Genomic DNA, 57,671 nt, shown 5'->3' on the forward strand with positions numbered 1-57,671 from the left:
AGCCGTCACATAAAAATTACAAGCAAAAACTAAATCATGACAAAAAATTTACTCCTTCTATTTTTTTGCCTTTTATCTTTTTCAGGATATTCTCAACAAATTACTGGAAAAATAAGTGATACCGATGGAAAACCCATTCCTTTTGCCAACATTTTTATTCAGGAATTAGCAAACGGAACTACTTCCAATATCGATGGTGAATACCATTTGAATCTTCCCGAAGGCGAATGGAACCTTCATTACCGATATATTGGCTATAAGACCAAAGAAGTCAAACTTAAAATGGGAGCAAATGATATGAAAATGGACGTTGCACTTGCTTCTCAAACCTATCAGCTAAAAGAAGTGAAAGTTTTGGCCAGTGGTGAAGATCCAGCTTATTTTGTGATGAGAAAAGCCATTGCAATGGGAGATTATTACACCAAGCAAGTAAGTGAATATAGGAATAAGGTTTATTTAAAAGGTTCAGGAAAAGTAACAAGTGTACCTCGCCTATTCAAAAAGAAACTCGCAGAAGATGACATTACTGTAGGTAAGGTATTTGTCACAGAAAATATATCCAAGATACATTTCCAATTACCCAACAAAATTGAAGAAGAAGTTCTTTCTGTTCGTTCATCAGGCTTAGACGATCAGGTAAATCCAATGCAATTTATAACAACCAACCTATACAATACTCGAGATGATGGTTTCATTTCTCCTTTAGACAAAGCAGCATTCACTGTATATAAATTTCAGATGGAATCCGTATTTGAGGATCAGGGACGTATGATCAACCAAATAAAAGTCACACCCAAAAGAAAAGGGAAAGATCTGTTTCGTGGTTTTATTAACATTTCCGAAACTTTCTGGAACATTCATTCCGCCGACCTGAAATTGGACCTCCCAATGACTAAGGTACATATGCACCAACTATATGCACCCGTTTCAGAAGATGTCTGGATGCCGGTTAGTCTCGATTATAAAATAAGATTTAAAGGCATGGGCTTTGGTTTTGAAGGTATGTATGTTGCCTCAATCAAAGACTATGAAGTTAAATTAAATCCGGATTTGGATCACGATTATTTAAGGCAACAAGAATTAGCTCAAAAACAAGAAGCTGAAAGCATAAATGATTTAACCAATTCCGAAAAATCAGAAATTCTATCGGTTAAGGAAAAAAAGCGGAAGGACGAAATTCAAAATCTTTTGGCAAAGGAAGACATGAAGAACTCTGACATGCGTAAGCTTTATCGTTTAATGGAAAAAGACAATGCCAAAAACAAGAAGGAAAAAATAAAAGAACCACTGGAAATAAAAAATGAGAAGCTTAAAATGGCCAAAGATGCCAAAACAAAAGACTCCATCTATTGGGCTGAGATGCGCCCTATCCCACTTTCTTCAGATGAAAAAATCAGTTTTGTTCAAAAAGACTCTATCGTAAAGGTTAAGAACACTCCGGAGTATAAAGATTCGGTTCGTAGAGCCAATAGAGAATTCAAGTTTAAACACATCCTTTTTGGCAAAACATACAAATATAAAGAAACAAACTCCCGCTTATCGACTCCAGGCTTACTAAGCTTCGATAAAATCTCCTACAACACAGTACAAGGCTTTACATTCGATGCTCCGTTTTCCTTTACTAAAAGTGATACGCTTGGGCATTATTTCGAATCATCGTCGAATCTTACTTATGCTTTTTCTCGAGAACATCTCGATTTCTCTGTTGGAAGCCGATACCGATACAATGGATTGAAAAGAGCTTGGCTTGGTTTTGAAGCAGGAAGCAAAGCTGTTGATTTTAACGAAAAATCAGGTATAAATCCCATGTTAAATATGATTACCTCTTTGTACTACAAAGACAATCATATGAAATTGTACGATAAAAACTATGTGAAAATTTGGCACAAAACAGATCTTGCCAATGGTTTAAGCCTCCATGCTCAGTTGGAATATGCCAATAGAAAGCAAATCTATAATAACAACAAATTCTACATTTCCGACCCTGATAATCAAGATTATTCATCGAATATTCCAAAAGGGGTTTCACCAGAATTAGTTCGTGACAACAAGGCACTAACCTTTACAGCCAAATTGGATTATACACCTCGACACAGATACACTGTGAAAAAAGGCGTTAAACGCATGGTAAACTATCATTCTCAACCAACATTTTCTTTACTCTACAAAAAAGGAATTAATGATGTACTCGATTCAGAAACAGATTATTCCTTATTAGAAGCCTCGGTAAAACAAGAATTCGATATGGGATTTAACGATCGCATAAACTATAGCGCTAAAGCTGGTAGTTTCCTTTCAAACAAACAAAGTTTCTTTGCTGATTATCGCCATTTTAACACCAACAAACCAATGGTAATGCTTGGTACTTCATGGGATACTTTCCGATTATTGGATTACTATCAACACTCAACGACAGAAGATTATCTGGAAGCACACATGCAATACACATCTGATCGATTTCTGCTAAAGCGACTGCCAATACTAAACAACTCATTGGCTCTACAAGAACGCTTATTTGCCAACTACCTAACCCATGAAGGAAAAAAGAACTACTGGGAAGTTGGTTATGGTTTATCGCAAATCTTTCTTATTATGGATGTTGAAGTCTTCTGGAGCTTCGATGGGAACAAACACAGAGATACTGGTATTAAATTGAAGTTTAATCTGTAAAAAACAACGAAGTATAAACCTGTCAGGATTCAGAATCCTGACAGGTTTTCTTTGGCAGTCATACTCCAACTATAAGCACCTTGTAAATGTCGGGGTATGACTAACTACATCTGCCCTGCTGTTACTGGGAATCCGAACTCAAGTCGGAATCCCAAGAGCATCAAGTACAAAAAAAGAGCCTTTGTCAACGACAAAAGCTCTTTTTTATAGTTAGAATAGTATCCTACAAATATCTTACTTCATTTCGGCATAATCTCTCACCAATTTAAAGATTCCTTCGAATTGGGTGTATTGTAATTTATCTGCTGTATCTGTTACTTCGTGATATTCTGAATTAGCACTGTGAGTGTAAAAGAATACTGCCTTCACTCCTTTTTCATGAAATGGAGCATGATCGGAAGATGAAGATTCACCAGTTCCAAACATTTTAAACACATATTCTTTCTCTTTATTAATCGCATTAAACTTTGCCATTTCGCTAGGAACACTTTTGCCATTAATCACGTAAATTCCTTTATCGCCCGTAGCAACCATATCAAAATTCAATACCATTTTCGTCTTTTCTAATGATATCAATGGATTATCTGCGTAATGATTTGAACCAAGTAATCCTGCTTCTTCTCCGCTAAACAAAGCAAATACCATTGTATAGTGAGGTTTCTTTTTTTGAGCCTTAAAATGCTTGGCAAAATTCAAAACCATGGCAACTCCACTCGCATTATCATTTGCTCCAGGATAGATCTTATCGCCAAAATGGCCTAAGTGATCGTAATGCGCTGAAAAGACAATGCAAGTATCTGATTTCCCCTTGATGTAACCAATTAGATTCTGCGTTTTATATTCCTCAATAAATTTACTTTTGATGTCGTAAGTAATCTTCTTTACATCTGGTGAAATAACACTTGTCTTCACCATAAAGGTTGGGTAATCAACTAATTTTGTTCTTGCAGAGAATTTCAGTTTCCCATTGATTAAAACAATTCCTTTCGCATCGAATACATTCTTCTTCAACATGGTTTGAGCAAAATTATACAAGTCCTTATTATTTAAGCCTGTCGAGTCAATTGCCAAAAATGAATTGGAAAGATCTTTTTTCATGAAGTCACCCAAAACTCTCTGGTTTGTTAAAACATCCTTTGTGATCCAGGTCAATTCCGACTCACCAATACAAGTTTTCGCATTTGGGTTTACGATATACTCACTTGCCGATACTAACTCTTTGCCATCTAGAGCCAATCTTGGGCTTTCTGGGTAAGTATTAATAGAAGTAGTATACGATTGGTAGTAATTATCCGTAAAGCCTTTTAATCCGATCCTGTTCATTTCCTTCGATAAATAAGCAGCAGCAATACTGTCACCACTATTTACATAGCCTCGCCCATGAAACTCTGGCGAACTCAATTTATTCACCAATTGCTTGGTATAGTTCATATCTTGAGCACAGATTACAACAGACCATAATCCCAGGCAGAGCAATAAGCTTATTTGTTTTATCATTTTGTATCATTATTAGGTTGTCTCCAAATTTAGCAAAAGATCATTCAAGCAAAATCTATTATACTAATTATTCGACAAAGGCTTCAATTTTCAAGATGAAAAAAGGAGATGATCACTCATCTCCTATATCTTAATTCTGATGTGGAAGAAAAGAATACTTCTCTCCATATTCAAGCATTTGTTTCGTAAAATCATCTGGATACGATATTTTCACATCCACTACTTTACCATCTTCCATTACTGGATGATAGTCAGGATTGATAAAACCAGCATAAGCAGCCAAATTCAATTTCTCAAATCGCTCCTTTACTTCCTTGTGCAATACAGTATCTACTTTTACGGCGTAATCTTCAACAAGAGCTTTTCCAACTACAAAATCACCTTCCGATTTAATGCGCTGAACTTCTCTCAGCAAATCACCAAAAAGTTCTCTTAATTTCTGATAATCATTTACAACAAAATAGGTTTTCCCATCCCTTTGCACTTTCTCAATTACCTTATCGGATTCGCCTTTTTCAAATACCCATTTGGCAATTAGCTGACGATTTCTCATGTGAGATTCCTCAATATCTTTACCTAGTTCTATTCTAGTAAGCTGCGTAATTAATCCATTGCAAATATAACCATCGTATTCGGCTTTGGCAACATCCAAACTAGGCATCAAGGTCAAGTCGACCATTTTTGGATCCATCATGTAGTACAAAGCAAAAAGATCTGCCCTAGCCTCCTCTAAAGTAGAGTGGTAGTTCTTTAATGCATCCATTCCAACACCTGGCAACAATTGTCCTGAACCATGTCCAAGACATTCGTGCAGGTCGGTGTGTAAGTTTCCGCCTAAATATCCATGCTCTTTTGCTCTTGCGACTTCTTCTTTACTGAAAGCAAATTCTTCAACCATACCGCCTTTTAAAGAAGACTGATGATATGCATGTGTAATGTTATCAATGGTAACCGACTTGCTTCCATGTTCTTTACGAATCCACTCTGCATTTGGCAAATTGACTCCAATTGGTGTTGCTGGATGACAATCACCACCCAACATCGCAACCGTAATTACCTTGGCACTAACACCTTTCACCTCATCTTTTTTGAATCGTTCATCAACAGGAGAATGATCTTCAAACCATTGTGCATTATCCGAAATGATCACAGCTCTTTTTGTAGCTTCAATATCTTTAAAGTTCACGATCGATTCCCAACTAGCTTTAACTGCTAATGCATCTCCATAAACTTCAATGAATCCATTTACAACATCAATATGAGCATCTAAATCTTTCACCCACAAAATTGAATATTCATCGAAAGTTTTTAAATCTCCAGTCTTGTAAAAATCAACCAGCTTAATTAAGGATTCTTTCTGTAGGTCACTATCAGCAACAGGAATTGCCTTTTCCAACCAAAACACAATCTTCTCGATTGCTTCGGTGTACATCCCTCCAACTTTCCATGTTTTTTCAATCAACTTCCCATCTTCCTTTACCAACTTGGAATTCAAACCTGCAGATATTGGCCTTTCCGAATCACCCTTCTCCATTTTGGCATAAAAGTCTTCCACTTCCTTCTCACAAACCCCTTCGTAATAATTGTTAGCCGAGTCTTGAATTAAATCCAAATCAGGATCCAATACAACCCTTTTAGCATCCACGTTCTCATCAAATAAAACCGGAACCAATCTGCTAATTAATCCAACAACATCCTCTCCTTTTAGCAAAGGCAGTAACTCATGATTCGTATTGCTCAACAATTCTCCAAAATACTCTTCGGTGAATTTTGGCATAATTTTATCCATCGAATAATGGTGATGTATCCCATTTGAAAACCAAATTCGCTTGATATAAACTTCAAAATTCTTAAACTCTTCGCACTCTCGATCTCCATCGTAGGAGATAAAAATAGCCTCAAGAGTTCTTCGAATAGTTAGGTTGTATTTATTATTTTGATCGAACAAAATATCACGTCCACAATGAGCAGCCTCGGATAAATAATAAATTAACTCTTTTTGCTGAAGAGATAAACTCTCAAAACCAGGAACCTGATATCTTAATATTTTAATATCGGCAAATTGCTCCGTTTGATATTGGAATGTATCGCTCATTTTATTTATTTCTTACATCTACATTTTCAACTAACACCCATTTTCCTTTGCGATACTCTAAAGCATCATAAGAGAAATCGGGGCCATAATATTCAAATTGATTTTGGTAAATCGGCTTAGAAGGAGCCAAATGATCAAATACAAAACGCTTGGCTTTTTCCTCATATTGAATAGTCATTCTTGCCTGCTTAGCATATTCAAAAACAACTCGATTCAGTACTTTACCTCTCCACAAAATTACGGGCGAGCCAAAACTAAGCTTGCCTTCCTTATCAATATTTAGTATTTCAATTATTTTTTTGCTTGTCTGATAATTATTCCCGTCCCATCCTAACAAGAAATAGGATCGCGAACCTTTTTGCTTAATCGGAATAATCTGGTAATATAATGCTCCTCCCCAATTGGAAATGGAGTATTGCTTCATCATATCCGTATCAGCAGTAGAATCAACCAATTTTTCAACACGAATAGCTTTCTTCTCTTTGATTTGAAGAATTCCAAAATATCGATAAGTACCATCACTTAGTACACAGTTCCAGTTGAATATTCGTAACAATTCATCTGGTGAAGTTAATTTGCCCATGTTTGCTAATCCCGAAAAAGGATAGACAAAGCTCTCCTCATTCGACAACAACTCGAGAAATTGGTCTTCAATATCCCCACAAATACTCAACTTAAGCGAATCTGTATCTGCCTTTAGTAAAAGCTCAAAATTAGAAGCAAGTTCTTTCTCTTTTACTCCTAAATCAACTTGAGCAAAAGCATTTAAGCCTGAAAAAAAAACAAAAACAACTAGCAAAAACTTTCTCATAGACTATTTATTTACTTTATCCATAGCTTGGATAAGCATTTCTGAAGCTTTGTGAATTTCTTCGTCCGTAATGTTTAAAGGTGGTGCAATTCTGTATGCATCATCACAGAAAAGAAAAGCATCCATAACCACTCCAATTTCATATGCTTCCTTCATAATCTCAAGCATAATTTCTTTCGATTCTACTATCACTGCAATAAAAAGCCCTAACTGACGAAAACCTTTTACCATAGGGTGATCTTTTAGCAAGTCAACAAAAAGCTCACCTTTACGTTGCACATCAGCTACAATATTTTCTTCTAATAGAACTTCTAAACCTGCCAATGCTGCAGCACACGATACAGGATGACCACCAAAAGTTGTGATATGACCAAGCATCGGGTTGCTTTTGAAACTATCTAAAATACTTTTTTCTGCAATAAATGCCCCAATTGGCATTCCTGCTCCCATGGCCTTAGCCAAAGTTAGAATATCAGGTACAACATTGAAATGTTCAAAAGCAAACAATTTGCCTGTACGACCAAATCCCATCTGAACTTCATCGAAAATTAAAAGGGCACCTGTTTCTGTACACCGAGCACGTAAAGTTTGAATAAATTCTTTAGATGGAATGATCATCCCACCTTCTGATTGGATTGGCTCTAGAACAACGCAAGCAGTACGTTCTGTAATTTGCTCTAGGTCTATAACATTTCCAAATTCAATAATACGAATATCTGGCAACAATGGTCTGAAAGCATTTTTCATTTCCTCATCGCCCAATACACTTAAAGCTCCATGAGTACTGCCATGATAAGCATTTTTGAAATGGACTATTTCACTGCGCCCTGTGTATCTCTTAGCCAATTTAATCGCTCCTTCATTAGCTTCACTCCCAGAGTTTACAAAATAAACTGAGTTTAATTTCTCGGGAAGGTTATCGGCTAAAAGTTTAGCTAACTTAACTTGAGGCGTTTCAATAAATTCGCCATACACCATTAAGTGCATATATTTATCAACCTGATCTTTAACAGCCTGTCGTACTTTTGGATGACCATGACCAAGATTACTTACTGACACACCTGATACTAAATCGATGTATCTTTTGCCTTCCGGACTATACATGTATATACCTTCTGCTCTTTCTATTTCAAGAGAAATAGGATAATCAGAAGTTGTCGCTACGTGTTGTAGAAATAATTGTCGATTGGAAATCATAAACTTAAATTTAATTGACTACAAAAATCTTAAAAATTCCCGCCAAAAGAAAACTATCGAGTCATTAGGTTAATATCACCCATCAATTTTTCTCGATACGATTTTCCAATTGGGATTGATTTTGAACCTCCATCAGTAGTAATTACAACTGAATTATCTTCAATCATCTCAATCTTCTTTAAGTTAACAACATAAGAACGATGAATACGAGAGAATAAATGAGAAGGCATTTTATCTTCGATAGCTTTCATGGTGAAATGAATGGTATATTTATCAGTAAATGTATTAACCACCACATAATTCTCTAAAGCTTCAACCCACAGGATATCATCATAATGCAATCTTACTAAAGTTGAGTTACTCTTAATAAAGATTTCATTCTTCTCAGGTGTTATTACTGTATTTCCCTTTTTCTCTACACGCGTATTCACCTTATTTACAGCCTTAAAAAATCGACTATACGAAATAGGCTTCAACAAATAATCAGAAACATCGTACTCAAAAGCTTCAAGAGCATACTGCTCTTTAGATGAAATGATAATGACTTGAGGTGTTGTATTTAAGCTATTTAAAAACTCCATACCTGTCATTTCCGGCATTTCAACATCAAGAAAAATCAAATCTATAGGATCATTCTTCTTAATTTCGTTGATAGCTTCAATTGCACTTGGATAAGAAGCAGTCAGTGTAAGATAATCTGTTCTTTCAATATAACTTTCAACTACTTTTCTCGAAAGTTTATCGTCATCAATTACAACACAATTCATATGGTGGTAGTTAATTTTTATTCAAAGTATGCGAAAACATCGTATTTATCTACGGCTAGGTAGTTTTGATCAAAAATAATAATCTTTTTACCATTTCCGAAATATTTGCGCAAAATAATCACCCGCCAAATATTTAACCTAATGTATTACGAATGAATTCGAACTAGAATTTTGTTCTATTTATTCTTTTTAAAGAATTCAACCAAGAGTTTATCACTTGCTCGCACCGATTTCTTTAACCAATCCAATTTAAGTTCTAACGTTTCATTGTCAGACAATTGCCAATCAATTTTTGAACGACGAAGCTCTGTCGACAAATGATTTAAAACCAAAGCTGCACAGACTGAAATATTAAAGCTTTCAGTAAAGCCATACATTGGAATTTTTACAAATTCATCAGCATGATCCATTACCTCTTGCGATAATCCTGTCAATTCTGTCCCAAAGAAAAAGGCAGCTTTACCTTTTTCCAGATTAAAATCAGGTAAAAGAATGTCATTTGTATGAGGAGTAGTAGCAATTATACGATATCCTTCCTCCTTTAATTGCGAAATCGTACTTAAGGTGTTTTTTTCTTCTTGATTGTGTCGATGCAAATGAACCCATTTCGAGGAGCCCATTACGACATCTGGATTTAAATTGTATTCGTTTCTATTTTCGATCACGTGTAAATCCTGCACTCCAAAACAATCACATGAACGCATTACAGCACTTGCATTTTGAGGTTGAAAAATATTTTCAAGCACAATCTTAATATAGCGTGTTCGATTCGCCACATTTTTATCAATTATTTCTTTCCGATGATCACTAATAAACCCTTCTAAAAATTGAACTGCTTGTTGTAAAGTTTTTCTCTCCATTCACAAAAATTTAGGTACAAAAAAAGGAGGTAGTATAAATACACCCCCTCTAATATTTTTGACTTACAATTATCTATTGTACAGAGTCTGCTAATTCAGATCCTGCTTTAAATTTAATAACTTTTTTAGCTGGAATATCAATTGGTTTACCTGTTTGTGGGTTTCTACCAGTTCTAGCTTCACGAGTTGAAACAGAGAATGAACCAAATCCGATAAGAGCTACTCTATCTTCACCTTTAAGAGCTTCAGAAGTAGTTTCGATAAAAGCATCAAGAGCTTTTTTTGCATCAGCTTTAGTTAAACCGGCTTTGTTAGCCATTGCTTCAATTAATTGAGCCTTGTTCATAATTTATAAGTTTTTTGGGTTAAAAAAAATGTATTTCTATCTGAATCACACACAAATATAACGGTTTTCTTAAGCTTTGCAAATTTCCAATAAGAAAAAATAACAATTTTAATCTTTCAATGAGTACAACATAATAAATGAGACAAAATTTACGGTACTCCCCGTAAACCATTAAATGCAGAATATTAATTAAATCATAAGAGTATTTAAATGGTAATTTTATTTAACCATTATAGCAAAAGTTCTGATTACTAATATTCAATTATATTAAACTACTCACTTGAATTAAAACAAAACAAAAAGCAAGTCAAAAAACTATCTATCAACCAAATAAGCACTAGCAATCAATACATTCTATTCAAATCTACAAACACCTTAATATTACTAGAGATGCAAAACAGAATGATATACATCATTATGAGATGCTTAGAAAAAATGCTGTCTCGAATAGGAGACAGCATTTTGAATATTTAATCTATTTTTAAAAGATATGCCTTAAAATCATTAAATTCTTTACTAATTAAAAAACTTAACTTTTTTTTCCCTAAACACTCCTGTAAATAGTCTGGAATCTTTATTTCGGTATTTAATACTGCCTCCACCGTATCTTTAAATTTCGCAGGATGTGCTGTTTCAAGGAAAATACCAAGCTCATCTTTCACATTAAGGTATTTCTTCAATCCGAGATAAGCAACTGCCCCATGAGGATCTAAAATGTATTTAGTTCTATTATATACATCCAACATCGCTTCTTCGGTCTCCTCATCAGTGTACCAAGCTCCATTTACATCTTTAATTACATCAGCATGGCGATCTTGATACATTTCCATCATTCTGGCAAAATTACTTGGTGTACCAACATCCATTGCATTGGAAATGGTTTGGACCGATGCCTTTGGCTCGTATTTACCCGAAGCCAAATAATCTGGTACTACTTTATTTTTATTTGCAGCTGCAACAAAAGAATGAATTGGCAAACCCATTTGTTTAGCTAACAATCCTCCCGTTAAATTTCCGTAGTTTCCACTTGGCACAGAAAACACCAATTTCTTATTTGTTGGCTGCATTTGTGCCCAAGCATAAAAATAATAAAAGCTTTGAGGCAACAATCGAGCAATATTAATTGAATTAGCTGATGTTAAGTTCAACTTCTCATTTAATTCTTTATCCGCGAAAGCGGTTTTAACCAATGCCTGACAATCGTCAAAAGTGCCATCAACTTCGAGAGCAGTAATGTTCTGTCCCATTGTTGTCAATTGTTGCTCCTGAATTTTACTCACCTTGCCTGCAGGATACAATATAATAACCTGTACACCTTCAACACCAAGAAATCCATTTGCTACAGCACTGCCCGTGTCACCTGAGGTTGCAACTAAAATGGTAACATCTTCCTGACTTTTCTTCGCAAATGCACTTAAACATCGAGACATGAAACGAGCACCAACATCTTTAAAGGCACAAGTAGGTCCGTGGAACAATTCCAATGTACTGATTCCTTCTTCGACTGGTACAACAGGGATTGGAAAGTTTAGAACCTCTTCCGTAATTTCCCTAAGGTTAGCATCTGAAATATCGTCTCCAACAAAATGCTTAGCTACCTCAAAACCAATTTCCGGCAAACTTAAATTAGGTAAATTCTTAAAAAATGCATCACTTAATTTGGGTATTGAAACTGGAAAAAACAATCCCTTATCAGGCGCAAGGCCTTTTATAACAGCTTCTTTAAAGCTGTATCGTAACTCTGTATTATTTGTACTAAAATATTTCACTGGTAGTTCCTTTCCTGAATTTAAATCAATCTTTCATTTATCTATCACTGCGAGCACTATAGGATTTTAACTCCTCCGTCGCTGACTTTAGACACATATATTTTGTAATCTAAATCGGTACGTTTAAAAACAGTATCCATAGCTGCTGCAATAACATCGGCCGTTTCTCTTCCATTTGCCAAAGCAAAAACAGATGGACCTGATCCTGAAATGCTACAGCCTAAGGCTCCTGCTTCAAGTACAGCTTGTTTTAAGTTATCAAACTCCGGAATTAAAATTTTACGTTGTTTTTCTACAATATGGTCTTCTAGCGAACGACCAATCAAATTATAGTCTGATTGATGCAAACCGGATATTAAGCCTGCAACATTTCCCCATTGACGAATTGCTTTTTTCAGATCAACTTGAGCAGATAATAATTCTCTGGCCTCTTTGGTCTTAATTTCAATTTGAGGATGAATAACAACGCACCATAAATCCTTTGGCGATTCAATTTGAATTACATCCAGAGGATCGTAGGCACGAACAATACAAAATCCACCTAATACTGTTGGTGCAGCATTGTCAGCATGTGCATCGCCCGAAGCTGCAACTTCGCCCTGCATGGCAAAATCAACCAATTGTTCTCTACTGTATGGTTTCCCAAGTAACTCGTTGGCCGCAACCACTGCACCTGCTGCACTTGCAGAGCTTGAACCAATTCCACTACCTGGTTTAATGTTTTTATGTATCTCAATATCGAAACCTTGATTGCTACCCAGATCATCAAGCATAGCCTGAATAGCAACACCGGCAACATTTTTCGATGCTTCTGTAGGTAGATTTTCATATCCCTCAATAGGTTTGATACTTATCTTGTTTAAATCATTCTCACTGAGAATCATCTCATCACCAATTCCATCGATGGCAAACCCCAGAATATCGAATCCACATCCGACATTTGAAACACTACCTGGTGCAAATACTTTTATACTATCTGACATCTTATTCTTTTTCTAAATGGTAATTAATTGCTTGTAATGCTTATGATATCACCGAATATTCCGGAGGCTGTCACTTCAGCACCAGCACCCGCGCCTTTTATAATCATTGGCTGATCTTTATACCATTTTGTATTTAGGGAAATTACATTATCCTTTCCATGTACGTCATAAAATGGATGATCTGGTTTCACCTCTTGCAAACTCACATTTGCTTTACCATCTTTAAAAGAAGCGATGTAACGATATCGAATATTCTTCTCAGCCATGACAGTTCGCCATGCTTCAAAATAATCATTATTCTCTTCAAGATCACGAATCAAATCTTCAGCAGTCTCACCATTTAAGCATGATAATGGAATCATTGGTTCATGCTCAACATCTTTTTCTTCCAAAGCATAACCAGCTTCTCTAGATAGGATAAGCAGCTTTCTTAAGACATCCATTCCGCTTAAATCAATCTTTGGATCTGGCTCTGTAAATCCTTGCTCCATAGCCATTTTAACAGCTTCTACAAATGATTTACCATTGTTAAACTCATTCATTATAAAATTAAGACTACCTGAAACAACAGCCTGTATACCAACCACTTGATCTCCTGTGTTTATCAAGCTATTAATGGTACTAATTACTGGCAATCCTGCACCTACATTACTTTCGAACATGAATTCAACATTGTGCTTTCTTGCTGCAGCCTTAATTCTTAAATAGTTCTCAAAATCGGAAGATGCAGCAATTTTATTACAAGCTACAATAGAAACCGTTGAATTTAAGACTTGCTGATAAACTTTACTCACCTGTTCGCTAGCTGTAATATCGATAAATACAGAGTTACGTAGATTGGCTTGATCCATTCTTTTTACAAACTCCTGCAAATTGGCAGTTTCCGATTCATGCTCTAACTTTTGCTGCCAATCTTGAAGCATATTTTCATCATCCGCAAAATACATTTTACGACTGTTGGTAACTGCACGCACAACTAATTGTAATCCTTTCTCTTCTATTAAATAGTTGTACTGATGATCGATAAACTCCAATAATTTTTTCCCAACATTACCTACTCCAGCAATGTATAAATTGATTTTCTTATGTGTTGAAATGAAAAATTTCTCATGTATAACATTTAAGGCTTTCTTCACATCCGTAGTACGCACCATGAAAGTGATGTTTAGCTCATTTCCACCTTGCGCCGTTGCACGAATATTTAAACCATTTTTACCTAGTATACCAAAGAGTTTTCCTGCAATGCCAGGTGTGTAGCCCATATCTTCACCAACAACGGCAATTATTGACAAGTTTTCCTCTACCAATGGTTCATTTACCAAATTCATTCCAATTTCCATTTCGAATTCAGAACGAACAGCTTCTATCGCTAAATCTTTATCATCTTCATGAATACCAACACTCATACTGTGTTCCGAAGATGATTGCGTAATAAGGCTGACATTAATTTTCTGGTTAGCTAAGCAAGCAAATAGTCGTGCAGCAAAACCACTTATTCCAACCATACCACTACCCGACAAGGTAAATAGGTTAACGTGATTTACAGAAGACAATCCTCTTACAATGGATCGCTCACTTTTAGGGTTCGTAGTTATTAAGGTTCCATTGTCATCAGGTGCAAATGTGTTCTTTATTCGAACGTTTATCTTATTTTGCAATACCGGAGTTAATGAAGGCGGGTACATGACTTTGGCTCCAAAGTGAGATAATTCCATGGCTTCCTGAAACGACATCTGTTCAATTGGAATCGCTTGCGAAACCAGTCGTGGATCGGCAGTGTACATACCACTTACATCTGTCCATATTTCCAATTGTTTGGCATTTAGTGCAGCGGCTAATATCGAGGCAGTATAATCAGACCCACCACGCCCTAATAAAGTTAACTCTCCTTTTTTGCCTGAAGCAATAAAGCCAGGGAAAACTGCAACTTGAAAATCTTCCTCTTTTATTGATTTTAGATTCTCGTTGGTTTCTTTACTATTTAAGAATACACCCTTCCCATTCTGAGTTTTAATGTATTTTCTAGAATCGAAACACTTTGCCTTCATGCCAGACTCAATAAGATAAGCTGAAAAAATTAGCGATGACAAGACTTCTCCTGTTCCCATCACGGCATTTTTTATCTTCTCGGATATCTCCTCAAGCAGATACACACCCTGAAGTAGCTCCTCTAGCTCATCAAACTTTTTCGAGACCTTTGTTTTTATTTCATCAGGAACATTTAATTCATTCGTTACCTGATCGTGTCTTTCCCTTAATTTTAAGAGAGCAATTTCATACTCTTTGTTCCGCTGACTTGCAAGATTAATGCACCTTTCCAACTCATCGGTAACCCCACCAAATGCTGAAACAACTACAACTTGCTTACAGTTGGCATAATCCCTCTTAATAATTTCCTGAACACGCTTACAATTCCCTGCATTAGAAACTGAGCTTCCTCCAAATTTTAAAACCTTCATTTTTAATTTCCTTTAAATAGCCTTCTCTCCCTACAAATGTCGAGTCAGCTATCGATTGATATAATTTTGGTTAAAAGATATCTTGATGCAAAATGATAAAATACAATTAAGTATCTATCTAATATTTTTGCACATGGTACAAAATACCTTACTGATTTTTGAGTAATCAACTACTCACCTATGGCGATATGTAATAATTTAACCCCCTAAAGGGTTGTTGTGGTAGTTGCGATAATGGTAGAAATAGTACAAATAAAATTTTCAGACATAGACATTCGCATGTTGGTATTCAACATGTTCATTTCGGTTGCTATGTTATTTATTTGTTTCAAAAAATCTATTCTCCATCTTTAAGTAGATCAAATATATGGTTTTTTTCTTAATAGCACTAGCAAGGAGGGATTCTTTTCTTTTTTTTCAGTTTTTTTTTCTTTTGCCCTCCATCAGAATAGCAAGATCAAAAATAACGTCTACTTTTTTCAATACAACACCCTTCTTTTCACATCAATTCTCTTTCATTTTACAACATTACGCAAACTCACTAAACCCTCTACATAAGCAGTTTAATAAAAATTAATTAGATTTAGTCCAAATAAATATTGTATCTTAAGTCATTATTCACCAAAACCTTATTAACATGAAAAAACGAATAATTGGTTTAGCAATTGCATTATTTTTCAGTTTTACAATTGTTGCTCAAACCAATGAGGAAAAAGAGCAAACAGTAGTTGAGAGTGTTTACATGTTACCAAAAAAAGGAATGAACCAAGAATTTGAAAAAGCAATTAAAGCTCACAATGATAAATTCCATCAAAAAGGTGACCACGTAGCAGGCTTACGAAGAGTTGATTATGGCGACAGAGCTGGATGGTATGTATGGATTATGGGACCAACAACCTATTCCGCGCTAGACTCGAGACCAATGGAAGAAGGAGGACATCAAGATGATTGGAAAAAAAATGTTGATCCTCTTGTTGAAAAATATGGTTCCGTCTCACTTTGGAATTACAATGAAAAATTGTCTTTTGGAAAAGATATCCTTGTAAAATCAAAATATTATGAAGCTTGGGCAATTCACCTTAAAAAGGGGCAATATTATCGTTTTAAATCCATTGCTACAAAGCTTATGAAGACTTCTGAAAAACTGGGTTTTGCATTCTTAGTTTTCAATAATCCTCTTCACACTACTAAAAGTGCTGATGTTGGAATGGTATGGAACTTTGACAATTATGCTGATTGGTCAAAAGACCAAGGTTATAAAAAGGCATTTGAAGAAATTTATGGAGAAGGATCGTGGCAAAACATGTACGATGAATGGATGGATGTTATAGAAGACTATGACGCAGAACTACGTACAATAATAAAATAAGATATATTCTTAAAGCAGTCAATTAAATGAATTAATTGGCTGTTTTTTTATGCAAAAAAAAAACGTCATTTCTCTTTGTAAACTTAATTTGAGTTTTGAATATTTGCATAGAATAAACCTAAAGAAATAGATATGTATAAAGGAGTTGTTTTTGATCTGGATGGCACATTAGCTAATTCAATAGAAGATATTGCTGATTCAATGAATAAGGTATTGCAAGAAAAAAACTTGGACACACATGATTATATTACCTACAAAACATTTGTTGGTCGAGGCATAAAAAGCTTGGTAGAAAATGCACTTCCTAAATCACATCGCGATGCATCATTTATAGAAGAATGTTTTCAAAGAATGATGGAAGTTTACGATGATAATTGTATCGCAAAAACGGCTCTATACCCAGGCATTTCCGATTTACTTAACTCCTTGAGAGATCGCAATCTTAAAATTGCTATTTTCTCCAACAAAGCCAACGAACTAACACAAAAAGTTGTAAATGTATTACTTGCCAACTGGCAACTTGAAATGGTAATTGGTGCCGGAGGTGATATCCCACGTAAACCTGATCCAAAAGGTGCATTATTAATTAGTGAAAAAATGGGCATTGCACCTGAAGAATTAATGTATGTTGGTGATTCGGGAGTTGATATGGAAACGGCAAACAATTCAGGCATGCATGCCGTTGGTGTTCTATGGGGATTTCGAGATATGGAAGAACTTTTAGAAAACGGTGCTCAAACCATTATACATCATCCAATGGATCTAATCCAATCTCTTGATTAAAAGATTAAATTAATGCGTGTGCCCTTTCTCCTGAATCACGATACTCTCGTCATCGCACGAACCATTTAATTCAGGCTGAAGGGTTACATGATTTATCTCAAAATCATCATGTAAAATATGCTCTAATTGATGCAAAATCAAGTTGACCTCACTTAGCTTTAAATCCTGTTTAAAACTAATATGAGCTTCAAAGTTAATTTGTTTATCATCTAATTGCCAGACATGAACATGATGCATATTTTCTATTCCATCCAACTCTTGAATTTTCTCGTGAATATCATCTAAATTAATATGCAATGGAGTAAATTGCATTAAAATTCTGACACTCTCTTTTACCAGACCCCAACTAGAATAGATCAAATAAAGAGAAATACCAATAGATAGAACACCATCAACCCAGGAGACATCCCATAAATACATAGCCAATCCACCCAATACAACAGCTATCGATGAAATCATATCAGAAAGCAAATGCAAATAAGCAGAACGCATATTCATACTATCCTTCGCCTCTTTCTGAACCAAAAGAACACTTAAACCATTTAAAACAATTGATAAACCACCTAATATCATGACCATGCCGGATTGCACTTCAACAGGTTCTGAAAAACGAGAAATGGCTTCCTTTGTAAGAAAAAAAGCAATTACAATTAATGATATCGCATTAATCAAAGCAGCTAATATTTCGGCTCTTTTATACCCATATGTTTGGGCAGCTGTTTGATCTCTTTTTGAAAGTTTACTTGCAAACCATGATATTATAAGAGCCAGGACGTCACTAAAGTTATGCAATGCATCTGACATCAGTGCTAAACTACCAGAAATAAAACCACCAATAATCTGTGCCACAGTTATACCAACATTCAGTAATATTGCAATCCCTAAGTTCTTCCCTTTTAAATCTCCATGGTCGTGATGAGCATGGCCGTGACTATGATTCCCCATTTACTTTCATTTAATATCCTATATAAAGATAAGAATGTATTCTATTTTTTAATCAAACCAAATATAAATAAGACTATCTTATTTAATTACCAATAAACAATAACACAAACGTTTTCATCTAAAAAGTCAAAGTACACAGGCCTTTCCGAAAATAGCGCAAAACAATAACGATTTGGAAGATTATAGGATATCACAAATCCGCACACATACACATTTGTAGATTCATTAATATTAATATCTTTACCACTATTAAATAATCTCCGAGTTGTCAGTTACTTCACCAATAAAATAATTGGAAAGGATTGTAAACCGATAGGTAAACTTGGAAACGAGTTTGTCTCCCGCTGGGCATAGACCCAAAATTGGAAAGGAGTATTGTGATTTAGGTCTGAAGAATAGATTGTCTCGTTTATCCTGCCATGGTAAATTGCACGCTATTCTTTCTTAAAACATAAACCTCCAATTCAAGACATGAGTTGGAGGTTTTTATTTTTTAGAATGAATAATATCAGAAAAAACATATTACTAATTGCAGGAACTGGCAGAAATGTTGGTAAAACCCTGTTTGCATGCCAATTAATTAACAATTTGAAATGCAAAAGTAATCTCATTTGTATTAAAATATCACCTCATTTTCATAAAATAAGTGATAAATTAGAGCTTATTAAAGAAACCGCTGATTATGTGATTACAAAAGAATACAGCAAAAAAGGAAATAAAGATAGTAATCGATTATTCAGAGCTGGAAGCAAAGAGGTCTATTACGTTCAAGGAAAAGATGATACTCTTCCAGATATTCTTTCTTATTTTGAAAAGGTTATCCCCCCAGAAAACCCAATTATTTGTGAATCGGGAGGATTGCGGGACCTGATTGTACCAGGTCTATTTTTAATGATTGATAAAAAAAACAATAACCAAATAAAATCCAGAGCTATTAAGTACAAACAATTGGCTGACAAAAAGATTGAATTTAATGGTGAAAAATTCGATTTTGACAGTAATAAAATTGCTTTTACCGAAAATGGCTGGTTAATAAAAAACTAACAATATGATTACGTTTCACGAGGCATTGAAAACAGTTAAACATGCCACAACTAAATTAGACAGAGAGATTATTGACCTTTCGGATTGTTTGAATCGAGTATTGGCCGAAGATGTACTTTCTGATATGTCGCTACCTCCGTTTAATAAATCAGCTATGGATGGTTATGCCTGCAAACAGTCTGATTTAAGTGAAAATCTTGAAGTCCTAGAAGTTATTGCTGCTGGTTCGGCTCCAACTTTAAATATTGGAGAAAAGCAATGTTCCAGAATAATGACAGGTGCCATGGTTCCTGAAGGTGCAGATACTGTAATCATGATTGAGCACACGGAAGAAGTTGACGAAGGACACATTCGTTTTACGAAAGAAAAAACAAAATCGAATATTTGCCTTAAAGGGGAAGATATTTTAAAAAACGATGTGGTTTTAACAAAAGGAACACGACTAAAAGCACAACACATTTCGGTTTTAGCATCTGTTGGGTGCTCAAGTCCTGTTGTTTACCGCCAACCAAAAGTTGCAACTATCGCAACTGGGAGTGAATTGGTAGAGCCACAAGACAAACCAAATAAATCCCAAATCAGAAATGTCAACTCATGGCAACTACTGGCTCAATTAGAAAAAATTGGGATTACAGGCAATTATTATGGTATTGTGGCCGACTCAAAAGAAGCTACCAAAGAGGTCATATCCAAATGTATAGATGAGAATGATTTATTAATCATATCCGGTGGTGTTTCGGTTGGAGAATACGATTATATACCACAAATATTAAAGGAATTAGAATTCAACATTTGGTTTCACACACTAACTGTAAAACCAGGGAAGCATACTGTTTTTGCAACGCGTCAAGGCAAATATGTATTTGCTATGCCAGGCAATCCTGTATCCTCATTTGTTCAATTTGAACTATTAGGTAAAGCCTTGGTTTTCCGACTAATGGGACATGACTATCATCCGGCAATTGTTCGTTTACCAATATCGTGTGACTATAAACGAAAAAGAATTGACCGATTAGAATATATTCCAGTGCGATTGAATGCAAATAATCAGGTTATCCCGGTAGATTACCATGGTTCGGCACATATAAATGCTTTCACCCAAGCTGATGGGATAATGGCTATTCCCAGAGGGGTTGATGAATTTACAGAAGGAGAATTTGTACATGTTAGACAAATATAATAGAAACATAAGCTACCTCAGAATATCAGTTACAGACAGATGTAATCTTCGCTGCACGTATTGCATGCCCGAGGAAGGTATCGATCTGATGGCACATGAAGATGTTTTGAGTTTTGAGCAGATTGTCAGCTTTGTTGAAGAAGCTGTCAAAACTGGTATTACCAAGGTTCGTTTAACTGGTGGTGAACCCTTGGTCCGTAAAGGGATTGTTGATTTAGTAAAAATAATAGCTGAAATTTCAGGGATAGAAGAAATCGCAATGACTACCAATGGTATCTTACTCGATAAATTTGCCAAACAATTAGCCGAGGCTGGTTTGTGTAGAGTAAATATCAGTTTGGACACAATGAATCCTAAAAGGTATAAGGAATTAACCCGATTGGGTAATATTGAAGATGTTTTTAAAGGAATAAAGGCCGCGCAAGAAGCTGGCTTACATCCGGTAAAAATTAATTGTGTTCGTATGCCAAATGCTGACCTAGATGACCTAGAGCATTTGCACAAATATTGTAAACAAAATAATCTAGAGCTGCGTTTCATTAAACAAATGGATTTAGCCAGTGGTGAGTTTTCGATTGTAGAAGGTGGAAAAGGCGGCAACTGTGTTGAATGTAATCGGATTCGTTTAACGGCTAACGGAAAAGTTAAACCATGCCTTTTTAATGCTAGTGAATTTGACATTAACGAATTGGGCAATAAGAAAGCAATTGACAAATCGATTAACCACAAACCAAAAGCTGGAACCAAAAATAAGGATGGTAGCTTTTACGGTATTGGAGGGTAAGTAAAGTCATCAGAGGTCAGTGAACAATTATTAGTAAACAGTGATCAGTAAAATGGGAGAATTTAGTCATATAGATAAGGATGGGAAAGCCAACATGGTTGATGTAGGTGATAAAACGCCACAAATACGAGAAGCAAAAGCAACTGGTATCATTCAACTTGAACCAAGAACCATTGAATTAATAAAAGAAAATGCGCTTAAAAAAGGTGATGTATTAACCATCGCCGAAATAGCAGGAATTCAGGCTGCAAAAAAAACAAGCGACCTAATTCCTCTTTGCCATACACTTCAAATTACAAAAGCTGAAGTGAAATGTACAATTGTAGAAAATGGAGTTCAAGCCAACACTAGAGTTAAATGTATCGGTCAAACAGGTGTTGAAATGGAAGCATTAACAGCTGCCAGTGTTGCACTATTGACCGTTTACGATATGTGTAAGGCAGTTGATAAATCCATGACAATAGTAGGAATAACTCTATTGGAGAAAACCAAGATCGATATAAAATAAGAAAGCCGATAATTATGAGCGATAAAAAAGTAGCAGTACTGTCTGTAAATATATCTGAGAAAAAAGGCACCATAAAAAAACCTGTTAATTCTATCGAGTTAAACTCAAAAGGAGTAGCGAACGATGCTCATGCTGGTAATTGGCACCGTCAGGTTAGTTTATTGGCGCAAGAAAGTATAGATAAATTTTCCAAGCAAGCTAAGCGGAAAATCGAATTCGGGGAATTTGCAGAGAATATTACAACTGAAGGAATTATATTGCACAAGACGGCACCTCTTGACCAGTTTATCATGGGTGATATGGTACTTGAAGTGACTCAGATTGGTAAAAAATGCCACGGCGATAATTGTAGTATTTTTCGTGAAATTGGTAATTGTGTAATGCCAAAAGAAGGTATCTTTTGCCGTGTTCTTAAGGGTGGTGAATTAAAAGCGGGTAATCAACTGGAATATCAACCACGAATCATGAAAACGCTTATCATTACGCTTAGCGATCGTGCTAGCCGAGGAGAATATGCCGATAAGAGTGGACCATTACTTAAAAAGCTGGCTGAAGATTTCTTCAAATCAAAAAACCGCCACTTTGAAATTGAAACATTAATTATTCCTGACAACGAAGAACAATTAAAAACTATTCTCAAAAAAGCGCAAGCAGAAAACTATGATATGGTTTTCACAACAGGTGGAACAGGTATTGGTCCCAAAGATATTACTCCTGATGTGGTTAAACCCCTGCTTACAAAAGAAATTCCAGGTATAATGGAATTAATTCGCGTTAAGTATGGTATGGAAAAAGCAAATGCACTTGTTAGCCGTGGTATTGCCGGTGTAATGGGTAAAACATTGGTTTATACTTTACCTGGTAGTCCTAAAGCCGTGAACGAGTATTGTACTGAGATTTTCAAAACCATTGAACACTCACTTTACATGTTAAATGAGCTGGATTTACACGGATAATGAAAATTAATTGAACTGAAGTTCAAGGGCTTCCAAATTATTTACACCTTATTGCAAAATAATGTTTGGTCAGTAGTATTTTTTGCCATATATTTGCACCCGTTATCACAAGAGATAGCAGAGCAATTAAAGCTCAAAAACATATTGGAGAGATGGCAGAGTGGTCGAATGCGGTAGTCTTGAAAACTATTGTGCGGCAACGTACCGGGGGTTCGAATCCCTCTCTCTCCGCCACGCAGAAATGCAACAGAAAGAAAAGCCTTGTAAACTAACGTTTACAAGGCTTTCTTCATTTAGCTCCAGGCGATTTAAACACCAAAAAGTGCATTATAAGGGTGTTTTGAAAGGTGTAGATTATGAAGTTGAAAAACACTACACCGCACACAGGTGCTAACACACTGCTATACACCCCTTTGCTCCGCTCAAAAAAAAAAAAAAAAAAAAAAAAAAAAAAAAATGACTCACCTGCTAGTTTTAAAGCACTTTAAAACTTGTGGAAATGAGACAAACTATTTCTTTTTTGTTGCTTTACAGGATTAGCTTTTTCAGCTGTGAAAGCTCTGAGGCTTTCACCTTTTTATTTTTTAGCACCAATTTTCAATAGAGTCGCTGCTTATATGCATCAGTAAACGATTTAAACTGCAAGCCTTGTATATTTTCTGTAACATTCATTGTGTTCCGCGCCAACTCCTTTATTTCATTTAACTATTTTTGCAGAATACAAAATCTAAAGAAACTTGAAATTCGATCCATACACATTTGACTTGCCCATTACTGAGGTTATTGAAGAGGTAAAAGAACAATTATCGGAAACCAATACCTTACTTGTAAATGCGCCTCCTGGAGCCGGTAAAAGTACATTATTGCCGCTTGCTTTGCTCGAGGAAAACTGGTTGAACGGACAAAAAATCATCATGCTTGAACCTCGTCGTTTGGCTGCTCGTTCCATTGCTATGCGTTTGTCCGAATTACTTGGCGAAAAAGTTGGTGAACGTGTTGGATACAGAATTCGATTTGATAATTGCACCAGAGCAAACACTCAGCTGGAAGTAGTTACCGAGGGGATTTTAACAAGAATGCTGCAATCTGATAATGCCTTGGAAGGTGTTGGTTTGGTTATTTTTGATGAATTTCATGAACGCAGTCTATTTGCAGATGTAGCTTTGGCACTAGCGAGAGAGGCGCAGCAAGTTTTACGTCCTGATTTGCGCTTACTAATCATGTCTGCTACTTTAGACATGCCCAAATTGAAAAATATATTAAATGCTCCATCCATTGTGAGTGAAGGTCGACAATATCCTGTAGAAATTAAATATACAGGAGAAACCGATCCCTATCTATTAGCCGAATTAACAGCAAGTGTAGTTGGCAAAGCTGTAGATGAACAATCTGGAGATATTTTGGTCTTTCTTCCTGGTGAAGCAGAAATCAAATCATGTGAAGAAATCCTAAAGAGAAAACACAGCGGTATTTCTATTCATCCATTATATGGGCAGTTACCTGCAGGCAAACAATATGCGGCCATTATGCCTCATAAAGAAGGCAAACGTAAAATTATTTTGTCCACATCAATTGCCGAAACCAGTTTAACCATAGAGGGTATCACAAGTGTTGTGGATTGTGGTTTTGGCAGAACATTACAATTTAATCCGAATACAGGTTTATCAAAACTTGAAACAGTAGAGATTACATGCGATTCGGCTGATCAGAGAGCAGGGCGTGCTGGAAGACTTGCACCCGGTGTTTGTTATCGCATGTGGACAAAGGCTACTCATTTAAGATTAAAAGAACACCGCGTACCCGAAATAGAGCAAGCAGATTTGACTTCGTTGGTACTGGAAATGGCTAAATGGGGCGTGGATGATATTAACAGTCTGACTTGGTTAAGCCCTCCTCCAAAAGGAAGTATAGCGCAAGCACGAGAATTATTACATCAATTAGATGCTTTGAATAATGGTCAGATCACCAAGCATGGAAAAACCATTCATCAATTGCCATGTCATCCTCGTTTGGCTCATATGCTTCTAATGGCAAAAGAAGAAGGTTTATCGGCTCTAGCCTGCGATGTGGCAGCCATTCTTGAAGAACGCGATCCCTTAGGCAGAGAGGTTGGTATAGATATCAATCTTAGAATTGAAGCTTTAAGAAGATACCGAAGCGGAGATCTGAAAAATAAAAAGCTGATGCGAATTGCAAAAAGTGCAAAACAATACCAAAAGATGCTTAATATTCAGGAGGAAAATGGCACAGTAGATCCATTTGAAACGGGCTTAATTTTGGTTTTTGCCTATCCCGAACGAATTGCACATGCTACTCCGGGCAATAATGCTCAATTTAAATTGGCAAACGGGAAAATTGCCGCTGCTGGTCACCGAGATGATCTTGCACATGAGGAATGGCTCGCAATTGCTAATATGCATGCTCGCGATGGAGTTGGTAAAATCTTTTTGGCCTCTCCTCTAAATCCACAAGATTTGGTTCCGATGGTTAAATCTATTGAAACGGTAAGTTGGGATACTAAAAGAGGAGGTTTTCAGGCAAGTTGCGATTTAAAAATTGGAAGTATTATTCTGCAAACCAAACCGCTTCGCAATTTTAATCCTGAATTAAAAGTACAAGCCATATCAGATGCAATTACAAAAGAAGGTGCTTGGTTATTGGATTTTAATAAAGAAGTGGAACAATGGCAAAATCGTGTGAATAGTTTACAGATTTGGAATCCGGAACAAAATTGGCCAGATGTGAGCACCAAGAATTTACTGGAAACCAATTCGGAATGGCTGGCACCCTATTTAAGCAATATCAAAAAACCTGAGGATCTGAAAAAAATTGATCTGAAGACCGTTTTGCAACATCATATAGATTATAAGTTGCAATCAGAACTAGAACGATTAGCTCCCGATAAAATAAAGGTATCTAGCGGATCCAATATCAAATTGAATTACCAGCTAAACGGGCAAGCTCCCATTCTTTCGGTTCGTCTTCAAGAGGTATTTGGTTTGCTCGAAACGCCAAAAGTGAACAATGGAAAAATAAACATTCTGTTGCATCTTCTTTCTCCGGGCTTTAAACCGGTTCAAATCACGAATGATTTGGCAAGTTTTTGGGGCAATGCATATTTCGAAGTCCGTAAAGAATTAAAAGCACGCTATCCAAAACATCATTGGCCGGATAATCCTTTGGAAGCAGAAGCTTTGCGCGGGGTAAAAAGAAAGAATCAACAATAAAACTCATCTAATAAATACATTAGATATTGATGAAAGAAGTTATTTAAACGAAATCAGCAATAATAATTGTCCTTCAGTAGGATTGGTTTAATCCAATATAAAGGTCCCATAAATCAACCGATTTATGGGACCTTTATTTATACTATTAGAAGCGGAAACTTTCCTGCAAACAGTTTTTCTCTTAATGCAATCGCACCAACTATTTAATTAATTTACTTGGAGGATAACCAAACTGTTTTTTAAAGCATCTACTAAAATACAAAGGATCGTTAAAGCCAACCATGGTGGCAACTTCGGATACATTGTAACGCTTTCCTTTTAATAATTGAGCCGATTTTTTCAGGCGTATTGTTCGAATAAACTCATTCGGAGCCAAATCGGTTAATTCCTTAATTTTACGATACAATTTAGAGGAACTCATGCCCATTTTATCGCATAATAAACTTGCAGTAAGCTCTGGCTCACTTAGTTTTTCTTCGATGAATACAGTAAGTTTAGTCATAAACTCTTCATCAACAGGCGAATGAGTTAATACATTCACATCACTTTCTGCATCGACAGAAAATTTCCCCTTCAACTCTACTCTTGCTTTTACAATGTTATCGATCCTGGTTTTTAACAAAGACGGATCGAAAGGCTTCACTAAATAAGCATCAGCGCCAAGCTTATAACCTTTTATTTTATTTTCGTTATCGGATAATGCGGTTAATAAAACAACAGGAATATGACTGATTGTTTCATCACTTTTTAACTCTTCACAAAACTGAAATCCGTCCATCACTGGCATCATTACATCGGCAACACAAAGAATGGGTCTTACTTGACGACAAATTTTCAATCCTTCTTCTCCATTTTCAGCTTCATAAACCTTGAAGTAATCGGACAAATACTCAACAGCAAACTTTCTAAGTTCAACATTATCCTCTATAACTAGTATTTTCTCTTTTAGGTGAGTCGATTGAACTGTCTTCTTCGTCTCAATATGATTTAGATTAACTGGTTCTATTGGCTTTGATTCATAATCAAACACTTCAGAATCCTTGTAATATTCTCTCTCAATTGGAATTTCCAAACCGAACACACTTCCCTTATCTGGAATACTTTGCACATCAATTGTTGCTTTATGGAGCTTAACCAAAGAATTAACCAAGGATAATCCAATTCCAGAACCAGTATTGTCTTCCATACTATTCGCTGCCTGATAGAACCTCGAAAAAATCTTTTTCTGACTTTCTAAAGGAATGCCAATGCCATCATCACTAACCTCAATTACCAAACGTTTTGGCTTGAATTCTTTTATTCCAACATACAAATCAACATTACCATATTTAGGTGTAAACTTGATTGCATTAGACAGAAGATTGTATAAAATTTTATCGTATTTGTCCCGATCAATCCATCCCTTAATTGATTCTTCCTCTGAAACTAAATTGAAACTTATTTTTTTATCCTTAGCGAAGCTTTCAAATGAATGAAAAGTATTTCTTGTGTAAAGTAGGATATCGGTTTTCGAAACTTTTAACTGAAGTTCTCCTGTTTGTGCTTTTCTAAAATCTAACAACTGATTGACCAAATAAAGTAATCTGCTGGAATTTTGCAAAATCAAATTCACTCTACTTTTCTGATAATCGGTTCCCTCACCTTCTTCAATCAATTGTTTTGCAGGTCCTAGGATTAAAGATATAGGGGTTCTTAATTCATGAGATATATTTGTAAAAAAACGAAGTTTCTCATTGGTTAGATTTTCATCACGTTCTCGTTTTACCTTTTCGAGTAGTAGTTCCTGTTTTAAATCATATCTATTTTTTAATTGCTTACGAACAAGGTAAATTACAATCACAATTAATATAAAAAAAAGCATAAAAGCTTTATAGGTTAACCAAAAAGGTGGAAGAATATTAATTTGATAAGATGAGGTATCACTCCAGTACCCATTGCTATTTATTGTTCTAATTTTAAATAAATACTTATTGGGATATAGATTCGTGTATTGGACAGTTTTAGAACTGCTTGTCGCATCAATCCATTCTTTGTCGAACCCCTGAAGCATGTACTGAAATTTGTTTTGTATTTCATTTACATATGAACATGAACTAAAGCTTATCGAAAACATACGATTATCGTAATTAAGATCAACCTTTTTTGAATAATTTAAATCTTCTGTTAGAATAACCTGTCCATTGATGGTATCGCCAGGTAAAACCGGAGTATTTTTAACTCGAAAATCGCTAATTAAAGGAGCTGGAGAATAGTTGTTCTCTTTAAGAAGATATGGTTTAAATGAAATAAAACTATTTTCTCCGCCCAGACAAATCTGACTTTTATTGGAGAACAGGAAACCTCTTTTGTTGTAAATATTTGATCGAACACCATTATTTACCGAAAATACACGTAAATCTTTCTCTATCGGATTGTATTTTGCAATCTGGTTAAAATTCATGTTTAACCACATTTGACCTGTTGAGTCGACGGCCATATCGGTAATCCAAATATCCTTTAGCTCTTGTGGTTCACTAACAGTAACAAATTCATCGATTAAAGGATCGTAATAATTTAATCCATGACGAGTTGAAGCCCAAACCTTACCTTTAACATCAATAATAATATCTTTAATTTTATCATTGGAAAGACCTTGGTCACCATTCTCGTTATAATTGTAATTTTTTAAAGATTTTGTTTTAGAATTGTATCTAAAAATTCCATTTTCTGTTGCCAACCAAATTACTCCCGAATAATTTTGAACAATTTTATTGATATCTTGATTTCCTAAGACTTCTGGTTTTACTTGATTATATTTTTTAGATCTAATATTGTATTCAATCAATCCTTCTCCGTTCGATCCAATTAGTAATCGATCTTTGGAAATCTTCAAAATGGAAAAAACAGGAATATCATTAAAGCCTACCTCTAGAATCTCCATCTTGGAGTTTAAATAATCAAATTTCAAGACTCTTCCATCCCACAAACCACAATAAAAAGTTTTTCCATCAGCACTATAAATACTAACAATTCGTAGATCCTTAGCAGAAACTAGTCTAATTTCATTTGATTTTTTCAAATAAATTCCATTGGCATGTGTACCAATTAAAATATTGTTATCGTAGGTTTGACCAAAACTGCTAACGATAGGAATCCTATTCCCTAACACACCTTTTATTCGTGTCATTTTAAACTGGTTATCGAAAGGATCATACTTCTCCACACCATTTTCGGTTCCAATCCATAGCACACCTGCAGCATCAAAATACAAACAAGAAATATAGTTGTTGGTAAGGGACTTATTATAGGATAGATCCGTATCGTACCGTTCATAGGAATTTAAGGCAATATCCTCTATCAAACTACATTTAATCAAACCATTGGTAGTTCCGACCCAATAGAAATCATCGGGACCACGAGTTATGCACCGGAAAAAATCAATCGCAACATCTTTTTGTTCTAATAATTCGAATTCCCCTTTAAGTTTGTTCAGCTTGTATAAACCTCCTCGGGTACCTGCAAAAACATCAAATTTATGATCCTCATAAAGAAAATAAACAGGGCTATTAAGCGATTCCTGATCCTTGTTCTTCATTTCTACATGAACAAGATTTGTGACCATTCCGGAATCATCTATCTCAAAGGAATAAATACCATTTTCATAGGTGCCAACCCATATTTTATTGTCCTTTGTTTGAGTTATAGATCGAATGTACTCAACATTATCTAACTCAACCTTATGAAATATTTTTTCCTCATCATCGTAATAGCACAATCCTTTATGTTTGGTTCCAACCCAAACTCTCTTGTTCCGATCAATAAATAAAGCCCGAATTTTATTTCCGCAAATTTGATTGTTTTGATTTGAATCAGGATGAAATGTTTTAAATTTAGATGTAGGCAAATGAAAGCGTGTTAGGCCATTACTTGTTCCAATCCAAATATTTTCACTATCATCTGCTACCAGCTGAGTAATGTCATCATCCTGCAGGTAATTTGGATTGTAAATATCACTCGTAAATGCTTTAAAATCGACCCCATCGAAACGATTTACGCCTCCAAAAGTTCCGAACCACAAAAAACCATTTTTATCTTGTAAAATAGATCGAACAGAATTATGTGACAATCCTCTTTCATTACTGTAATGCTCAAACCTAAGTTCATCACAATGAGCTGATAAGAATATTGAAAGAAAAGCAAAACAAAAAAATAGCCTCAACATATTTAAAATAGTAAAGAATTAGGCAGTAAGATAACAAAAACAACACTTAATTAATTGGGCAAATTCATAAGACTACCTTTTTTCAAATCAAGCAAAAAATGATCTGCTGGAGCTCCATTCAAAAAGTGATCAAAGATATGTGCAAATTCTCTTACATCTTCATTCAGGGAATTATTCTCTTCAACTAAGTAATCACTTTTTAAAATCTGATTCACAACCAATTGATATTGCTGAATTCTATCAACCCCAATATCTGCTATTGCCAATTTATCAGCACTTCTTAATCTATAAAAATCAAAAATAAGATCAAATCCAGTCCAGTTTCGATAAGCTTCTAAATCGGCATTACTTTTATCAACACCTGCAAATTTCGCCAATTGCATTCCATTCGATTGTAACAGAAATTCTTTTATTTCCTTAGGCCAATCTTTTTTCAGAAATCGAAGGCGAACCAACTCTTTTAAATGCCAGTTGGTAAATTCATGGTATGTGTTCGCCAATAAAATGTCCTTGTTCCAAATATCTTCAGAATTTATCGATTCCAGATAATTGTATTCTTGCTCGTAGAGTGAGAACAACTCCTTGAATCGAGGAACAGAATCAATAACAACTGTTTCTATCTCAACTTTCTCGTTTCCAAAATTTGCAATTTTATAAGCTGGAATGTATGCTGCAAGAGAAGGTATTTGAATGTTTACCAAGCTTTTCCCTTCCTCGTATTTTCTATAACCAGTATCATTAATGTGCATGTGACCACCAAAATGAACTTTTACTCCTGCATCAGAGAAAATTTTTGCGACACTTTCTTCAGGGACACGATGCAATTGCATTTTTCCATCTCCCATTAAGTTTCTGATATGGTCAGATGCATCATCATTAAAATCAATCATTGGGTAATGACTAAAAACAACCAGTTTCTTCCCCAATTTTTCAGCTCTTTCTGTTACCGATTTCACCCAATCAATCAAATGTTTTTTATGGCTTAAGACTTTGTTGTAACCAATACTTGCTCCATTGTAATTAGATGCATTTCCCGGCTCTTTCTCTGCGTCGGCTTTTGGCACATAAACATTCCCATCTATTGCCAAAAACCATATTCCCTCTTCAGGTTCGACCAAATAGCTTACATCCGGAACAGTTGATTGCAATGGCTCTATTTTGTATTGTCTGTTTTCAAAAAGTGCTGCCTTCTTAGCTTCTGGAAAATTATAATCGCCGTAAGAGTAATTAGAAAATGGCGTTTCCCAGTACAGATCAGTTTTATCAGGAGTAAAGCCAAAATTTTTCAACAGATTCATTATTTCTTCGTATCCCATTTTACGGATATCCTTACTTACAACTGTTGGTAGGCCTTCTTTTGATTTCGGAGTATACAATCCGTCTCGACTCATAATTGCCTGAGACTTTCCGCCTTTCCCAAGGAAATCTTTCTTTCCAGCATCCATTGTAAAAGGTCGTACCGGATCATGGTTTCCAGTGGTCAGAATAAACCGAAATCCATATTTTTCTTTATAGTCTTCCAGTATCTTTTTTAAACCTCTAACATTCATAGGCTGACCATCATCACTAAAATCGCCTGGCATCACAACATACTTTATTCCCCTCTTGGCGACATCATCCAGAGCCGCAAGAAAAGCAAAGTAGTTTTCGTTATAAATTCGAGTTGATTTTAATTGTGATTGCATGCTACGAGCAAGTACGTATTTTCCATTGGTCGGATTCAATAAGCCTTTGTAATCACTATCGCTTAATTCACCATAGATATCCTGCAAATGAACATCGGCCATAAAGGCAACCTGCACCGGAGATTCAAGAGTGTTTTCTGATTGTTGGCAAGAATTAAATCCCACCAATACAATCAAAATAAATATGATCTGTTTCAATTTCTTCATTTCATCCAATTACAATTTAGATTCTTTAGGAAAAGCATAAGAGTTTTTCCAACCTCCCAAATCAATTAAAATTTGATCGATCATAACTCCTGGATCAAGCATCCAAACTTTCAAAGTATGCTTACCAGCCTTATTTACAACTTGCTTTACGGATTGGATACTTGCATTTCGCAATACATTTTGCATCCAATCATCACTTCTTCCAAAGGTTTGAAAATCTACTATCACTGGTTTGGTATCGTCAATTGCAATTGCACAACGAACACCTTTCCCATTGTTTACAGCATGTGCTGGAACAGCTTGCAAAAACACATCTGCAGAACCAAAATTAAAAGTATAAAATTCGTATTCAACAGCAGGGCTATTTGTAAGAATTGCTTTCTCATCCATCTGAATAGCTGCTGTTCTCGGTAAGGCTGCAATTACATTTCCACTATACCCTAAACCTTCGATCGTTTCCCATTTGGCTTGCTTTCCATCGGTCTTCCCAGTGAAATTCTCTGCATTAATTGAAATAAACCCTTTGTCTTCAACAAATCCTTTCCAATTTTCCAGCTCCTTAAATTTAGGATTAAATACTGATACTCCAATGGTAATTGTCGTGTCAACAGTAACAAAATCGATAGCTGAATTTACTTTATAACTCGGTGGAATCAATTGGTAATCGTGTCCTAATGGAGCTTCCTTTTTATTATCGCCTTTCGGTACTTTATTCCAATCGATACTAACCCATAAACGCTGTTCCTGATTAGAATTGTTCACACTTCCCGATTCTTGGGAGATATTAATCCAGTCTGCTTTGGCTTCGGCCTTCCATTCCACATCGCCTTTTCCTTTTAAAAATACATCAACAAAATATTCACTTTTTGTGTACGCATTAAAAACAGGAAGAACATCGGCATAAGAATTTATCACCTCATGATTCAATTCCATCTCGTAACTCTCCAAAGCCAATCCAAGTTCTGCTTGTGAGTCGCCCATCGGCACTGAAACTGATGGTTTTGAGAATACCGGCAAATGACGAGGTGACATGCTCATTATGTGATTCCACTTTCCATTTTGCAAGTCGTTGTTAAAGTATGCGGTTTCCTTTTGAATGCTTTTGAAAGCTTCAATGGACTTTTTCCCAAACAACTCAGCACTACTTCTGCCCTGATTTGCTGCAAACTGGTTTTTATAAGAATACAACCACTTATGATTCAAGTTTGCAGCCCCATTTACAGGGTAAGAGACCAATTCATAGTATGCGTCTTTTCTATTATATGTAATATTTTTACCAATCCTCTTGGTTTCATTTATCAACTTCTGATACTCCTCTATTCTTTGTCCAACTTCATCACCATAATGAATTTGAGTAAGCTCTGTTTCGCCCTCTTTTGTGACAGGCTCTACCTGGCTCCACGCCATAAATTCCGGTCTGCGCTGAAAAGCCAATCGGTAGTATTCATACATCAAATCTGTAATTGCTGAAGAATTTTTTGCACCAAACTCTCTGGCTGCCCAATTTTCCATATGAGATTTAACACCTGCACTTTTATCGAAAGAGCTCATATCCCAAGCCATATCTAAAAACAACTCAATATTGTATTCATGAGGTTTGATATCGCCACAATTCAAAACCCAAACATCGCGAGCTTGAAATTCATAAGCCTTATTCATCTCTTCCCACATTAGAACAGGATTAGTCGAATTCAACCATAAATAATCGTGAGGTCTTCCCCAATAGGAGGTATGATAGTAAACACCAGCTCCTCCAGATCGTTTTTGCTCTTCAGGATTACTCAACTGGCGTATGTATCCGTAATTGTCATCAGTCCAAACCAAGCTAATATCTTCGGGTACGTGCATGTCTTTTTGGTAATAGGTCAATACCTCTTTGTAAGGGATAAATATTTGAGGCAGTTCGTTGGCTTTTTTTCCTGTCTTGTTTTGCAAAATCTCTCTTTGATCTAAAACCACATTCTCTAACAATTTCACTTGTGCATCTGAATCATCTTCACCCACAATCATTGGAGAATCGTGCTCTCCGCGCATTCCCATTGTGTAAATACTTTCAAACTTGGAAACTTCCTTAGTTCTTTTGCTAAAAAGATCTTTAATTGTTTCTGAGTTGTTGTCGTAACGCCACTCACCCATTGTTTTGCTATCCCATTCTGCATTGATATTACACAACATTGGTTCACAATGAGATGTGCCTACTACAATTGCATAATCATCGGCAACCTGTTTGTTTTCAGGATAATAATAGAATGGTTTTGTGCAAGAGTGCATGGCTGGCCAAATGGTATTCGCACGCAAACGCAACAACAGCTCAAATACTTTTGCATAGGTCTTAGGTCCGATATCACCAGTCTCAGGCTCATAATTCAAAGCCGCCCAACGCTGCAATCCCCAATCTTCATCGTTTAAAAATATTCCACGGTATTTTACCGATGGCGAACCATATTTATTATTTTCAATTCTAAGTAACAGTTCTTGCTTCTTATCAGGAGTTACATCGGCCCACCATTCCCATGGCGACACACCAATCATTCGTGAAATCTCTAACAAACCAAAAGCTGTACCTCTTCGGTCAGATCCAACGATCACCAATGCATTCTTTACATCCTTACTTAAATTTGCTACAACTTGAATCGTATAGGATTCCCAATTGTTCTGTATTGCAGAAACATCAAGCTTCTTTTCTGTAATCAATCTGTCAATAATTTTATTCTTACCAATGGTTCCGGCAATAATTGCCCCATTGGCTAATTTGTGTTCTATTGTAAGTTTGGTTCCGCTGACTTTAAATACATCTTCGGATAATATTTCAGCAGCGATCTCAACCACCTTGGCATCTTTCTTATCTATGATGATTTTTGCCGTTTGCTTCTCTGACACCAGTTCAAAACTTTTGTTTTGTGCATTAAGCCCCGATGTGAAAAACAGCAATAACATACTGACAATTACGAATCTCATCTTATTTTGTATCATGGTTTACTAATTTTATTCTTTCGTAGCTGTTATTCTCAAAGCTGATTTTAAAATCAGACTTGTATAAGTTTGTAGGGATATAATAATCGGTTGAGATTACCTGAGCTCCCGATTCTTTTGCTTTTTCAAATTTGGTATAGTCCTTGGTTCTGGATTCTTTAGTTCCTGCATCGGCTCTGGTTCTCACTAGATATCCTTTTTCAACCAATTCTTTGATGTGGTTAAAATCTCTAATTGGATTATTGATAATTCGAAAAGCAGCTTCTGGGTTTCCTTCGGGACTATTTACAAACAGTACCCTTCCTTTTAAGCTAGGATGGCCTTCCAGATAACTGCTAATTTTCTCTTCTTTCTCGTCCAGCACAAAAAGAAATCGACCTTTTAACTCCTCCAAACGAGGCCATCCATTGGTTAGAATGGCAGTTTCTAAATTTTCAAAATTACCACGAACCAAATCGGGTGTAATTAATTGTTCGTTGGAAAATACCGAACGAATTTCCATATCCAAACTATCCAAAGCTTCCTTGGTAAAAGGGAGCGGATCAAGTGTTCCTTCAACTTTTTGATCCTTGGTATTCATCAAAACAAAAACCGGCGTATGATTCGGATTTTGATTCGACCATTGCTTCATCATATTCAAACCATCTTTAAATAGCAAATGATGACTTCTAAAATCAATATCTTGAATGTGAAACATTTTCAAGCCGGATTCGGCTAATTTTTGTTCTGCATCATATTCTTTAGGTTCAAAACCTGATTCCCTGATCAGCTCTAATCCTTTTGGATTTAAAAAATGTCCTCCTTGAGGATCATAAAACACATCTAACTCCACATTTCGCAAGCCTAATTCCAATTGCTTTTTAATTGAAATATGACCGTATTGTAAGGAAGTTGCTTTTGTAGAATCCATTTGATAAATGTAATCCCAAAGTGCTTTTTCAATTGGAATTTTATATGAATTGTGACTACCAATAACCTGTATCTCATTCAAACGGATTTCCGTTTTATTGCAAGCGGATACGGTTAGTAAAATACCTAATGCTAATAATATTCGATTCTTCATTCTAAAATTCTTGCTTGTTTCTTAAGCTGTGAAATTACGAACTAAGGACTAAAAGCAGATGAACAAATCAATCACAGATATGGACATATTATTCACGATTCATTTATATGCATCTGTTTAGAATGAGATATTCACACAAAAAAATATGCCCAATTTTTTCGAATAGTAATGTACTATTATTTTCTACTCTGAATATATTTATCAGCGAATCGTTTCCCTAATATTCGTTGACTTTGAGAATCAAAATGAAGACTATCTCCTCGATTAATAAGGTCGGCTGTGGGAATCAATTCTGCATGGATATCTTTTGAGACATAGTCCTCAATTTCCTTATTTATTTGCAACCATTTGCTTTTATTTTTCGAGTAGCTTCCCAATTCTCCGATCAATACAGGCAAAGATTTGTTTCCTGCAAAGCTTCGGAATTTGCTCACTAATTTCATGAGTCTCTCTTCATATTTTGGAATGCAGCGTTCATTTGCATCACTTTCTCCCTGATGCCACAAAATCCCCTTCAATTTGCCGTATTTTTTTGCCAAATTCATCTTCTCCTTAAAATTGGAGAGTAGTTGCACCTCGCGATGAATGGAATCCCCCAACCATTGACTGATAGAACTTCCTCCTACAGCGGTTGGAATCAAAAGAATAGAAACATTTTCAGGTACTTGATTGAGTAACTGATTTGCAAATGAAACCCCACAATCTAAACCCTTCATTGTCGGTTCATAAAAGTTCAGCGGCTCTTTGGCCAGAATAACTTCATTACTTTTATTAATCGTTAGAATTCTTTCAGAAGTAATGGTATCCTGGGGCTCAACAAATCCTCGTCCAGCCATATTAGATTGTCCCGCCATCATAAAAACCCAAACGTCCTTCTTTTTAGGCATTTTCTTCGGATAGACTGTTGATTTCGGAAAATTCATAACCCGTTGGTGCTTTTCGAACTTCCTGCTGTTTACCATTTGACTTAACCATTTTTCGGCAAGTGCAGGCCAGGTTTCTGCTGCTGGATTTCCTTTTCGCAATCCATATCCATGTCCTCCAGTGCCTAGCAGGTGCAATTCAACAGGTATCTTTTTATCCCGCAGAGCTGCAGTCATTACCAAAGAGCTATTTCCATATTTATCATCAGCTGTTCCGAAAATAAAGAAGGGTGGCGTGTACTTGCTAATGGTCAATTCTGGCGTAAGACTTCTCTTTTCTCCTTTATCGAGATAAGCTGGATAAATGAGCATGGAAAAATTTGGACGGCAGGAAAACTCATCCATAGCATCTATTTTTGCATAAGAATCGAGCTTAAACTGAGTGGAAGTTCGAGCACACAGACTTGCTCCGGCAGAAAAACCAATCATTCCTATTCTTTCAGGATGCAAATTATATTCATAAGCTTTACTTCGAACCAAACGAACAGCTCTTTGAGCATCATTTAAGGCTCCTTTTTGCTTATTAGGAATGCGATATTGCAATACAAAAGCCGTATATCCAAGCGAATTAAGCCATTCTGCAATTTCATAACCTTCCTTATCTACGGCCAAAATATTGTATCCGCCACCCGGGCAAACAATAATACCAACACCCGAGGAATTCGGTTTTGCCGGTTCAAAAACCACTAAGGAAGGATTGGTAACCTCGGCCAGACGAATTACATTGCCACTGGAATTTCCAGACACGATTGCGGACCGCTTTGCTTTGAGTTCACCGGGAACTTTATCTGGCCATAAGTAAAGTGTGTCTCTTGTTTGAGCATGACCTGCCAAGGCGAGAAAAAGAGCCAATATTGAAAAGGTAAATTTCATGCGTTTATCAGTTTATTTGTTAGTTTAAATATACGGATTGAGCAGGAAAATTCGCTTTTTCAGCTCATCTTCCTGCTCATTATCATTTGGAAACAGTAATTCTTTTACTGCTGAATTTGCAAGGTATTTATCCCTTCGTTCAGCTTCACTATTTTTTTATTTTTAATAATACAATTGTTCAACAAAACTTTAATCTTACTGTTCGGCAAAACGAATTCCCCATTCATGCCTTTGGGCAGCTTAATTTCGTAGATCTGCTCGTTCTTATCCGATACAATGTACTTGGCCTCGATACTACCTTTTAGGGTAGGAACTTTTATTTCTGAAAATTGAAGATTCGTCAATTGAGGTTTAATTTGCACACTAGCAAAACCTGGTGTTTTAGGTGTAACTCCCCACATCTGACGAGTAATAACATTTAATGGAGCAGTTCCCCAAGCATGATTCCAATCTGAATTGGGTTTGTATTTCATATCCCATGCTTCCAAAGCCATGGTCGAACCAATTTCAATCATGTTCCACCAAGTACGGTCGTGTGTCGTATCAGTGATTAGTTTCAAAGCATATTCCGATTCGTTGGCTTTATATAAAGCATCCAACAGATACTGAGCTCCATAAACACTACAAGCCATTCCTCTTGTTTTGATGAACTCACTAACCGACTTCTTATTTTTTTCCGGTACTAGATCAAAGGCAAGTGGAAACATATTGGCATGCAATGAAGCATGATTGGTACCTTCTCCATCGATATAAATCCCTCTCGATTTATCGAATAACTTGTTATTGATGACCTTTTTAAGCTTCTTCGATTTTTTCTTAAAGAAAGTAGCATCCTTAGTTTTACCAAGGCAGTCAGCAATTTCCGACATCAAAAATAGATTGTAATAGTAAAACGAATTGACCACCGTATTAATTGCCACCATTTCGTAACCATCACGTTCACCTTCTTTTTTTGCAAGCTTCCATCCTGTATCCTTTTGTCCTGCAGGCCAGTCAACAATATCCCTTACCCTCGTATTCGCTTTTTTAAATCCTAATTCCAATTTAAATTCACCATCTAACTTAGCTGATTTTGAACTGATCAATCCATCCTCACGCTCCAAATCCATTAAGGTTCTTATTTTTAGAACGTCATAATATTTCTCAAGCATCTCTTTATCACCGGTGTACATATAATCCTGATAGTACAGTAAAACGGTATGCAAAAGCCATTCTGTTGGCCAGGTAGGATGCTCAACAAAATATTCGTTGGTTCTGCGAGCAATCGAATAAACATTATCTACGGCATAATGACTTAGCTGATTGATATAGGCGTCAGCTTCGTAAGGAATACGTTCCCGGTCTCCATCCACATAGTAACCTGCAAAACTTGTTGCTTTTATGGTGTGCTTGCATAAATCCCAAACTGCATTCAAAACTGTATCCGAAGAGGTAAACGTTCCTGCTTCATCATTAAATTGATAATAATATCCTTTTTGCCAGATTTCTAATTCTTCAATCGGAATCTTTAGATTCTCTATTTCACAATACCTGAACGGCATGATCACTCCGAAAGATTCCGGAAGGTGAATCGCACCAGGTTTTGTATTTCTCTTATCAGCAAGCAAATTAACAACCATATTTTGATTGGCATTAACTTGATCAAGCTTCACTTGTTGATAACGAATTGTTCCGCCAGGATTTCTATCAATCTGATTTATTTCAGTTAATTTCTCACCCAAACGAACAATCAAACTATCCTTCTGTAGCTGTTTGGAATGTAAAACTACCGTTCCAAAATAGGCTTTTCCAAAATCAATAAAATAATGACCGTCGGCTAGCTTTACTATTCTTTCTGCTTTGTTCAGTACCGTTTCAAAATCATTTTCAGTTGGTACCTTAGTGATTTGAGCTTGTCCTAAAGTACACAAGGTCAAAAACAGACATGACAACAGATATAATTTACTATTTGATGATATATTCATGCTTCTACTTCTCTATTTATTTCACCTTACAAGTTTTCTTTAATCGGATATCACTTGATGATGCACCGATCATAAACTCAAAAGCTCCTTTCTCAAAATGCCATTCATTACACTTTTCATCCCAAAACATTAATTGTTGAATTGGGACCTCAAAGCTTATACTTTTCGATTCGCCAATTGCCAAAGAAGTTCTTTTAAAACCAACCAGTTGTTTTAATGGTCTTTGTACCGAAGACTTCACATCTTTCACATACAATTGAACCACCTCATCCCCCTCGTAGTCTCCTGTATTTTTGACCGTTGCAGAAATCGTAATGCTTTCCTGATTTTTAGCAATTTTCATATCGCTATAAGCGAAAGAAGTGTAGCTTAAACCGTATCCAAAAGAATAAAGTGCTTCTCCTTCAAAATATTGATAAGTTCTGCCTTTGGTAACTTCGTAATCGTTCATTGGCGGAAGATCTTTCTCCGATTTATAGAAGGTAAAAGGCAAACGTCCTGCAGGATTGTAATCACCAAAAAGCACATCGGCGATGGCAGTACCACCACTTTCACCAGGATACCATGCATCCACGATTGCAGGAACGGTTGCATCCATCCAATTAATGGCTAAGGAACTACCCGCGACCAAGACCACAATCATATTTTTATTTTCCTTGTAGATATCTTTTAAATAGTTGACCTGATCTTCAGGAAGTCCTAATTCAACTCTATCTTTTCCTTCTTTTTCGATGGTTTTATTGATTCCCATTACGGCAATCACATAATCACTGCTTCGAGCCGCGAGCCTATCTTCTTCGTATAAATCGCCACCATCGGCATTCGGCACTTTCCAAAGCAATTGACAAATTGCATCGCCACCATTATCAAAATATTCCAACTTGATAGCATATTTTTTACCGGCTTCCATTTTAATATCTACCTGATCGGTTGTTGTGCCACGATTGTGCCATTCGTCAACTACCAATTCATCATTCAACCACAAACGAATTCCATCATCAGAATTCACTCCAATTTTATAATCACCCGTGATATTAGGCGCAATATAACCAGTCCATCTAATCGATTTATGTTTGTAATTCGTGTAAGGATCTGGAGGCTGATTTACTGGATCGAAGTTCACCACTTTATCGGTTCGTGTTTGAGGAGTTCCTTCCAAAAACTTATCGTCATAGTATTCAGCATACAAACCTTTTCCGTCGTTTTTATCGTTGCGTAGATATTCCGACTCTAAAATATTAAGGTTTCTGGCTGCAGTTTTCCATTTTACATACTGAACCTCTGCCTTATCGGCCAGTTTGTTTTGAATTCCTTTTAGCGGTGATATAGGAGATATAACTGGTAATCCACTATAATCACCAAAAACAACTTGGTTGGCGTTGAAACCTACTACTGCTACTTTTTTAATCGCATTGGCATCTAAAGGCAGTATATTATCCTGATTTTTAAGCAAAACAATTGATTGTCTTGAGGTTTCAAGGGCAAGTTCCTGGTGCTCTTTTGAACCAATTACATCAGGAGATATTTTAGCGTAAGGATTACCTGCTGCAGGATCGAAAATACCCAATTTGAATCGGGCCTCTAATACACGGCGAGCTGCTTTGTCGATAGATTCCTTTTTTACCAGTCCAGCCTGATAAGCTGGATACAAATGATTTGTATAAATTACGTTACCACATTCCAAATCGAGACCTGCTTCGATCGCTACTTTTGCAGCCATTTGCGGTGTTTCTACATAATGATGTGATTTTTCTAGATATTTCGGAGCTCCACAATCGCTCACCACATAACCAGTAAAGCCCCATTCATCACGTAAAACAGTTTGCAGTAACCAATTGTTTGCGGTACAAGGTATACCATTTATGGCATTGTAAGCACTCATAATGGCTTGTGCTTTTCCTTCTACGATACATGCTTTAAAAGCAGGCAAATAATATTCACGCAAAGCTCTTTCAGATATGTCAGCATTGCAGGCAAATCGGTTTTCTTCCTCGTTATTGGCTACAAAATGTTTAGGTGTAGCCACAACTTTCAAATATTTTTCGTCGTCCCCTTGTAATCCATTTACAAAAGAAAGCCCAATTTTACTAGTCAAAAATGGATCTTCACCATAGGTTTCAGGTGTGCGACCCCAACGAGGATCTCTTGCCATATTTATTGTTGGCGACCACATGGTTAGCATATCGCTATATCCTGATGTTTGGTCTTTTCCTTGATTCAAGAAATTCCATTTGGCACGGGCTTCATCTGAAATTGCAGTAGCCACATTGTAAATTAAGTCAGGATTCCAAGTTGCAGAAAGTGCAATGGCTTGAGGAAATACTGTAAAACGTCCTCCTTTAACCACTCCATGCAATCCTTCATTTCCATGATAATATTTGTCCACACCCAAGCGCGAAATCTCTTTACCTGAAGCCTGTAGCAAAAATACCTTCTCCTCTACCGTTAATCGGCTCATTAGATCATCTACTCTCTCCTCAATAGATAGACTACAATCATTAAACCTATACTCTGATTGACTAAAACCAATGTTTGGAAGTAGTACTAAAATTAAAAAAATAAATCTTCCTAGTTTCATATCTTGTTCGTAATTATTATTTTTTGAATCAAAAAAATGCTAAAAAAACACTACTCCATTCTAAACCAATCGAAATCAGCATAACTTAGTGTTTCATCCATATTAGGATTAATACAAAAAAGCCCAACTTTAGCGCCTATCCATTTGCCTGTTGTAGCTTTAAAAGATTCTCCAATACTTAAATACTGACGGCCATCCTTACTATATTCAAATTGACACATTTTATCTGCTGTCACTTTCACTCTTAAAAAAATAGTTTCTGAGCTAACAGGAATGCTTTCAATTTCCCTTGTCTTGTCCATATGCCTACTATACTCACCTTTGAACATTGCTACTCTTAGGGACTCTTCTTCTTTAACAATTCCTACATAAGCCCAATGCCTTCCCATAACAACTAGGCCACATCTCTCACCTGATAATTCTAGATGACAGTTTACTTTTGTAGTAGCCATGAATTGAGGAGCTGGGATCTTCTGTAGCAGAAGGTTAGGCACGTGCCACAGATTCCCATATTGAGTAAGGTTCTGCACAGCATTTAATCTTAAACATCCCTCATTTTTATTAAGAGAATACCATTCCTCCTTGGGGTTCGCCTGCCACTGCCATTGAAGACCTAAATCTACTATATTAAATTCATCTCCGGTTTGCGGTATTCTCACAGCATACCTATGCCCTACATTGGGTAAAGCATATTCCTTCACCGGTTCTCCTATACCATCATTATTGATATCTATACCCATCATAGGCCAACCATCTTGCCAAGTGACAGCTTGTAAATGAACTATTCTACCATAAGAAGCTCTATCCTGAAAATGAGCAAACCACCATTCACCTGACTTCAACTCAACCAAACCTCCTTGGTGTGGACCATTGATAGCAGTATTACCTTGATGCATAACTTTTTTACTCTCGTAAGGACCATAAATATTTGTGGCTCGTAAAACAGTTTGCCATCCCTCGGACACTCCACCTGCAGGAGCCATTATATAATAATACCCTTCCTTTTTTAAAAACTTAGGACCTTCAATAATAGGTGCTTTGTCCTGATCATCAAAAATAATTGTACCATTATCCAATAGTCGTTTCCCATCCTGAGTCATTTTGTGAAGTATCAATTTATTACCCCCTAGCTTGCTTCTAACAAGATAAGCATTGCCATCGTCATCCCACAAAGGACAAGGATCTTCCCAATTGCCCACTTCCACAACATGCGTCAACTCCCATTCCGCAATGGGGTTATCAGTGACTGCCATAAACAAACCATCTTCAGGAGTACAGAAATAAACATAAAACTTATCATCATGATAACGAATAGATGGTGCCCAACACCCCTCTCCATGTGCTGGCTTATTATACTTTTCTAAGGGCAAACTCTGATAAACATGATTAATTATCTTCCAATTGACCATATCTTTAGAATGCAAAATAGGGATACCTGGCATACAATTAAAACTAGAAGATACCATATAGAAATCGTCGTTAACCCTAATAAGGTCAGGATCAGAATAATCAGCAAAAACAATAGGATTCTTGAAGTTTCCATCACCTAAATCAGGACTCCAAAGCTGAGCTAGACACTGAGATATTAACACCAATTGAAATAGTATGGTTGAAACAAGTATTTTCATTGTAAGGTCTATATTAGAATGTTTTACGATTGCGCAATAACTTATAGTAAAACGAGAAAATATATTAATTGTATACTAAACCCCTTTGTTGGAGCTTCTTTTTAGTAAAAAGATCTTCACTTATTATTTTATGATTTCAACATTTGTTAGTTTCACCACGACCGGATTAGGCCATACTTTATCGTTATAAAGTCTTTGTGCTCTGGAAACAGAAATTTCCAAAAGATCTTTATGCTGAATAAATCTGGATTTTGGGATATTTTCTGGCCAATACTCCACCACCAAATCATTCTGACCCAAAACAGAAATATCTGTTTTATCGGTAGCTCTTAGGTTCTTCATTAAAAAGTTTCGTCGTCGCCCTTTGAACCAATCTTCTTGTCCTGTGATGAAAACATATACGGCATTCTCCTTTTCATTTTGAGTGAACCACACATATCCATCTTTAATAATACCAGGTAAAGGACGAATGTTTTTAATTGCCTCTTCGTTCACGAACATCCAAAGTCCTAGTTCACGTAGACGTTCTTCCTGTTCTATAGCAATTTCCCCATTAGGCTTAGGACCTATATTCAATAAGAAATTCCCTCCTTTTGCTCTAATTTCTATCAACTTATTGATGACATCAGTACCACTTTTATAACTTTCATGAGTCGGTTTGTATTGCCATTGTGTTCCCATGGTCATGCAGGTTTCCCAAGGTCCTTTCATAGCTCCACCAGGAATACTCTGCTCAGGTGTTTTCATTCCACCTCGAGTTACCACAATATTTGGATCTTTATCATGAATATATTGCACTAAAGGTCCTGTCTTAAAAGCATCAAAAAATACGATATCAATCGGTCCATAATTCGCCAAAAGCTCATCAATTTGAGTTTTATCGTAGGCTAAAAGTTCCGGATTATCGGTAATTTGACTTCCTTCTCGCTTTCGAGAAATTAGGGTGCCTTGTTCGTGTAGAAAATGAAAATCCTCAGGCGAAAAATACACTCCCACTTTCAATCCATACTTTCGTAATGATGTAAAAAGCATGTCTGTAATATCCTTCCCGTAAGGCGTATTCATGATATTAAAATCAGTGGTTTTTGTATCCCACATACAGAACCCATTGTGATGCTTTGTCGTGAACACCACATACTCAGCACCTGTTAATTTGAACAATCTAGCCCATTCATCCGAATCAAATTTATCTGGATAAAAAGTCTTGGGTAGCTCCTTAAAATATTTATTTACGTAATCGTCTGATGCTCCAACTAGGGAATGACTAATTACACTTCCCAATTGAGAATCCATACTCCAGTGGACAAAGATTCCTAAACCCATATCCATAAATTTTTCTTCCTCTTCAGCTTTATTTTTAAGCTGTCCGAAAACAGAAAAACTGCATAAGGTGAACAACAAGGCAGAACACAATAATTTATATTTCATCACTTTTCTTTATTACGTTTTAATGGGACCTTTTTAATTGCTCCCAACCAGCCAATCTACATCAGGAATAGATCCTTTGTATGAGCTGGATAATTAGGTTTCAATCTATTTTCTCGTTAGCGAGTGAGGTCGAGATTCTTTACTCGTTCCCCATTCTTTATTAGGAAGCTCACCCATTTCAAAATCAAGAACTCCGCCTTTTATCAAATCGAAATGATTAAAGAAATTCTGATCCGTATTAACGCCATTTACCTTCAATGAATGAATGTAATTGTTACCTGTTGAAGCTCCTTTTGCATTAATTTCGATTGCATTTCCATTCTCCAAGTGAATTTTAATTTTATCGAAACGAGGACCTGAGATCACATATTCAGGAACAGATGGACAGACAGGATAAAATCCCATAGCAGCAAAAGCATACCATGCTGACATCTGACCTGCATCATCGTTTCCACTTAATCCTCCAGGACCTGTAATGTATTCAGTATCCATTATTTGAGTAACCAAAGCTTGTGTTTTCCATGGTTGACCGCTATAATTGTATAGGAATGGAATTTGATGTCCTGGTTCATTACCATGCCAATACTGACCTATAGAATGAAAGCGATCTAAATTGGTATTAAAACCATCTTGTCCACCCATCAAATCCATTAAGCCTGCCATATCGTGAGGTACATACCATGTGTACTGATAAGGCGTACCTTCTGTAATGTAAGGCATACGAACAAACTTATCAAATTCATCGGTAAAACTTCCATCAGCATATCTTCCTCTTATGCACGAGTCAGCTTCACTATATACATTCTGATAATTTAATGCTCGTTGTGTTAATATTTCTGAATTTACAGTATCGCCGCGCTTGTTAGCGATTTGGCTTAGTGCGAAATCATCAAAAGCGTACTCCATAGTTCTGGATGCCTGCTCCTTATCATGATAAGACTCTTTCACCTCGTCTTCTAATGGAATGTATCCATATTTCAGATAAGATTTCAAGCCACGGCGCCCTTTTCCTTCTTTGTATTCCTCAAAAGTATCGGGTGACTTAAACGCATTTTGCAGCAAATAGCCATATTGTTTATCACTAATATCAATGACTCCTTTTGAATAAGCATCTGCAATAGCAGAAATGGCATGATCACCAATCATAGCAGATGTGTAACTGTTCCAACAAGGGAAAATTGGCAGCCAACCGCCTTGTTCCGCTTTTAGAAAGAGACTATTCATCATATCAGCGCTCACATCTGGCATCAAAAAATTGAATAAAGGAAGCGAAGCTCTGTAGGTATCCCACATCGAAAAATCGACGAAATAATCCTTATCTCCGCTATTCATAATTTTCTTACCACCTGCAAAACTCACGTATGAACCATCACAATCGTTAAATGTTCTTGGTTGCAAACAGCTATGATACATTGCTGTGTAAAACTTTACCTTATCCTCTTCTACCTCTCCTTCAACTTGTACTTTCGACAAAAGATTTTCCCAAGTAGATTTCAATTGATCTTTTGCAATATCAAAATCAAGATTATCGGTTTCTGTATCTAAATTCTTTCTTGCTTGCTCAATACTTGTAAAAGATGTACCAACAGAAGCAAAAATTTCTTCATTTTCCTGAACCATAAAAGAAACAAAAGCTCCTAAATCTTCAAGATCAGCAACTTGTTGCTCTCCATCATAAATTTTATCGCCCTGGTATACGCCATAAGTTTCAAAATCGGATTTGAAGCGAACAACAAAATAGCCACTAAAACCAGCTTCTTCGCCCCAGCCTTGATAAATTCGGTGAACAGGATTGTAACCTATGATCTCATTTCTTCCTGGAAGAACTCTTATAAAACCTTGTCCTTCGTCACTATTAGGATTTACAACAATGTGAGCTTCACCTTCTTTTGCAAAAGTAAATTTGAACAAGCCAGACCTCTTTGTCGCCGTCATCTCTACATCAATATCATAATCTTCTAGGTGTACTTGATACAAATATGGACTTGCCATTTCGTTATTGTGTGAAAATTTAGATCCACGCACAGTTGGCAAACACTTTAATGCACCCGAAATAGGCATAATCGTCATACTTCCATATTCCTGAACACAAGAGCCACTCAACCAATGACTTCCTCTAAATCCTTGAATAATTGAATCAGTATAGTAATATGGAGAATGACACTTGGTCTCTGTCGCCTTTGTTTGAGGAGTCCAATTGGTCATCCCAAATGGCACCGTAACACATGGAACTACCTGTGAATTATTCTCGGTACCAACACTATGTTTTAGTGTGCTTTCTGATGTAAAAGGTGCCGTACCAATTAATGGATTAACATACTTTACATATTCTGTATTCTTTTCTGAAGTCTGACATCCTGCAAACAGCAAACCGATCAAACTAATTGTTATAAGTCTCATAAATCGTGATTTCATACAAAACATCTTTATTGTTTTAATGATTTAAGTGTAGTCTCAATATCTTCTAACATTTCAAAAGTAGGAAACCCATTATTAGGGCGACGAATTTCTGGAGAATACCAATTTTCCCATTTTGAATCCTGATCACCTTCTTTAGAGTTTTTATATACTACTTCTAATTTTTCTTTTCCAACTTCTAAAAGTCTTTCGGCTTCAGCTATTAACTCCTCATCACCCGTTTCTTCAAATTGCTTCTTCAGTAAAGCCATTTCATGAAGAGTACTTTCAAAAGAAATTAAATCTGAATATAATTTCGTTGGGAGTAGAATGTAAGAATAATAGAACTCCTTATTGATTTCATTAGATTTCATTCCTTTTTCAGCCTTACTTAATGCTTCGGCAAAAATTTGAATCTCTAATTTCACTTTCTCAATATCGTCATCAACTCTCTCGTATGAATAAGCTATCGGTTCCTTACCTGGACTTTGAATTGGTGAATTAGACAGGTATGAAATTGCTTCTCGAATTTCCCATAAGTGTTGCACATATCCATTTCTTCCTTCTTGAACTTCATGTAATATCTTCATCGATTCAACAGCCGACTTTGCAGCATCTTTACTAAAATATCTCTCAGTCCAGGCTTTATAAAAATCTTCACCATTAAATTCTTCGGGCTTATTGCATACCTCGCTATAAGCTTCCAAATTGAATAAAAATGGTCTGAAATTCTGCCCGTTTACTTGGCAATACTTATCAGCACCATACTCTCGAAACATTTTCTTCATGATCGTATCTACGATCATAGGGTAAGGATTATGAACGGTATGATTTTTCCAAAATCCAGCATGCATATAAGTACCAAAATCATAACCTTTAGTACTTTTCGGCCAATATTTAAAATCACCAAAACCATCATCACACCACACAGCTATCCAATCTTTAGGTGGGCTAAAGTCTTCATTGAACATTTCCATTCCATCGTGGTAACAGAATGCAATTTTCGTTGCTTCAGGTTTATAATGATCAATTAACTGCCCTAATTCCAAATACACCTCATTAAAAACCTCTGTTTTATCCTCTCCACAATCACTTTCATATTCCCAATCCCACACCTGATGTCTGGGACGTAATGAAAAGATATCCGCTTTAGCAATAGACGTTTTTTCGAAATAGTATTTCCATCCTTCTATCCATTTATCTTTGTAAGTCGTCCAACAATAAGATTCGTCAACAGCCAATGGATGCAATTGATAACCTAAGGATAAGTCAACTTGAACTTCCATTCCTTTTAAATGAGCATAATCGATCATTTTCTCAAGGTATTCCTCATCAATTTTATAATCAGGCTTTAGTTTTTTATATTCCGGTCGAATAAAAAATTCAGGTCGACCTAACATATCAAAAAACTGAATGGCATTGTAACGAATTCTCACCAATGAATTAATCATTTCAGTATAGGATTCCCAATCGTATTCCAGTAATTTGCCTCTATAGTTTGCCAATTCGTCCACATCATTTTCGAAATAACACAGAATAGGAACCAAAGGCGGAGCTATTGTTTTGTTGTCAAAATTATAAAAGTCAAAATTATCCTTTCTACCTGGCATTTTGCCCGTCCAGTATTCGAAAGGATCAATACCTAAAACCTGATGAGAATAATCATAAATAGCATACTGCAGACCTTGAACATCAGAGCCTCCAATCACGATTACTTCTCTATTTTTTTTCAAATTTACCTTTGCCCAAATTCCTCCGCGCGCTCCTGGCTCTTTTGCCGACAGGCAAATCTTTTTAGACTTAGCAAGTTTTGCAATCTTTCTATTAGATTCTGTTGTTCCAAGTAAGAAAACAATTCCATCGGTTGGAATTTTTCTTTCATTTGTAAGCACTAATACTTCTCCATTAATAAGTTTGGACAAATCATTTTTCAAATCGAGAACCGTACTTTTTTCAACTTGAGTAGCCTTCTCTCCTTGTACCAAATAAACTTTGGTTTCTGAATGTGCTTGTGTATTAATAAAAAACATTGCTAGTATCAAAAACAACACTCGTAACATTTTATTTCCTGATTCAAAAATCATACTTCTCTTACTTTAACAATTTACACCTCATCGTACAGAAATCTAAAACTTACTTTCTCGTACATAACTACTAGAACAATTCTTCACCTTAATGCGTGAATCTTTATCTCAAAATTATTACATCACAACCCTTTATGTATGGATTTTTAAACCACATGCATGGATAAATCATACTTCCCTCATAATGAAAGCAAATCCCCCCTGTATTGTAGCTATTTAGAAATAATAAATAGAATATAATGACTTGTCATTATGTGAAAATAGATCTTGAACTAATGCAATTAAAATACCGATACTGAATATCACTACTATTCAATATCGGTATCTCAACTTTTCCTTTCAATTCTCCTTTATAAAGAACAATTGGATGTATTAATAAGCTAGTATTTCAAAACTATCATTCAAATGAATATCTTCTGAAGAACTTCCAATCCTTACTTTAAATTTTCCTGGCTCAACAGACCAATTCATATTCTTATCGAGCAATTCTAAATCCTCGGGATGTAGCGTGAAATTGATTATTTTAGTTTCCCCTGGTAATAAATGTACACGTTCGAATCCTCTTAGTTGAGATTCGTAAGTAGTAACGCTGCTCACCTCATCTGATAGATAGAGTTGAACGATCTCATCTCCTGCTCTTTTTCCTGTATTGCTAACTTTAAAAGAAACATGGATATCTGCTTGAAAATATGCTTGATTTGGGCTTACCTCTAAATCACTATACTCGAATGAAGTATAACTTAAACCATACCCAAAAGGATAAAGTGCACCCAAAACTCTCGTTTTACCATAACCATTCCCAGGAATTTCTACCTGTCCAGCCTGAGATGCTACTTTGAACGGGAAATTTAAAGGAATTTGCCCTACCGATTTTGGAAAGGTTACTGATAATTTTCCACCTGGATTGTAATCACCAAATAGAGTTTTAGCAACAACATCGCCAGAAGCTGCTCCTGGAAACCAAGCTTCCAGAATAGATGGAATGTATTTATCTTCCCAATTAATTGTAAGTGCTCGTCCGTTCACCAATACCAAAACCACCGGCTTTCCTGTTGCATAAAGAGCTTTAACAAGTTGCAATTGTCTTCCTGGCAAAGCAAGATTTGTTCTGGTCTTACTCTCTCCTACCATACTCTCATTCTCACCCATTACAGCAATAATAATGTCCGATTTTTTGGCTTGTTCAACAGCTTCATCAATACCAGCTTGTTCTTCTGCCGATAAAGCTACTTCCATCAATTCACTCTCTGGCCAACTCTTGTCGATAACGTCACATCCTTTCACATAATTAACACTCAACTGATCAGCAGCATAATTTTTAATCCCTTTGTAAATGGAAACTGATTCGTTAAATGATGGACCATATCGGCTAAATGTATAGTTAATCTCATCGGCCATTGGCCCAGCGACTAATACATTTTTATACTTTTTAATATCGAGTGGCAACAAATCATTTTCATTTTTCAACAAGACCATCGATTCCTTGATAATCTTTCTAGAAAATGCTTCATCTTCATCAGTATGTACAATTTTATTGGCTAAATCGCAATCTTCCACAAATGGATGATCAAACAATCCCAATCTAAATTTCACAGATAAAACATCAGCAACTCGTGAATCGATAGTTTGCATTGATACTTTGCCTTCTTTTATGATTTCGCGCAAAGGTTCAATAAAGGATTCTGGTGTTCTGAAACGTGTTCGAACATTCAAACCAGCTTCAACTACCTGACGAACTGCCTCTTTATAATCTCCAGCAACATTGTGCTTTTCATTCAAATATTCAACCGCATCACTGTCTGAAACGACATAACCTTTGAAACCATATTGTTCTCTTAATAATTCTGTTAAGAAATAATGGCTTCCTGTAATTGGCACACCATCATAGTCATTGTAACTACTCATCACACCCATCGGTTTTGCCTCTTTAATCACCTTTTTAAAAGGATAAAGGTGAAGCTGATGCATCTCTCTTGGTGCAACATGTGGATCGGTTCTGGCCTCACCATCTCTAGCTCCTTTCGGGATACTATAAACAGCAAAATGCTTAATAGTCGAAGCAACTCCTTGCGACTGAATCCCTTTCGACATTTCAGCTCCCAAAGCACCAATGTGAAATGGATCTTCACCATAACACTCAACTACTCTACCCCAACGAGGATCACGCGCAATATCAAGTATTGGCGCATAAACATTTGTATATCCTAATGCTTTTGCCTCACGACCTACAATTTGACCCGCTTTATAAACCAATTCTTTATTCCAAGTAGAACCGATACCAATTGGAGCTGGAAGTGGTGTCGCTTTTTTATGACACAACCCATGAACTCCTTCATTGCTAAAATCAACAGGAATTCCCATTCTTGTTTCTTCGATAAACCACTTTTGAATCACATTTATCGCTTCAGCATGATTACTATAAGGATAGGCATGCTCGGTATAGGTATAAGGTCTATTTGCAATCGTATTCAAATGCTCATCGATGTTTGCAATACCATCTTTCCAAACACGATTTTTCCAACCTTCATTTGGCAATTCATCTTTTAATACTCTTGAAAAACCATAAAGAGTTGCCATTTGACAAGTTTTCTCTTCCATGGTCATCTGCGAAAGAAGATCCATCACACGAGCATCAACTGTATTGGCGCTATCTTCAAAAATATCTTTTACCCCATTTTTGTTAAAATCGATCCAACCTTTTTTGTAAATGTTTTGTTTGTCTTTTTTTATTCCCGCAGAGGTTAAAAAAAGAAGACACAAAACAGAAAAAAACAACTTATAGATTCTCATTATATTTTCATTTTATAGATTTGACCTTGGAAATCATTCCTGATTATCTCAAGTTCAAATTTAGAATATTGCGTAATTCTTAATATGGACTTTTCTCCCACAAGTATGGATGAATTCTAAAATGCATTCTACTGCTAGTCCCATCATCACATCATCCAGCTCTAAATAAGCAGTCTTCTAGCGATTTAGAATAGTAAATCCTTCCGTCAAATGAATCTCTTCCGACGAACTGCCAATCATCACCTTAAAAGTACCTGGCTCAACTGTCCAATTCATATCCTTATCTAACAATGCTAAATCATCAGGGTGCAAGGTGAAATTTATCGTTTTAGTTTCACCTGGCAGAAGATGTACACGCTCGAATCCTCGAAGTTGAAACTCGTATGTCGTTACGCTGCTCACTTCATCTTTCAAATAAAGTTGTACAACCTCATCGCCTTCACGATCACCACTATTTTTAATTGCAAATGAGACTTGAATATCTCCTTGTACTTGAGAAGTCTTTGGGCTTACTTTTAGATCGCTATACTCGAAAGTGGTATAACTTAAGCCATAACCAAAAGGATATAAAGGACCCAAAACACGAGTATTTCCGTAGCCATTTGGTCCTTCTCCTGGCTGACTAGCCTGAGAACCTGGTTTGCATGGAAAATTTAAGGGGATTTGCCCATCCGTTTTTGGGAAGGTTACTGATAATTTTCCTCCAGGATTATAATCTCCAAAAAGTGTTTCTGCAATCACATCTCCTACTGATGGACCTGGAAACCAGGCTTCCAAAATTGCCGGCACAAATTTATTCTCCCAGTTAATGGTAAGTGGGTGACCGTTCACAAGTACCAATACAACAGGTTTCCCAGTGGCATATAAAGCTTGAATCAATTGAAATTGTCTACCAGGTAATCCTAAAGAAGTACGTGAACGAGATTCTCCTACCCTCTTTTCATCTTCTCCAAGTACGGCAATAATGATATCCGATTCTTTGGCTTTTTGCACGGCAGCTTCAATTCCTGATTGCTCATCTTGTGTAAGCGGTGTTGGAATAATTTCACTTCCAGGCCAATCTGCATCAATCACATCACAACCTTTTGCATACTCTACATTCAACTTTTCTCCGCCATAATTCTTAATTCCCTGATAAATAGAGACTGCAGGATTATTCGCAGGGCCATATCTACTATATGCATAACGAACTTCATCGGCCAAAGGACCAGTTACAAGTACATTTTTAAGATTCTTAATATCAAGAGGAAGCAGATTGTTTTCATTCTTTAGCAAGACCAAAGACTCTTTAGTGATCTGCTTCGCAAAAGTCTCATCCTTTGCAGTATGAACCAATTGATCAGAAGAATTTGGATTCTCAACATAAGGTTGATCGAACAAACCCACTTTAAACTTTACGGATAAAACATCTGCAACGCGCGCATCGATTGTTTTCATTGATATACTGCCTTCCTGAATTAATTCACGCAAGGGTTCCAAATAAGATTCTGGTGTTTTAAAATTGGTTCGAACATTTAAACCAGCTTCAACCACCTGTCTAACTGCTTCTTTGTAATCCTCGGCAACATGATGTTTTGTGGTAAGAAATTTAACCGCATCGCTATCGGATACAACATAGCCTTTAAAACCAAATTTTTCTCGCAATAGTTCAGTTAAGAAATAACGACTACCAGTTATGGGTACACCATCATAATCGTTATAACTACTCATTACACCTAAAGGAGAAGCTTCTTCAATAACTTTACGGAATGGGTACAAATGAAGTTGATGCATTTCGCGAGGAGCCACGTGCGGATCGGTACGTGCATTTCCTTCACGCCCACCTTTGGGAATACTGTACACGGCATAATGTTTTAAGGTAGATGCTACCCCTTGAGATTGAATCCCCAATGTCATTTGAGTTCCTAATTCTGCAATAAGAAATGGATCCTCACTAAAACACTCCAATATTCTTCCCCAACGCTGATCTCTTGCAACATCAAGTATAGGTGCATAAACATTGGTGTATCCCAATGCTTTGGCCTCACGACCAATTATTTCTCCGGCCTTACGAACCAATTCCTTATTCCAAGTACTTCCGATTCCTATCGGTGCTGGCAAAGGAGTTGCTCTGTCGTGGCACAATCCGTGCGTTCCTTCATTGGTAAAATCGGCAGGTATTCCCAAGCGGGTTTCTTCGATAAACCATTTTTGAATGGTATTAATTGCCTCGGCATGTTTGTGATAAGGAAAAGAATACTGATTTTCTGTTTTTGGTCTGAAAGCAATAGTATTTAGATGCTCATCAATATTTGCGATACCATCTTTCCAAGCACTATTTTTCCACTCGGCTGTAGGTAATTCATCTTTTAAAATTCGAGAATAGCCATATAAAGTTACCATCTGACATGTTTTTTCCTCCATCGTCATTTGCGATAGAAGATCAGCAACACGTTCATCTTCTCCTTGGCTAGGATCTTCAAAAATATCCATTGCCCCATTTTTATTAAAATCAATCCACCCTTTGTGATAGATCTTTTGTTTATCTGTTTTCTTTCCCGCAGATGTCAATAAAAAAAGACACAAAACGAAAAAAAGCACTTTATAGATTCTCATAACACTCTGATTCAAAAAAAATAATCTTTAGTTGGTACTGTTCTTACAATTTCCTTTTCGTCCCCTCTAGCGGAGAACTTAGCTTTACTGATTTTGTATCTTTCAGAATAACTTGCTTGTGCTTTGTCTTTGGAAGCTCAACTTGATCCATCTTAATACCTTCAACCTGATCGAAAACAAATGCAGGACGATAATCTTCATTTTCCAAAATCAACTTTACATTTTTAAGTGTAATCCCATTTGCATGACGAACGTATAATGCCCATGCTGGTAATTCTCCAAACATGGTGAATTCAGGATAACTTTTTATTCTCTCAGGAACCATATTTAAACGACTAAGAGGTACATAAGCCATGCCTCTCGAAGCTCTACCAGGACAAGTAATTTCAACATTTTCGATCACAACATCTTCCACATTATGTCCTGGAATACCTGAAATAGACGATGGAATTGGATTGTGAAAAAAGCTAACAGCGGGTCCGCGCATATCGTAATTCAAATCAGGCTTACCGAAAGGTACTTGAACCTTAATATCATGGATATGTATATTCTTAACAACACCCGGTTTTTCGCCTCCACGATGACCTAATCTGATGAAAATAGCATTGCCCGTATTCTCTGCAACGATATTAGCTACCTCAATATTCTCAATTATTCCACCATCAACCGATTCAATGGCAATTGCCGAACGAAAAGTGTCGTACACTTTGATATTCTTAATGGTAACATTCTTAAATCCGCCATAAGAAGCAGTTCCAAATTTTATGGCACTTGCACTTGAACGAATCACACAATTTTCAATTAAAATCGTATCATTACAATAGCCAGGATAGTATGATTTTAAACAAATACCATCGTCTGCAGAATTTACATCACAATTGCTAATTTTCACATTCGTACAATCTGTAATGTCCATCCCATCGTTGTTCCAGTAAGCTCTGTTCACTACTTTTAGATGATCAAGATTTAAGTTTTTACAAAGCTCGAACGAAAGTCCCCAACAAGCTCCATTGTATAGGTGTAAATCAGTAATGAAAACATTCTCACATTGCGAAAAACGAAACAATTTAGGACGAGCCGTTTCGTGCGGACGATTTCTGCGTGTACTGTACTTCGGATCAATTAACTCTCCTGCATGATGCAAACTATCAATTGTTAAGGCCAAAGCTCTGCCTTGTCCATCGATTTTACCCTCTCCAGAAATCGTAAAATCATTAGCCTTATGAGCGACCAATAAGGCCATCTGAGAATTATCATCTCTACCAACTAATTCAGGTCTTCCTGGCATTTCTATCTGCGGATAATCGTATGGATTTGTGCTCCCAAGCAAAATAGCATCCTTTTCCAGATACAAATTCACATTCGATTTCATCTGTAAACTTCCCGATAAGTACTCTCCAGCAGGAAATATGATTGTTCCTCCACCTTTTTTGTTTGCCTTATCGATTAACATTTGGATAGCCAAAGTATTCAAGCTTTCCCCATCATTTACAGCTCCAAATTCTGTGACTGTATATTTTTTTGATTTGGCCGAAGCATCAAATCCAATAACAACTCCTAAAATGATTACCAGAGCAAATATGATTCTCGACATCTTATATATTGATTTATTTTTCATAGTCTTTAGCTTCAACTATTCCCCAACTTTAAATGAGACTCTCACTCAGTTCTAAAATGAAAAGTTCATGAGCCATACTGCTATAAAGTAAAAACGGGCAGGCAACAATCGCCTGCCCGTTTAAAGCTCCACTAACTAATCTATGTATTAATATCCGTAATTTTGTTCTAATGAACCATCAGAAAGATTCAATTCATGCTCCGGAATAGGACGCAATAAATGAATATTTGCATCAAATGAACCATGATCAATTACATGAGGATTATACAAATTAATTCTTTCCTCTAATTTACCACTACGCTTTAATACTGCCCAACGATTTTCTTCACCTGCTAATTCAACTGCACGCTCGTCCAAAATATTATCAATAGTAATTGATGAGTAAGAATCAACAACTCCTGTAGCACGTTCACG

General features: G+C 36.3%; 35 protein-coding genes, 1 tRNA gene and 1 riboswitch (1 of these 37 running past the window's edge). Of the genes, 10 read left to right on the forward strand and 26 right to left on the reverse strand.

Going from position 1 to position 57,671, the window contains the following annotated elements; all coding sequences use genetic code 11:
* The first annotated feature begins 36 nt into the window (after positions 1 to 36).
* Entirely contained in the window at positions 37 to 2,670 is a 2,634-nt protein-coding gene (locus tag L3049_RS04960; protein WP_275108691.1) for a DUF5686 and carboxypeptidase regulatory-like domain-containing protein, read from the forward strand.
* A 234-nt stretch (positions 2,671 to 2,904) separates the two neighbouring features.
* Here L3049_RS04960 and L3049_RS04965 read toward each other — a convergent pair whose 3' ends face one another.
* From L3049_RS04965 to thrA, 10 genes are all read right to left on the reverse strand, one after another.
* On the reverse strand, positions 2,905 to 4,167 hold the full coding sequence (locus L3049_RS04965; RefSeq protein ID WP_275108692.1) for a M28 family metallopeptidase: 1,263 nt from the start codon (positions 4,165 to 4,167) through the stop codon (positions 2,905 to 2,907).
* Between the two features lie 130 nt (positions 4,168 to 4,297).
* Positions 4,298 to 6,262 (reverse strand): dipeptidyl-peptidase 3 family protein, encoded by a 1,965-nt coding sequence (locus tag L3049_RS04970; protein WP_275108693.1) that lies wholly within the window; start codon positions 6,260 to 6,262, stop codon positions 4,298 to 4,300.
* 1 nt (position 6,263) lies between these two features.
* Entirely contained in the window at positions 6,264 to 7,073 is an 810-nt protein-coding gene (locus tag L3049_RS04975) for a hypothetical protein (protein WP_275108694.1), read from the reverse strand.
* 3 nt (positions 7,074 to 7,076) lie between these two features.
* Complete coding sequence (locus L3049_RS04980) at positions 7,077 to 8,270, reverse strand: aspartate aminotransferase family protein (RefSeq protein WP_275108695.1); 1,194 nt, start codon at positions 8,268 to 8,270, stop codon at positions 7,077 to 7,079.
* A gap of 53 nt (positions 8,271 to 8,323) precedes the next feature.
* Positions 8,324 to 9,037 (reverse strand): LytR/AlgR family response regulator transcription factor, encoded by a 714-nt coding sequence (locus L3049_RS04985; RefSeq protein WP_275108696.1) that lies wholly within the window; start codon positions 9,035 to 9,037, stop codon positions 8,324 to 8,326.
* A 176-nt stretch (positions 9,038 to 9,213) separates the two neighbouring features.
* Positions 9,214 to 9,897: a TrmH family RNA methyltransferase gene (locus tag L3049_RS04990; protein ID WP_275108697.1), complete on the reverse strand. Its 684-nt coding sequence runs from the start codon at positions 9,895 to 9,897 to the stop codon at positions 9,214 to 9,216.
* A 73-nt stretch (positions 9,898 to 9,970) separates the two neighbouring features.
* Positions 9,971 to 10,243, reverse strand: coding sequence for an HU family DNA-binding protein (locus L3049_RS04995; protein ID WP_275108698.1), 273 nt, complete (start codon positions 10,241 to 10,243; stop codon positions 9,971 to 9,973).
* A 470-nt stretch (positions 10,244 to 10,713) separates the two neighbouring features.
* Positions 10,714 to 12,012 (reverse strand): threonine synthase, encoded by a 1,299-nt coding sequence (gene thrC / locus L3049_RS05000; protein WP_275108699.1) that lies wholly within the window; start codon positions 12,010 to 12,012, stop codon positions 10,714 to 10,716.
* A 56-nt stretch (positions 12,013 to 12,068) separates the two neighbouring features.
* Positions 12,069 to 12,995, reverse strand: a complete 927-nt coding sequence (locus tag L3049_RS05005; RefSeq protein ID WP_275108700.1) for a homoserine kinase — start codon at positions 12,993 to 12,995, stop codon at positions 12,069 to 12,071.
* Between the two features lie 23 nt (positions 12,996 to 13,018).
* Positions 13,019 to 15,454 carry a bifunctional aspartate kinase/homoserine dehydrogenase I gene (thrA, locus tag L3049_RS05010; protein ID WP_275108701.1) on the reverse strand — a complete coding sequence of 812 codons (2,436 nt, stop codon included), beginning with the start codon at positions 15,452 to 15,454 and terminating at the stop codon, positions 13,019 to 13,021.
* A gap of 637 nt (positions 15,455 to 16,091) precedes the next feature.
* Between thrA and L3049_RS05015 the strand changes: the two genes are divergently transcribed.
* Complete coding sequence (locus L3049_RS05015; protein ID WP_275108702.1) at positions 16,092 to 16,823, forward strand: hypothetical protein; 732 nt, start codon at positions 16,092 to 16,094, stop codon at positions 16,821 to 16,823.
* 132 nt (positions 16,824 to 16,955) lie between these two features.
* Positions 16,956 to 17,606, forward strand: a complete 651-nt coding sequence (locus tag L3049_RS05020; RefSeq protein ID WP_275108703.1) for an HAD family hydrolase — start codon at positions 16,956 to 16,958, stop codon at positions 17,604 to 17,606.
* Between the two features lie 9 nt (positions 17,607 to 17,615).
* Here the strand turns inward: L3049_RS05020 and L3049_RS05025 are convergent, their stop codons facing one another.
* Positions 17,616 to 18,551: a cation diffusion facilitator family transporter gene (locus tag L3049_RS05025; RefSeq protein ID WP_275108704.1), complete on the reverse strand. Its 936-nt coding sequence runs from the start codon at positions 18,549 to 18,551 to the stop codon at positions 17,616 to 17,618.
* A 246-nt stretch (positions 18,552 to 18,797) separates the two neighbouring features.
* Positions 18,798 to 18,940: riboswitch (molybdenum cofactor riboswitch) on the forward strand.
* A gap of 109 nt (positions 18,941 to 19,049) precedes the next feature.
* On the opposite strand from L3049_RS05025, the gene L3049_RS05030 reads away from it, so the two are divergent.
* From L3049_RS05030 to hrpB, 7 genes are all read left to right on the forward strand, one after another.
* Entirely contained in the window at positions 19,050 to 19,595 is a 546-nt protein-coding gene (locus L3049_RS05030; protein WP_275108705.1) for a hypothetical protein, read from the forward strand.
* A gap of 4 nt (positions 19,596 to 19,599) precedes the next feature.
* Positions 19,600 to 20,775, forward strand: coding sequence for a molybdopterin molybdotransferase MoeA (locus tag L3049_RS05035; protein WP_275108706.1), 1,176 nt, complete (start codon positions 19,600 to 19,602; stop codon positions 20,773 to 20,775).
* A complete protein-coding gene (locus L3049_RS05040; protein ID WP_275108707.1) occupies positions 20,759 to 21,559 on the forward strand; it encodes a GTP 3',8-cyclase MoaA in 801 nt (266 codons plus the stop codon). The genes L3049_RS05035 and L3049_RS05040 overlap by 17 nt, the downstream gene beginning before the upstream one ends.
* Before the next feature lie 52 nt (positions 21,560 to 21,611).
* Complete coding sequence (gene moaC, locus L3049_RS05045) at positions 21,612 to 22,067, forward strand: cyclic pyranopterin monophosphate synthase MoaC (RefSeq protein WP_275108708.1); 456 nt, start codon at positions 21,612 to 21,614, stop codon at positions 22,065 to 22,067.
* A 14-nt stretch (positions 22,068 to 22,081) separates the two neighbouring features.
* The gene (locus L3049_RS05050) at positions 22,082 to 23,023 is read left to right on the forward strand and encodes an MOSC domain-containing protein (protein WP_275108709.1); all 942 of its coding nucleotides are present in this window, start codon (positions 22,082 to 22,084) and stop codon (positions 23,021 to 23,023) included.
* A 146-nt stretch (positions 23,024 to 23,169) separates the two neighbouring features.
* A tRNA-Ser gene (locus L3049_RS05055) sits at positions 23,170 to 23,257 on the forward strand.
* 503 nt (positions 23,258 to 23,760) lie between these two features.
* Complete coding sequence (hrpB, locus tag L3049_RS05060; protein ID WP_275108710.1) at positions 23,761 to 26,250, forward strand: ATP-dependent helicase HrpB; 2,490 nt, start codon at positions 23,761 to 23,763, stop codon at positions 26,248 to 26,250.
* 199 nt (positions 26,251 to 26,449) lie between these two features.
* Here hrpB and L3049_RS05065 read toward each other — a convergent pair whose 3' ends face one another.
* From L3049_RS05065 to L3049_RS05135, 15 genes are all read right to left on the reverse strand, one after another.
* On the reverse strand, positions 26,450 to 30,451 hold the full coding sequence (locus L3049_RS05065) for a hybrid sensor histidine kinase/response regulator transcription factor (protein ID WP_275108711.1): 4,002 nt from the start codon (positions 30,449 to 30,451) through the stop codon (positions 26,450 to 26,452).
* A 50-nt stretch (positions 30,452 to 30,501) separates the two neighbouring features.
* Positions 30,502 to 32,343, reverse strand: coding sequence for a metallophosphoesterase family protein (locus tag L3049_RS05070; RefSeq protein WP_275108712.1), 1,842 nt, complete (start codon positions 32,341 to 32,343; stop codon positions 30,502 to 30,504).
* A gap of 9 nt (positions 32,344 to 32,352) precedes the next feature.
* The gene (locus tag L3049_RS05075) at positions 32,353 to 35,316 is read right to left on the reverse strand and encodes a glycosyl hydrolase 115 family protein (protein WP_275108713.1); all 2,964 of its coding nucleotides are present in this window, start codon (positions 35,314 to 35,316) and stop codon (positions 32,353 to 32,355) included.
* Positions 35,303 to 36,379 carry a phosphatidylinositol-specific phospholipase C1-like protein gene (locus L3049_RS05080; protein WP_275108714.1) on the reverse strand — a complete coding sequence of 359 codons (1,077 nt, stop codon included), beginning with the start codon at positions 36,377 to 36,379 and terminating at the stop codon, positions 35,303 to 35,305. Before L3049_RS05080 ends, L3049_RS05075 begins: the two co-directional genes overlap by 14 nt.
* Before the next feature lie 176 nt (positions 36,380 to 36,555).
* Entirely contained in the window at positions 36,556 to 38,175 is a 1,620-nt protein-coding gene (locus L3049_RS05085; protein ID WP_275108715.1) for a sialate O-acetylesterase, read from the reverse strand.
* Positions 38,176 to 38,279: 104 nt separating this feature from the next.
* Positions 38,280 to 40,139: an alpha-L-rhamnosidase-related protein gene (locus L3049_RS05090; protein WP_275108716.1), complete on the reverse strand. Its 1,860-nt coding sequence runs from the start codon at positions 40,137 to 40,139 to the stop codon at positions 38,280 to 38,282.
* 16 nt (positions 40,140 to 40,155) lie between these two features.
* On the reverse strand, positions 40,156 to 42,717 hold the full coding sequence (locus L3049_RS05095) for a glycoside hydrolase family 3 C-terminal domain-containing protein (RefSeq protein ID WP_275108717.1): 2,562 nt from the start codon (positions 42,715 to 42,717) through the stop codon (positions 40,156 to 40,158).
* A 50-nt stretch (positions 42,718 to 42,767) separates the two neighbouring features.
* Entirely contained in the window at positions 42,768 to 44,345 is a 1,578-nt protein-coding gene (locus tag L3049_RS05100; RefSeq protein ID WP_275108718.1) for a glycoside hydrolase family 43 protein, read from the reverse strand.
* Between the two features lie 123 nt (positions 44,346 to 44,468).
* Complete coding sequence (locus L3049_RS05105) at positions 44,469 to 45,773, reverse strand: alpha-L-fucosidase (protein ID WP_275108719.1); 1,305 nt, start codon at positions 45,771 to 45,773, stop codon at positions 44,469 to 44,471.
* Positions 45,774 to 45,878: 105 nt separating this feature from the next.
* Positions 45,879 to 48,173, reverse strand: coding sequence for a GH92 family glycosyl hydrolase (locus tag L3049_RS05110; RefSeq protein WP_275108720.1), 2,295 nt, complete (start codon positions 48,171 to 48,173; stop codon positions 45,879 to 45,881).
* Between the two features lie 26 nt (positions 48,174 to 48,199).
* Positions 48,200 to 50,254, reverse strand: a complete 2,055-nt coding sequence (locus tag L3049_RS05115) for a glycosyl hydrolase 115 family protein (protein WP_275108721.1) — start codon at positions 50,252 to 50,254, stop codon at positions 48,200 to 48,202.
* A gap of 372 nt (positions 50,255 to 50,626) precedes the next feature.
* The gene (locus tag L3049_RS05120) at positions 50,627 to 53,044 is read right to left on the reverse strand and encodes a glycoside hydrolase family 3 N-terminal domain-containing protein (RefSeq protein ID WP_275108722.1); all 2,418 of its coding nucleotides are present in this window, start codon (positions 53,042 to 53,044) and stop codon (positions 50,627 to 50,629) included.
* Between the two features lie 177 nt (positions 53,045 to 53,221).
* Positions 53,222 to 55,639 carry a glycoside hydrolase family 3 N-terminal domain-containing protein gene (locus L3049_RS05125; protein WP_275108723.1) on the reverse strand — a complete coding sequence of 806 codons (2,418 nt, stop codon included), beginning with the start codon at positions 55,637 to 55,639 and terminating at the stop codon, positions 53,222 to 53,224.
* 43 nt (positions 55,640 to 55,682) lie between these two features.
* Positions 55,683 to 57,257: a glycoside hydrolase family 28 protein gene (locus L3049_RS05130; protein ID WP_275108724.1), complete on the reverse strand. Its 1,575-nt coding sequence runs from the start codon at positions 57,255 to 57,257 to the stop codon at positions 55,683 to 55,685.
* Between the two features lie 147 nt (positions 57,258 to 57,404).
* Positions 57,405 to 57,671 carry the final stretch of a RagB/SusD family nutrient uptake outer membrane protein gene (locus tag L3049_RS05135; RefSeq protein ID WP_275108725.1) on the reverse strand. The gene runs 1,398 nt beyond the window's last position, so the window shows 267 of its 1,665 coding nt (coding positions 1,399–1,665); its start codon lies beyond the right edge, outside the window — the gene reads right to left on this strand; it ends in the stop codon at positions 57,405 to 57,407.

The sequence above is a fragment of the Labilibaculum sp. DW002 genome, from assembly GCF_029029525.1.
Classification (GTDB): Bacteria; Bacteroidota; Bacteroidia; order Bacteroidales; family Marinifilaceae; genus Paralabilibaculum; species Paralabilibaculum antarcticum.

Excerpts from the sequence above, each read along its gene's own strand:
- L3049_RS04960 (WP_275108691.1), top strand. The coding sequence starts at position 37 with ATGACAAAAAATTTACTCCTTCTATTTTTTTGCCTTTTATCTTTTTCA.
- L3049_RS04965 (WP_275108692.1), bottom strand. The coding sequence starts at position 4,167 with ATGATAAAACAAATAAGCTTATTGCTCTGCCTGGGATTATGGTCTGTT.
- L3049_RS04970 (WP_275108693.1), bottom strand. The coding sequence starts at position 6,262 with ATGAGCGATACATTCCAATATCAAACGGAGCAATTTGCCGATATTAAA.
- L3049_RS04975 (WP_275108694.1), bottom strand. The coding sequence starts at position 7,073 with ATGAGAAAGTTTTTGCTAGTTGTTTTTGTTTTTTTTTCAGGCTTAAAT.
- L3049_RS04980 (WP_275108695.1), bottom strand. The coding sequence starts at position 8,270 with ATGATTTCCAATCGACAATTATTTCTACAACACGTAGCGACAACTTCT.
- L3049_RS04985 (WP_275108696.1), bottom strand. The coding sequence starts at position 9,037 with ATGAATTGTGTTGTAATTGATGACGATAAACTTTCGAGAAAAGTAGTT.
- L3049_RS04990 (WP_275108697.1), bottom strand. The coding sequence starts at position 9,897 with ATGGAGAGAAAAACTTTACAACAAGCAGTTCAATTTTTAGAAGGGTTT.
- L3049_RS04995 (WP_275108698.1), bottom strand. The coding sequence starts at position 10,243 with ATGAACAAGGCTCAATTAATTGAAGCAATGGCTAACAAAGCCGGTTTA.
- L3049_RS05005 (WP_275108700.1), bottom strand. The coding sequence starts at position 12,995 with ATGTCAGATAGTATAAAAGTATTTGCACCAGGTAGTGTTTCAAATGTC.
- thrA (WP_275108701.1), bottom strand. The coding sequence starts at position 15,454 with ATGAAGGTTTTAAAATTTGGAGGAAGCTCAGTTTCTAATGCAGGGAAT.
- L3049_RS05015 (WP_275108702.1), top strand. The coding sequence starts at position 16,092 with ATGAAAAAACGAATAATTGGTTTAGCAATTGCATTATTTTTCAGTTTT.
- L3049_RS05020 (WP_275108703.1), top strand. The coding sequence starts at position 16,956 with ATGTATAAAGGAGTTGTTTTTGATCTGGATGGCACATTAGCTAATTCA.
- L3049_RS05025 (WP_275108704.1), bottom strand. The coding sequence starts at position 18,551 with ATGGGGAATCATAGTCACGGCCATGCTCATCACGACCATGGAGATTTA.
- L3049_RS05030 (WP_275108705.1), top strand. The coding sequence starts at position 19,050 with ATGAATAATATCAGAAAAAACATATTACTAATTGCAGGAACTGGCAGA.
- L3049_RS05035 (WP_275108706.1), top strand. The coding sequence starts at position 19,600 with ATGATTACGTTTCACGAGGCATTGAAAACAGTTAAACATGCCACAACT.
- L3049_RS05040 (WP_275108707.1), top strand. The coding sequence starts at position 20,759 with ATGTTAGACAAATATAATAGAAACATAAGCTACCTCAGAATATCAGTT.
- moaC (WP_275108708.1), top strand. The coding sequence starts at position 21,612 with ATGGGAGAATTTAGTCATATAGATAAGGATGGGAAAGCCAACATGGTT.
- L3049_RS05050 (WP_275108709.1), top strand. The coding sequence starts at position 22,082 with ATGAGCGATAAAAAAGTAGCAGTACTGTCTGTAAATATATCTGAGAAA.
- L3049_RS05065 (WP_275108711.1), bottom strand. The coding sequence starts at position 30,451 with ATGTTGAGGCTATTTTTTTGTTTTGCTTTTCTTTCAATATTCTTATCA.
- L3049_RS05070 (WP_275108712.1), bottom strand. The coding sequence starts at position 32,343 with ATGAAGAAATTGAAACAGATCATATTTATTTTGATTGTATTGGTGGGA.
- L3049_RS05075 (WP_275108713.1), bottom strand. The coding sequence starts at position 35,316 with ATGATACAAAATAAGATGAGATTCGTAATTGTCAGTATGTTATTGCTG.
- L3049_RS05080 (WP_275108714.1), bottom strand. The coding sequence starts at position 36,379 with ATGAAGAATCGAATATTATTAGCATTAGGTATTTTACTAACCGTATCC.
- L3049_RS05085 (WP_275108715.1), bottom strand. The coding sequence starts at position 38,175 with ATGAAATTTACCTTTTCAATATTGGCTCTTTTTCTCGCCTTGGCAGGT.
- L3049_RS05090 (WP_275108716.1), bottom strand. The coding sequence starts at position 40,139 with ATGAATATATCATCAAATAGTAAATTATATCTGTTGTCATGTCTGTTT.
- L3049_RS05095 (WP_275108717.1), bottom strand. The coding sequence starts at position 42,717 with ATGAAACTAGGAAGATTTATTTTTTTAATTTTAGTACTACTTCCAAAC.
- L3049_RS05100 (WP_275108718.1), bottom strand. The coding sequence starts at position 44,345 with ATGAAAATACTTGTTTCAACCATACTATTTCAATTGGTGTTAATATCT.
- L3049_RS05105 (WP_275108719.1), bottom strand. The coding sequence starts at position 45,773 with ATGAAATATAAATTATTGTGTTCTGCCTTGTTGTTCACCTTATGCAGT.
- L3049_RS05110 (WP_275108720.1), bottom strand. The coding sequence starts at position 48,173 with ATGAGACTTATAACAATTAGTTTGATCGGTTTGCTGTTTGCAGGATGT.
- L3049_RS05115 (WP_275108721.1), bottom strand. The coding sequence starts at position 50,254 with ATGATTTTTGAATCAGGAAATAAAATGTTACGAGTGTTGTTTTTGATA.
- L3049_RS05120 (WP_275108722.1), bottom strand. The coding sequence starts at position 53,044 with ATGAGAATCTATAAGTTGTTTTTTTCTGTTTTGTGTCTTCTTTTTTTA.
- L3049_RS05125 (WP_275108723.1), bottom strand. The coding sequence starts at position 55,639 with ATGAGAATCTATAAAGTGCTTTTTTTCGTTTTGTGTCTTTTTTTATTG.
- L3049_RS05130 (WP_275108724.1), bottom strand. The coding sequence starts at position 57,257 with ATGAAAAATAAATCAATATATAAGATGTCGAGAATCATATTTGCTCTG.